At 64.3% G+C, this 55,913-nt stretch carries 51 protein-coding genes and 1 riboswitch (1 of these 52 cut by a window edge); of the genes, 21 read left to right on the forward strand and 30 right to left on the reverse strand.

Going from position 1 to position 55,913, the window contains the following annotated elements; translation table 11 throughout:
* The 6 genes from PQR32_RS28415 to PQR32_RS28440 all read right to left on the reverse strand — a co-directional run.
* On the reverse strand, window positions 1-1,011 hold the 5' portion of the coding sequence (locus tag PQR32_RS28415) for an ABC transporter substrate-binding protein (protein WP_408234789.1). It extends 618 nt beyond the left edge of the window; 1,011 of the gene's 1,629 nt are visible here — the first part of the coding sequence; the start codon lies at window positions 1,009-1,011; the stop codon falls past the left edge of the window.
* 241 nt (window positions 1,012-1,252) lie between these two features.
* Complete coding sequence (locus PQR32_RS28420) at window positions 1,253-2,896, reverse strand: ABC transporter substrate-binding protein (protein WP_408234792.1); 1,644 nt, start codon at window positions 2,894-2,896, stop codon at window positions 1,253-1,255.
* A gap of 319 nt (window positions 2,897-3,215) precedes the next feature.
* Window positions 3,216-4,046 (reverse strand): methylenetetrahydrofolate reductase [NAD(P)H], encoded by an 831-nt coding sequence (metF, locus tag PQR32_RS28425; RefSeq protein ID WP_408234795.1) that lies wholly within the window; start codon window positions 4,044-4,046, stop codon window positions 3,216-3,218.
* An 11-nt stretch (window positions 4,047-4,057) separates the two neighbouring features.
* Window positions 4,058-4,411 carry a phage holin family protein gene (locus tag PQR32_RS28430; RefSeq protein WP_132376630.1) on the reverse strand — a complete coding sequence of 118 codons (354 nt, stop codon included), beginning with the start codon at window positions 4,409-4,411 and terminating at the stop codon, window positions 4,058-4,060.
* Between the two features lie 139 nt (window positions 4,412-4,550).
* Window positions 4,551-5,972, reverse strand: a complete 1,422-nt coding sequence (gene ahcY, locus PQR32_RS28435; RefSeq protein WP_106284834.1) for an adenosylhomocysteinase — start codon at window positions 5,970-5,972, stop codon at window positions 4,551-4,553.
* Window positions 5,973-6,004: 32 nt separating this feature from the next.
* Window positions 6,005-6,141: riboswitch (S-adenosyl-L-homocysteine riboswitch) on the reverse strand.
* Between the two features lie 96 nt (window positions 6,142-6,237).
* Window positions 6,238-7,014: a glycosyltransferase family 2 protein gene (locus PQR32_RS28440; RefSeq protein ID WP_408234798.1), complete on the reverse strand. Its 777-nt coding sequence runs from the start codon at window positions 7,012-7,014 to the stop codon at window positions 6,238-6,240.
* Window positions 7,015-7,257: 243 nt separating this feature from the next.
* Between PQR32_RS28440 and PQR32_RS28445 the strand changes: the two genes are divergently transcribed.
* Complete coding sequence (locus tag PQR32_RS28445; protein ID WP_408234801.1) at window positions 7,258-8,220, forward strand: LysR family transcriptional regulator; 963 nt, start codon at window positions 7,258-7,260, stop codon at window positions 8,218-8,220.
* Window positions 8,221-8,278: 58 nt separating this feature from the next.
* Here the strand turns inward: PQR32_RS28445 and PQR32_RS28450 are convergent, their stop codons facing one another.
* Complete coding sequence (locus tag PQR32_RS28450; protein ID WP_408234804.1) at window positions 8,279-10,045, reverse strand: OmpA family protein; 1,767 nt, start codon at window positions 10,043-10,045, stop codon at window positions 8,279-8,281.
* 172 nt (window positions 10,046-10,217) lie between these two features.
* On the reverse strand, window positions 10,218-11,876 hold the full coding sequence (locus PQR32_RS28455) for a GMC family oxidoreductase (RefSeq protein ID WP_408234807.1): 1,659 nt from the start codon (window positions 11,874-11,876) through the stop codon (window positions 10,218-10,220).
* Window positions 11,877-12,185: 309 nt separating this feature from the next.
* Between PQR32_RS28455 and PQR32_RS28460 the strand changes: the two genes are divergently transcribed.
* Complete coding sequence (locus tag PQR32_RS28460) at window positions 12,186-13,871, forward strand: isovaleryl-CoA dehydrogenase (protein ID WP_408234810.1); 1,686 nt, start codon at window positions 12,186-12,188, stop codon at window positions 13,869-13,871.
* 99 nt (window positions 13,872-13,970) lie between these two features.
* Complete coding sequence (locus PQR32_RS28465; protein WP_408234813.1) at window positions 13,971-15,389, forward strand: coniferyl aldehyde dehydrogenase; 1,419 nt, start codon at window positions 13,971-13,973, stop codon at window positions 15,387-15,389.
* 3 nt (window positions 15,390-15,392) lie between these two features.
* On the opposite strand, the gene PQR32_RS28470 is transcribed toward PQR32_RS28465, so the two are convergent.
* From PQR32_RS28470 to fliE, 5 genes are all read right to left on the reverse strand, one after another.
* A complete protein-coding gene (locus PQR32_RS28470) occupies window positions 15,393-15,755 on the reverse strand; it encodes an EscU/YscU/HrcU family type III secretion system export apparatus switch protein (RefSeq protein WP_408234816.1) in 363 nt (120 codons plus the stop codon).
* A complete protein-coding gene (gene fliK / locus PQR32_RS28475) occupies window positions 15,755-17,203 on the reverse strand; it encodes a flagellar hook-length control protein FliK (protein ID WP_408234819.1) in 1,449 nt (482 codons plus the stop codon). Before fliK ends, PQR32_RS28470 begins: the two co-directional genes overlap by 1 nt.
* A gap of 91 nt (window positions 17,204-17,294) precedes the next feature.
* On the reverse strand, window positions 17,295-17,621 hold the full coding sequence (locus PQR32_RS28480) for a flagellar protein FliT (RefSeq protein WP_132376621.1): 327 nt from the start codon (window positions 17,619-17,621) through the stop codon (window positions 17,295-17,297).
* Window positions 17,618-18,052 carry a flagellar export chaperone FliS gene (gene fliS / locus PQR32_RS28485; protein ID WP_168795514.1) on the reverse strand — a complete coding sequence of 145 codons (435 nt, stop codon included), beginning with the start codon at window positions 18,050-18,052 and terminating at the stop codon, window positions 17,618-17,620. Before fliS ends, PQR32_RS28480 begins: the two co-directional genes overlap by 4 nt.
* A gap of 217 nt (window positions 18,053-18,269) precedes the next feature.
* Window positions 18,270-18,605, reverse strand: a complete 336-nt coding sequence (fliE, locus tag PQR32_RS28490; protein WP_408207230.1) for a flagellar hook-basal body complex protein FliE — start codon at window positions 18,603-18,605, stop codon at window positions 18,270-18,272.
* A 235-nt stretch (window positions 18,606-18,840) separates the two neighbouring features.
* Here fliE and fliF point away from each other — a divergent pair, with 235 nt between their 5' ends.
* The 13 genes from fliF to fliR all read left to right on the forward strand — a co-directional run bounded on the left by fliF (window position 18,841) and on the right by fliR (window position 31,095).
* Window positions 18,841-20,646, forward strand: a complete 1,806-nt coding sequence (gene fliF, locus PQR32_RS28495) for a flagellar basal-body MS-ring/collar protein FliF (RefSeq protein WP_408234824.1) — start codon at window positions 18,841-18,843, stop codon at window positions 20,644-20,646.
* Window positions 20,636-21,631 (forward strand): flagellar motor switch protein FliG, encoded by a 996-nt coding sequence (fliG, locus tag PQR32_RS28500; protein WP_408234827.1) that lies wholly within the window; start codon window positions 20,636-20,638, stop codon window positions 21,629-21,631. The genes fliF and fliG overlap by 11 nt, the downstream gene beginning before the upstream one ends.
* The gene (gene fliH, locus PQR32_RS28505; RefSeq protein ID WP_408234830.1) at window positions 21,618-22,301 is read left to right on the forward strand and encodes a flagellar assembly protein FliH; all 684 of its coding nucleotides are present in this window, start codon (window positions 21,618-21,620) and stop codon (window positions 22,299-22,301) included. The genes fliG and fliH overlap by 14 nt, the downstream gene beginning before the upstream one ends.
* Window positions 22,295-23,944: a flagellar protein export ATPase FliI gene (fliI, locus tag PQR32_RS28510; RefSeq protein ID WP_408234833.1), complete on the forward strand. Its 1,650-nt coding sequence runs from the start codon at window positions 22,295-22,297 to the stop codon at window positions 23,942-23,944. Before fliH ends, fliI begins: the two co-directional genes overlap by 7 nt.
* 2 nt (window positions 23,945-23,946) lie before the next feature.
* Window positions 23,947-24,396: a flagellar export protein FliJ gene (gene fliJ, locus PQR32_RS28515; RefSeq protein ID WP_106284820.1), complete on the forward strand. Its 450-nt coding sequence runs from the start codon at window positions 23,947-23,949 to the stop codon at window positions 24,394-24,396.
* A 70-nt stretch (window positions 24,397-24,466) separates the two neighbouring features.
* Window positions 24,467-25,957, forward strand: a complete 1,491-nt coding sequence (locus PQR32_RS28520; protein ID WP_408234836.1) for a flagellar hook-length control protein FliK — start codon at window positions 24,467-24,469, stop codon at window positions 25,955-25,957.
* A 537-nt stretch (window positions 25,958-26,494) separates the two neighbouring features.
* Entirely contained in the window at window positions 26,495-27,001 is a 507-nt protein-coding gene (fliL, locus tag PQR32_RS28525; protein WP_408234839.1) for a flagellar basal body-associated protein FliL, read from the forward strand.
* Window positions 27,002-27,066: 65 nt separating this feature from the next.
* Window positions 27,067-28,065 (forward strand): flagellar motor switch protein FliM, encoded by a 999-nt coding sequence (gene fliM / locus PQR32_RS28530; RefSeq protein ID WP_408234842.1) that lies wholly within the window; start codon window positions 27,067-27,069, stop codon window positions 28,063-28,065.
* On the forward strand, window positions 28,058-28,522 hold the full coding sequence (fliN, locus tag PQR32_RS28535; protein ID WP_408234845.1) for a flagellar motor switch protein FliN: 465 nt from the start codon (window positions 28,058-28,060) through the stop codon (window positions 28,520-28,522). Before fliM ends, fliN begins: the two co-directional genes overlap by 8 nt.
* A complete protein-coding gene (gene fliO / locus PQR32_RS28540) occupies window positions 28,519-29,130 on the forward strand; it encodes a flagellar biosynthetic protein FliO (protein WP_408234848.1) in 612 nt (203 codons plus the stop codon). The genes fliN and fliO overlap by 4 nt, the downstream gene beginning before the upstream one ends.
* 44 nt (window positions 29,131-29,174) lie before the next feature.
* Window positions 29,175-29,954 carry a flagellar type III secretion system pore protein FliP gene (gene fliP / locus PQR32_RS28545; RefSeq protein WP_408234851.1) on the forward strand — a complete coding sequence of 260 codons (780 nt, stop codon included), beginning with the start codon at window positions 29,175-29,177 and terminating at the stop codon, window positions 29,952-29,954.
* A 51-nt stretch (window positions 29,955-30,005) separates the two neighbouring features.
* Window positions 30,006-30,275 carry a flagellar biosynthesis protein FliQ gene (fliQ, locus tag PQR32_RS28550; RefSeq protein ID WP_408234854.1) on the forward strand — a complete coding sequence of 90 codons (270 nt, stop codon included), beginning with the start codon at window positions 30,006-30,008 and terminating at the stop codon, window positions 30,273-30,275.
* 37 nt (window positions 30,276-30,312) lie between these two features.
* The gene (gene fliR, locus PQR32_RS28555) at window positions 30,313-31,095 is read left to right on the forward strand and encodes a flagellar biosynthetic protein FliR (RefSeq protein ID WP_408234857.1); all 783 of its coding nucleotides are present in this window, start codon (window positions 30,313-30,315) and stop codon (window positions 31,093-31,095) included.
* Between the two features lie 1,039 nt (window positions 31,096-32,134).
* On the opposite strand, the gene flgL is transcribed toward fliR, so the two are convergent.
* From flgL to flgB, 12 genes are all read right to left on the reverse strand, one after another.
* Window positions 32,135-33,358 (reverse strand): flagellar hook-associated protein FlgL, encoded by a 1,224-nt coding sequence (flgL, locus tag PQR32_RS28560; RefSeq protein ID WP_408234860.1) that lies wholly within the window; start codon window positions 33,356-33,358, stop codon window positions 32,135-32,137.
* A gap of 10 nt (window positions 33,359-33,368) precedes the next feature.
* On the reverse strand, window positions 33,369-35,342 hold the full coding sequence (flgK, locus tag PQR32_RS28565; RefSeq protein ID WP_408234863.1) for a flagellar hook-associated protein FlgK: 1,974 nt from the start codon (window positions 35,340-35,342) through the stop codon (window positions 33,369-33,371).
* Between the two features lie 108 nt (window positions 35,343-35,450).
* Window positions 35,451-36,224 (reverse strand): flagellar brake protein, encoded by a 774-nt coding sequence (locus PQR32_RS28570; RefSeq protein WP_408234866.1) that lies wholly within the window; start codon window positions 36,222-36,224, stop codon window positions 35,451-35,453.
* Between the two features lie 337 nt (window positions 36,225-36,561).
* Window positions 36,562-37,551 (reverse strand): flagellar assembly peptidoglycan hydrolase FlgJ, encoded by a 990-nt coding sequence (flgJ, locus tag PQR32_RS28575; RefSeq protein WP_408234869.1) that lies wholly within the window; start codon window positions 37,549-37,551, stop codon window positions 36,562-36,564.
* A 12-nt stretch (window positions 37,552-37,563) separates the two neighbouring features.
* The gene (locus PQR32_RS28580; RefSeq protein ID WP_408234872.1) at window positions 37,564-38,766 is read right to left on the reverse strand and encodes a flagellar basal body P-ring protein FlgI; all 1,203 of its coding nucleotides are present in this window, start codon (window positions 38,764-38,766) and stop codon (window positions 37,564-37,566) included.
* A gap of 2 nt (window positions 38,767-38,768) precedes the next feature.
* Window positions 38,769-39,467, reverse strand: a complete 699-nt coding sequence (gene flgH, locus PQR32_RS28585) for a flagellar basal body L-ring protein FlgH (protein WP_408234875.1) — start codon at window positions 39,465-39,467, stop codon at window positions 38,769-38,771.
* Window positions 39,468-39,516: 49 nt separating this feature from the next.
* Entirely contained in the window at window positions 39,517-40,305 is a 789-nt protein-coding gene (flgG, locus tag PQR32_RS28590) for a flagellar basal-body rod protein FlgG (protein ID WP_012434703.1), read from the reverse strand.
* A gap of 30 nt (window positions 40,306-40,335) precedes the next feature.
* Complete coding sequence (gene flgF, locus PQR32_RS28595) at window positions 40,336-41,094, reverse strand: flagellar basal-body rod protein FlgF (RefSeq protein ID WP_408234878.1); 759 nt, start codon at window positions 41,092-41,094, stop codon at window positions 40,336-40,338.
* A gap of 20 nt (window positions 41,095-41,114) precedes the next feature.
* Window positions 41,115-42,626 (reverse strand): flagellar hook protein FlgE, encoded by a 1,512-nt coding sequence (locus PQR32_RS28600; protein ID WP_408234881.1) that lies wholly within the window; start codon window positions 42,624-42,626, stop codon window positions 41,115-41,117.
* A gap of 43 nt (window positions 42,627-42,669) precedes the next feature.
* On the reverse strand, window positions 42,670-43,392 hold the full coding sequence (gene flgD / locus PQR32_RS28605; RefSeq protein WP_408234884.1) for a flagellar hook assembly protein FlgD: 723 nt from the start codon (window positions 43,390-43,392) through the stop codon (window positions 42,670-42,672).
* A 10-nt stretch (window positions 43,393-43,402) separates the two neighbouring features.
* Complete coding sequence (gene flgC / locus PQR32_RS28610) at window positions 43,403-43,828, reverse strand: flagellar basal body rod protein FlgC (RefSeq protein ID WP_012434707.1); 426 nt, start codon at window positions 43,826-43,828, stop codon at window positions 43,403-43,405.
* 151 nt (window positions 43,829-43,979) lie between these two features.
* A complete protein-coding gene (flgB, locus tag PQR32_RS28615) occupies window positions 43,980-44,474 on the reverse strand; it encodes a flagellar basal body rod protein FlgB (RefSeq protein WP_408234887.1) in 495 nt (164 codons plus the stop codon).
* Between the two features lie 217 nt (window positions 44,475-44,691).
* Between flgB and flgA the strand changes: the two genes are divergently transcribed.
* The 5 genes from flgA (at window position 44,692) to PQR32_RS28640 (ending at window position 48,216) form a co-directional block, all read left to right on the forward strand.
* Complete coding sequence (gene flgA / locus PQR32_RS28620; RefSeq protein WP_408234890.1) at window positions 44,692-46,218, forward strand: flagellar basal body P-ring formation chaperone FlgA; 1,527 nt, start codon at window positions 44,692-44,694, stop codon at window positions 46,216-46,218.
* Between the two features lie 201 nt (window positions 46,219-46,419).
* On the forward strand, window positions 46,420-46,776 hold the full coding sequence (gene flgM, locus PQR32_RS28625; RefSeq protein ID WP_408234893.1) for a flagellar biosynthesis anti-sigma factor FlgM: 357 nt from the start codon (window positions 46,420-46,422) through the stop codon (window positions 46,774-46,776).
* A 94-nt stretch (window positions 46,777-46,870) separates the two neighbouring features.
* On the forward strand, window positions 46,871-47,317 hold the full coding sequence (locus tag PQR32_RS28630) for a flagella synthesis protein FlgN (protein WP_408234896.1): 447 nt from the start codon (window positions 46,871-46,873) through the stop codon (window positions 47,315-47,317).
* A gap of 309 nt (window positions 47,318-47,626) precedes the next feature.
* Complete coding sequence (locus tag PQR32_RS28635; protein WP_408207184.1) at window positions 47,627-47,809, forward strand: type II toxin-antitoxin system HicA family toxin; 183 nt, start codon at window positions 47,627-47,629, stop codon at window positions 47,807-47,809.
* Window positions 47,806-48,216: a type II toxin-antitoxin system HicB family antitoxin gene (locus PQR32_RS28640; protein WP_408234899.1), complete on the forward strand. Its 411-nt coding sequence runs from the start codon at window positions 47,806-47,808 to the stop codon at window positions 48,214-48,216. Before PQR32_RS28635 ends, PQR32_RS28640 begins: the two co-directional genes overlap by 4 nt.
* Window positions 48,217-48,286: 70 nt before the next feature.
* On the opposite strand, the gene PQR32_RS28645 is transcribed toward PQR32_RS28640, so the two are convergent.
* The 5 genes from PQR32_RS28645 to flhB all read right to left on the reverse strand — a co-directional run bounded on the left by PQR32_RS28645 (window position 48,287) and on the right by flhB (window position 55,532).
* Complete coding sequence (locus PQR32_RS28645; protein WP_012434714.1) at window positions 48,287-49,021, reverse strand: RNA polymerase sigma factor FliA; 735 nt, start codon at window positions 49,019-49,021, stop codon at window positions 48,287-48,289.
* Window positions 49,022-49,049: 28 nt separating this feature from the next.
* Window positions 49,050-49,919 carry a nucleotide-binding protein gene (locus PQR32_RS28650; RefSeq protein ID WP_408234902.1) on the reverse strand — a complete coding sequence of 290 codons (870 nt, stop codon included), beginning with the start codon at window positions 49,917-49,919 and terminating at the stop codon, window positions 49,050-49,052.
* Entirely contained in the window at window positions 49,912-51,876 is a 1,965-nt protein-coding gene (gene flhF, locus PQR32_RS28655) for a flagellar biosynthesis GTPase FlhF (protein WP_408234905.1), read from the reverse strand. The genes PQR32_RS28650 and flhF overlap by 8 nt, the downstream gene beginning before the upstream one ends.
* A gap of 333 nt (window positions 51,877-52,209) precedes the next feature.
* Window positions 52,210-54,312, reverse strand: coding sequence for a flagellar biosynthesis protein FlhA (flhA, locus tag PQR32_RS28660; RefSeq protein WP_408234908.1), 2,103 nt, complete (start codon window positions 54,310-54,312; stop codon window positions 52,210-52,212).
* Complete coding sequence (flhB, locus tag PQR32_RS28665) at window positions 54,309-55,532, reverse strand: flagellar biosynthesis protein FlhB (RefSeq protein ID WP_408234911.1); 1,224 nt, start codon at window positions 55,530-55,532, stop codon at window positions 54,309-54,311. Before flhB ends, flhA begins: the two co-directional genes overlap by 4 nt.
* Between the last annotated feature and the right edge of the window lie 381 nt (window positions 55,533-55,913).

Genomic DNA, 55,913 nt, shown 5'->3' on the forward strand with positions numbered 1-55,913 from the left:
GCCCTGGTACACCGAGTCGATGATCGCCTTCTTGTTGATCGCCATGTCGAGCGCCTGACGCACTTCGACCTTGTCGACCGGCTTGTGCGTCACGTTGTACGCGAGGTAGCCGAGGTTGAAGCCCGGTTGCGACGGCATTGCGATGTTCGCTTCAGCTTTCAGCGGCGCGATGTCGGCCGGACGCGGATAGCTCATCACCTGGCATTCGTCGCGCTTGATCTTCTGCACACGCACGCCGGCGTCCGGCGTGATCGAGAAGATCAGCTTGGAGATCTTCACCGTGTTCGGCTTCCAGTAATCCGGATTGCCGTCGAAGCGGATCGTCGCGTCTTTCGTGTAGCTGCGGAAAATGAACGGACCCGTGCCGACCGGCAACTGGTTGATGTCGGCGGCCTTGCCGGCCTTCATCAACTGATCGCCGTATTCACCCGAGAGGATCGACGCGTATTCCATCGCCAGATTCTGGATGAACGGCGCGTTGACTTCCTTCAGCGTGAACTTGACCGTGTACGGGTCGACCTTTTCGACGCTCGTGATCAGCTTGTCGAGGCCCATGTCCGTGAAGTACGGGAACTGGACCGGGTAAGCCTTATGAAAGGCCGAGTTCGCATCCAGCATGCGCTGGAACGTGAACACGACGTCGTCCGCATTGAATTCGCGCGTCGGCTTGAAGAACGACGTGGTCTGGAACTTCACGCCATGACGCAGATGGAACGTGTACGTCTTGCCGTCCGCGGACACGTCCCACTTTTCGGCGAGGCCCGGTTCGACCTTGGTGCCGCCGCGTTCGAATTCGACGAGGCGGTTGTAGACGGTGAACGTGTTAGCCGTGAAATCGGTGCCCGTGGTGTATTGGGCCGGATCGAAACCCGCAGGGCTGCCTTCTGAGCAGTAGACCAGGGTTTTGTTCGGAATCTCAGCGCGCGCGACACTTGCGCCCACCATCGATGCCGCTGCAGCTGCGACGAGCGTCGTAACACGCGCGGCGCGCAACAGATTGTTTTGCTTCATGTTTCCTCCAGGTTCGTGGCCGGCTCCCGCCGGCGTAGCGCGATATTACTTGAGCTTGGCTCACAGCACCAAGCGGAGGAAATTCCCTGTGTCGATCGGAGTTAGCGCTTTAGCGGTTACTCCGATCCCACGCAGCGCGGACGATCGGAAACCATTCGGGCATAGGAGCAGCCGCACGCCGGCGCTTGCCGGAACGTGCGGCTTTAGAAGGTCGTCTCAGCAAAAATACGACCTGCCGGTGTTATTTCAGGCCCACGTTCATGAATTGCGTCGGACCGAACGGGTCGATCTTGAAGCCTGTGACGTTCTTGCTGATCGGCTGGTACACCGTGGAGTGGGCGATCGGCGTGAACGGAACCTGATCCTTGAAGATCTCCTGGGCTTGAGTATAGGCACTGGTGCGCTGGGACAGATCAGTCGTACTACGGCCCTTTTTGATCAGATCGTCATAAGGTTTGTAGCACCATTTGGAAAAGTTACTGCCGCTGACTGCGTCGCAACCCAGCAATACCCCAAGCCAGTTATCCGGATCGCCATAATCGCCCGTCCAGCCGATCAACATCGCTTCATGCTCGCCGGCATGGGCACGGCGAATATATTCACCCCATTCGTAAGTCGCGATCTTCACCTTGACGCCGATCTTTGCCCAATCGGATTGCAGCATTTCCGCCATCAGGCGCGCGTTCGGGTTATAAGGCCGCTGAACCGGCATGGCCCACAATGTCAGATCGAAACCGTCCGGATAACCCGCCTGCTTCAGCAGCGCTTTGGCTTTTTCCGTGTCGTACGGAGCGTCCTTCAGATTCTTGTCGTAGCCCCACTGGGTCGGCGGCATGGGGTTGGTTGCCGTCTGGCCCGCGCCCTGATACACCGACTCGATAATCGCTTTCTTATTGATCGACATATCGAGCGCGCGGCGCACCAGCACGTTGTCGAGCGGCTTCTTGGTCGTGTTGTAGGCGATATAGCCGAGGTTGAAACCCACCTCGTTCGGCATGACGAGCGACGCATCGGTTTTCACCGTCGGAATATCGGCGGGACGCGGATACGCCATCACTTGGCATTCGCCACGTTTGAGTTTCTGCAGACGCACGGCCGGATCGACGGTAATTGCGAATATCAGCTTGCCGACTTTGACGACGCCCGGCTTCCAGTAATCGGGATTACCGTCGAAGCGAATCGTGTCGTCCTTCGTATAGCTGCGGAAAATGAACGGGCCGGTGCCGACCGGATATTGATTGATATCCGACGCTTTACCCGCTTTCAATAGCTGATCGCCGTATTCCGCCGAGAGAATCGACGCGAACGGCATCGCGATCTGTTGTAGAAACGGCGCGTCGACTTCCTTCAGCGTGAATTTAACCGTGTACGGGTCGACCGCTTCGACCTTCGCGATGTTCTTGGAAAGGCCCAGATCGGTGAAATAGGGAAATGGCACCGAGTACGCCTTGCGGAACGGCTGCTCCGGGTCGAGCATCCGCTGGTACGTGAAGACGACGTCGTCCGCATTGAACTCGCGCGTCGGCTTGAAGAACGCCGTGGTCTGGAACTTCACGCCGTGGCGCAAATGAAACGTATAGGTCAGCCCGTCCGGCGACACGTCCCATTTTTCCGCGAGGCCCGGTTCGATATCCGTGCTGCCGTGCGCGAACTCGATCAGGCGGTTATAGACCGTGTACGACCCCGCGCTGAACTCGACGCTGGTGGTGTATTGCGCACTGTCGAAGCCCGCCGGACTGCCCTCGGAGCAGAACACGAGGGTCTTGTCGGGCAGCTTGGCCGCGTCCGCGACGGCGGGCGAAAGCCCGGCGCTCAGAACCGCACAGACGCTCAGCGCCGGAAGGCAGGTTTGGCGAACTGCAAACAGCAACTTGGATACCGTCATCACGTTCTCCGCACAGCAGCCACGTCAGCTGCGCTTTGATCATAGACAGCACAAAAATCGGGTTCAATCCGGGCTTACGCGCCGCAAGCTTCACTCGGGCCGGCTCGCTTGTTGCGACGCAGCAGCCGTTGCGGCCGATTTCGCGCGTCGGAATCGTCGTGCCTGCTTCATTCGCCCGCGGCTTGCGCGGCAGTCGCATAGTATTCGCGCGCAAGCCCCGGCGCCCGTTCCGCGCCATTTGTGGCGTCCATTCGCCGCGCGAAAAAAACCGCGCGACCGAATGAGCCGCGCGGTTTCGTCTCAACAACGTGATTCGGCCTTAAACGGCCAACCGTTCGCAGATCGCTTTGGTCGCCGCGGCGCCGTTCAGCGTGTAGAAGTGCAGACCCGGCACTTTGGCGTCGATCAGACGCCCGCACAGGTCCGTCACCACATCCAGCCCGAACGCGCGAATCGACTCGCGGTCGTCGCCGAAGCTTTCCAGCCGGCGCGCGATCCAGCGCGGCACTTCAGCGCCGCACATCTCCGAGAAACGCATCAGTTGCGAGAAGTTCGTGATCGGCATGATGCCCGGCACGATCGGCACATCCACGCCGAGCTTCCTCGCGTCATCGACGAAACGGAAGTACGCGTCCGCGTTGAAGAAGTACTGCGTGATCGCCGAATTGGCGCCGGCTTTCACCTTGCGGGCAAAGTTGTCCAGATCGTGACGCGGCGAGCGCGACTGCGGGTGGTATTCCGGGTAGCCGGCCACCTCGATCCAGAACCAGTCGCCGAACTCGGCGCGGATGAAGCTCACCAGTTCCGACGCGTAACGCAGCTCGCCGACCTCGCCCATGCCGGACGGCAGATCGCCGCGCAGCGCGACGATATGCCGAATGCCATGCGCGCGGTACTCGTTGAGGATCGCGCGCAGGCTCTCTTTCGACGAGCCGATGCACGACACGTGCGGCGCCGCTTCGAGCCCTTCCTTCGCCATATCGACGACGGTATCGAGCGTGCCCTGTTGCGTCGAGCCGCCGGCGCCGAACGTGACGGACACGAACTTGGGCTTGAGCGTGGCGAGCTGGGCGCGCGTGGCGCGCAGCTTGTCGACGCCTTCCTGCGTTTTCGGCGGGAAGAATTCGAATGATAGTTCGATCGGGTTCATGATTCAGTGGGTCAACCGAGACTGCGGTTGCCGAAAATAAGCGCGGACAGGAGCCATGAAACGATGCTGTACAGGATCGAGCCGAAGAACGCCGACCAGAAACCCGACACTTCGAACCCCTTCAGGAGCGACGCGCACAGCCAGAAGCACAGCGCATTGACGACCAGAATGAAGAGTCCGAGCGTGAGAATCGTGACGGGCAGCGTCAAGAGGATCAGCAGCGGCCGCAGGATCGTGTTGATCAACCCGAGCACCACCGCGACGATCAATGCGGTGCCGAAACTGCGGATATGAATCGACGGAACGAGGTAGGTGATGATCAGGAGCGCAAGCGCGTTGATCAGCCAGGTCAGCAGCACGGTCATGTAGAGCTCCTTTGGCAGGATGTCCGATAGCGGGAAAAAGCGCGTAACAGGGAGCGGGAGGCGGCATGGCAAACAAAGCGGCGCATGATGCGCCGCCCTGTCGTCAAACTGTCATGCTGTCAAACCGCACGCGGCGCGCTTAATAGCGGTAGTGGTTCGGCTTGAACGGACCGTTCTTGTCGACGCCGATGTAGCCGGCCTGATCGTCCGACAGCACGGTCAGATTCGCGCCGATGCGCGCCAGATGCAGGCGTGCGACCTTTTCGTCCAGATGCTTCGGCAACACGTACACCTTGTTCTCGTACTTCTTGCCTTGCGTGAACAGTTCGATCTGCGCGAGCGTCTGGTTCGTGAACGAATTCGACATCACGAACGACGGGTGGCCCGTCGCGCAACCCAGGTTCACGAGGCGGCCTTCAGCCAGCAGGATCACGCGCTTGCCGTCCGGGAAAATGATGTGGTCGACCTGCGGCTTGATGTTGTCCCACTCGTACTGACGGGTCGACGCCACGTCGATTTCCGAGTCGAAGTGACCGATGTTGCAGACGATCGCGTTGTGACGCATCGCCTTCATGTGGTCGTGGCCGATCACGTGATAGTTGCCGGTTGCCGTCACGAAGATGTCGGCCTTGTCGGCCGCGTATTCCATCGTCACGACGCGGTAGCCTTCCATCGCCGCCTGCAGCGCGCAGATCGGATCGATTTCGGTGACCCACACGGTCGCGCCCAGACCGCGCAGCGATTGCGCGCAGCCCTTGCCCACGTCGCCGTAACCGGCAACCACGGCGATCTTGCCCGCGATCATCACGTCAGTTGCGCGTTTGATACCGTCGACCAGCGACTCACGGCAGCCGTACAGGTTGTCGAATTTCGACTTGGTGACCGAGTCGTTGACGTTGATCGCCGGGAACGGCAGGCGGCCTTCTTTTTCCATCTGATACAGACGGTGCACGCCGGTCGTGGTTTCTTCCGTCACGCCCTGGATGTGCGCGAGGCGCGTGGAGTACCACGTCGGGTCGGCGTCGAGGTGCGAAGCGATCGACTTGTACAGCGCGACTTCTTCCTCGTTGGTCGGCTTCGAGATCACCGAGCGGTCTTTCTCGGCCTTCGAGCCGAGGATCAGCAGCAACGTGGCGTCGCCGCCGTCGTCGAGGATCATGTTGGCGAATTCGCCGTTCGGCCATTCGAAAATGCGGTGCGAGAATTCCCAGTATTCGTCGAGCGACTCGCCCTTGAACGCGAACACCGGCGTGCCGGCCTTGGCGATCGCCGCAGCGGCGTGGTCTTGCGTCGAGAAGATGTTGCACGATGCCCAGCGCACATCGGCGCCGAGCGCCGTCAGCGTCTCGATCAGCACGCCGGTCTGGATCGTCATGTGCAGCGAACCTGCGATGCGCGCGCCCTTCAGCGGCTGCTGCGCCTTGTACTCTTCGCGCGTCTGCACGAGACCGGGCATTTCCGTCTCGGCGATGTTGAGTTCCTTGCGGCCCCAGTCGGCAAGCGACATGTCGGCAACAACGAAATCCTGGGAATTTTTGGAATCGATAACTGCGGCGTTCATCACGCCCTCCTTTCTAAGTAGTGACTAGAAATTTGACGTGAGCGCGGTTCGATGCGGTGGATGGGAAAGCGCTAGGCGCATCCGAGCCCTCCGATTGAAGTCTCCGAGCCTGGCGGGCGGCCGGCGAATATGCTGATTCGCGGTACCCGTCGCAACGCTCCTCGGAGACGAACGGCGATTGTAGCAAATCGAGATGGCTTCGGGGCGCGCGTGTTTTCTTGTGTTTCGTGTATGCGCAAAGCCGACGCGATAGATGCCGCGCGGCCTACGACGCGGCGGCCTCGGCCGTCACGTTCGCCGTGCGCAATTGCGCGATGCCGGCGCGCGCGGTATCGAGGCACTGCCGGGAAACGCGGAACGCTTCGGCGACATCGGCGGGATCCGGAATCTGCAGTCCGAGCGCGATACGGAAGTAGCGTTCGGCGTGAATGCCCGCGTGATAATGCATCCGCACGCGCTTCACGTCGTTCAGCCGCTTGTTGCCGAAAATCTCGCGCAGCGCCCACGAAAACGCACCGTCTTCGCCGCCGATACGGCGAAACGCATCGTCCATCGGAAAGCCGCCGAGCGCGAGATAGACCGCGCGGCGAATGAACAGGCCGCTCGGCACCGTATTGCTGAGCGTCGCAGCGTGCGCGGCGAAGTCAGGGTGAGCCGTGAGGTCGCGCGGAAAATCCGCGTATTCGACGTCGAGCCGCACGGACACTTCCTTCGGGTTTTGCGCGAGGAACGCGCTCGCGGCGGCGAGGGCACCGGGCAGATATTCGTCGTCGGCGTCGAGGAAGGCGATCAGATCGTGCGACGCATGCAACGCGCCCCAGTTGCGCGCTCGCGCCGCACCGCCGTTATAGGGCATTCGCAGCAGACCGACGCGCGCGTCGAGGCGGCCGAATTGGGCCACGATGTCCGCGGAGGCATCGGCCGAGCCGTCGTCCACCACAATGATCTGCGTGGCCTCAGGCTGGATCCGGCAACTTTGCAAAGCACGCGCGAGCGTCGCTGCGCCGTTGTAGCAGGGAATGATGATGGAGATGGGCGTCATGATGAACGGGTGCGATTGTCGGGTCGTCGGTGGAGATCCGCAGATGTTATTCCGCTTGCGGCCCTGTCCATCTTGAAATGGATGTGGCGTCCCCAGGTCGGCAGTCGCCGACGCGGACACTTCGACCGCGCTGCCCACAGTGACACCGTCGGTCCGCGCAATCCCATAGGTTGCGCTCAACATAAACACCATGACTTACAATCGTCCAGATCATTCCAATTTGGAATTCCGGAGTCTGAGATCGTGGAACTACGTGCGCTGCGGTATTTCGTCGAAGTGGTGCGTCAGCAGAGTTTCACCGTCGCCGCCGAGCAGATGTTCGTCACGCAGCCGACCATCAGCAAGATGGTCAAGTCACTGGAGGATGAAATCGGCTCCCCGCTGTTGTTGCGCGACGGGCGCCAGATGGTGTTGACCGACGCCGGCCGGATCGTCTACCAACGCGGCCAGGACGTACTGGCGGCGCACGCGCAATTGCAGGCCGAATTGAACGATCTCGGCACGCTCGGCCACGGCGAGCTCACCATCGGCATTCCGCCCATGGGCGGTTCGCTCTTCACACCGGCCATCGCCGCGTTTCGCCAGCGCTATCCGAAAATCGAATTGAAGCTGTTCGAGCAGGGCTCACGCGCCATCGAGACGGCGCTGATCAACGGTGAACTGGAATTGGGCGGCGTGTTGCAACCGGTCGACCCGGAAAATATCGACGTGCTGCCCATGACGCGTCAACTGCTGTGGTTGGTCGCGCGCACCGGCTCTAACTGGGACGATCTGCACGAAGTGCCGCTCGCGCAACTCGCCCACGAGCCGTTCGTGTTCTACGGCGAAAGTCTCGCGCTCAATGATGTCGTGCTGAACGCGTGCCGTACCGCCGGCTTTGCGCCGACCATCGTCGGGCGCAGCGGGCATTGGGATTTCATGGCGGCGCTGGTTTTGGCCGGTGTCGGCATCGCGCTGTTGCCGGCGCCGTATTGTCGGCATCTCGACCCTGCGCAGTTCACCTGCCGGCCGGTGGTGGAACCGGAGATTCCGTGGGAAATGGCAATCGGCTGGCGCCGCAATGGTTATCTGTCGCACGCCGCGCGCGCGTGGCTCGAGGTCGCCCGTGAGGCGTTGCCCGGCCAGGCCGGCGACGATTTCATGCTCGGGCCGGGCATTGGCGTGAGCGGCATCACGACGCCGTTTCCGACGCCGCCGGCCAAATGACACGATGCCGCCCGGCGTGAACCGGGCGGCATGTCTCGCACGCTCGTTCCGGCCGTGCTTACTGTTGTTGTGCGACGAACTCGATGCGGCGGTTGGCGAAGCGGCCGCTCGCCGTGTCGTTGCTTGCGACCGGACGCACCTGCCCGTAGCCTTGTGCGATCAGCGAATCAGCCGGCACGCCCGTCTTGACGAGATAGGCGCGCACCGCTTCGGCACGTTGTTTCGACAATTGCAGATTGGCTTGTTCGCCGCCCACGTTGTCCGAATAGCCCGCCACTTCCAGCCGTGCCGTCTTGCCGTTGCCTGCGCAGGCGTTCAGCACGCGCGCCGACTGGTTCAGATCTTCCACCGCCGAGGTCGGCACATGCGCGCTGGCGCTTGCGAAGTTGATCACCTGCAGGTTCAGCACCTTGACCACGTCTGCGGTCACGCACGAGCTATCCGGCGAGAGCAGGCTCTTGATCGCGCTGCGGAAGCTCTCGTTGGCATCGGCGACAGCGTGCGCGACGTCGAACGAACCGATCTGATACGACGCGCCGAACAGCGATTTCAGCTTGTCGAGCCAGCCGAGCTTCTTGTCCGCTGCGGGGCCGCTCAGTTCGATGTGCGTGCCGACCACTTTCACTTCCGCGCCGGGCAGCGACAGCAGCGGCAACAGGCCGTCGAAATGGACCAGCCAGTCGGCCGGCTTCGTGGCCGGATCGACCGTGATGTTCGGCACGAAGTTGTATTGACCGAGGCGCTTGGTCAACTCATCCATCAGTTGATTTTTTTCGGCTTCACTGCCGACCGTAGCGGTGAGCGTCGGTTTGCCGGCGGTGTCGACGGTTAAGCTGAGCTGGCTGTCCTGGGTCGGCGCGGGTGCGGCGGCCGGTTGCTGCGCGTCGCTTGCGCCGCTTGCTGAGCTCGCGGGCGTCACTGCGCTGGCTTCCGACGCCAACGCCGCTGCGTCGCTGGCGGCGGCCAAAGCGGCCGAAGCCTGAACCGGCGCCGAAGCCGGCTGCGCGGTGACCGCTGCTTCGGAACTGCTGTGCCCGTCAGCGCGGCTGACGCTCTGCTGGCTTTGGCAGCCGCGCAGAAACAGAAAAGCCAGCACCGCCGCGACGACCGCGAGCAGCCACCACAGCCACGTGTGCGAGCGGCGCTCTTCGCGCACCACGGCGCCCACCGGCACGTGGATGTTCGACAACGCGTCGGCCACCGGTTTGGCCGCGGGCGTCGGATGATCGATATGCGACGAAACGGCCTTCAACTGCGCCAGAATGTTGCCGGCAAACGCGCCGAGCCCGCTCAGGCCGAGCGCGGCCATCAGGCGATCGTTCAGATAAGGCGTAATGAGCGGCAGTTGATGGCCCAGCAACGTCGGCAACTGACCGGCGTTGCCCTGACCTTCGAGACAATGCCGCTTCAGCAAGCCGAGCAGGGTTGCACCGACGATGCCCGTCATGGCATGCGTGGCGTGCGCCGGCACCCCGGTTTGCGAGGCGACCTCATCGCTCAGTGCGTCGACGCGGCGGTCCAGTGCGCGTTCGAGCAACTGCCGCCCGGCCATTTCCAGTTGGCTTACGCCGTTCGTGCTGCCGATCAGGTGTGGCAGCTGTTCGGCGATATGGCCGTTCACTTCCGGCGAGAGGATCGTAGCGAAAAGCGAACGCGCGCCGTCAAGCGTCGCGCCCTTTTGCATCAGGCCGGCGACGAGTGCCGGCGCCGTGGTGGCCAGCACCTTTTGAGTCGCGTCCGGCGGCAGCCCGAAGCGCCCCGCTAGCTGCCGCACGACACCGTCCGTCATGGCGGACTGAATCAATTGAATTGCGTTGATGCTCATCGCTTCGCTTCCTAGAGTTCCCGAACGCGTCACCTGACGCGCTCCTTTTTGCGGCGCGATTATAGGTTTCGGGAAATCTCATAAACGAAGTGGCACAAATTATGACGAATTGGCAGACGTTCGCCCAGGTTGTCTCATATTTAGCAGCATTATCTGAACTATCGCCGGAAACTCAGCCGGTGTTCGTCGCCACGCCAGCTCTGCTGATCGACGCCATTTTCAGTTCCGCTTGCGACTCGCGACGCGCCGCCGCGATCAGCTCGGCCGCGCGCTCGCCGATCATCACCGTCGGCGAATTGGTGTTGCCGCCGATCAGCGTGGGCATCACCGAAGCATCGACGACCCGCAGCCCCGTGACGCCTCGCACCCGCAATTGCGGATCGACCACCGAGCGTGCGTCGCCGCCCATCCGGCAAGTCGCCACCGGGTGATAGATCGTGTCGGCATGCTCGGCGATCGTGCGACGCAACTCCGCGTCCGACTGCCCGGGATGCGTGTACAACTCGCTGCCGCCATGCAACGCGAGCGAAGGCGCATCGAGAATGCGCCGCGCCATCCGTGCGCCGTCCACCAGCAGATCGAGATCGCGCGGGTCGCTGAAAAAGCGCGGGTCGATCACCGGTGCGGTGCGCGCATCGGCGCTTGCCAGCGTCACCGTACCGCGGCTGTGCGGGCGCAATACGCACACATGCAGCGAATAACCGTGGCCCCAATGCATGTGACGGTTGTGATCGTCGACGATGGCCGCACAGAAATGCAGTTGCACATCCGGCCGGTCGAGCGTCGGATTGCTCTTCAGAAAACCGCCCGCCTCGGCGACATTGCTCGACAGCATGCCGCGCCCGTGGCGCATGAAAGTGACGAATTGCGGCAGCATCCGCGCGATGCCTCGAATCGAAAACCCAGTCGGTTCGATCGACGAAACCCGTTTGTTGATCGTGAAATCGATGTGGTCGATCAGGTTCTGGCCGACCTCCGGCGCGTCGTGCAGCACGGCAATGCCAAGCGACTGCAGATGCGCCGCCGGTCCGATGCCCGAGCACATCAGCAGTTGCGGCGAATTGAATGCGCCAGCGGCGAGCACCACCTCCGCGCGTGCTTCGAGCGTTTCCGTGCGGCCGCCGCGCACGATCTCCACGCCGCTCGCGCGCTTGCCGTTGAAGGCCACGCGCAGCACCGTTGCGTCGGCGATCGTGTGCAGGTTGGGACGCTCGCGGTCGTAGATATAGGCGCGCGCCACGCTGCAACGGCGTCCGTCGCGCTGCGTCACCTGATAGAAGCCGATCCCTTCCTGGTCCGCGCCGTTGAAGTCGCTATTCGGCTTGTATCCGGCTTCCATCGCCGCCTGCACGAAACGCCGCGAAAACGGATTCTGATAGCGCAGATCGGAGACGGTGAGTGGGCCGCTGTCGCCATGCCATGCATCGGCGCCGCGCTGGTTGCCTTCGGCGCGGCGGAAATACGGCAGCACCTCCGACCACGACCAGCCTTCGCAGCCCAGTTCCGCCCATTCGTCGTAATCGAGCGGATGGCCGCGCGTATAGATCATCGCGTTGATCGCGCTCGATCCACCGAAGCCGCGCCCGCGCGGCTGATACCCTTGCCGTCCGGCGAGCCCCGGCTGCGGCGTGGTCAGATAACCGTAATTGGTCTTGAGTTTGTGCGGCACCACGGCCGCCACGCCCACAGGCATGTTGACGAACAGATTGCGATCCGTGTGCGGGCCGGCTTCGATCAGGGCGATCGTCGCGTCCGGGCAGCTATCCGCAAGACGGCTCGCCAGCGCACAACCGCCCGAGCCGGCGCCGACGATGATGTAGTCGTATTGCATCCGCTCCTCCTGATGGGCTCGCGTTGCTCGCGCACCCTTGTCTCGTGCACACTTGTCTACGTGTGTTTCATTGGCATTGTAGGGAGCGTTCGGATGGCGCGGCGGCTTCGCGTCAGAGCGATTCCTCTAAACGGAACGGGCGTCGCGACCCTATGATGAAAGACGCGCTGGCGCCCGCCGGGCGGCCGCGCACAGCATTCAAACACGGCGCCGTATGCGCCGTCCTCTCAGCGCGCGGCACGGCACGCGGCGATCAAACAGCGCAGCACCGACCGACGCCGGCGAGCATGCGTTGAATGGAGACAGCAGATGGAACGGCACAGCTTCGGCCAGACTCACGAGGTGACCAATCAGGTTCCGCCGCTAGCGGACTACAACCTGTTTTCCAGTGACGCCGCGTTGTCGGCCGCCCTCGAACGCGACGGCGCCGGGTGGCATCGCGGCGCGCTGTTGCGGCACGGTGCGGCGCTCACCACGCCGGACACGCTGGCGCTCGCCGAACTGGCCAACCGCCATTCGCCTGAACTATTCACGCATAGTCCGCGCGGCGAGCGCATCGACGCGCTGGAGTTTCATCCTTCGTGGCATACGCTGCTCTCGCTGCTGCGTGGCGAAGGTCTCCACGCGCTGCCGTTTTCCGATCCGCAACGCGGCGCGATGGTGGCGCGCTGCGCCGGTTACTTCCTGCATGCGCAAATCGAATCCGGCTCGCTCTGCCCGCTGACCATGACCTTCGCGAGCATCCCCGTGCTGCAACGCGAACCCGCGTTATTCGCGACGTTGCGCGACAAGCTCTACGCGCGCGAGCACGATCCGCGCGACGTGCCGCTCAAGCAGAAAACCTCCGCGATGATCGGCATGGGCATGACCGAAAAGCAAGGCGGCTCGGACGTGCGCAGCAATCAGACCCGCGCCTACTCCACCGCCGGCAGCGGCCGCGGCGCCGCCTATCGACTGGTCGGACACAAATGGTTTTTCTCCGCGCCGCAATGCGACGCGCATCTCGTGCTCGGCCGCACGGACGAACACGAAGGCCTCTCGTGCTTCTACGTGCCGCGCTTCGCGCCGGACGGCCGCAAGAACAACGTGCAGATCCAGCGCCTGAAAGACAAGCTCGGCAATCGCTCGAATGCGAGCAGCGAAGTCGAATTCCTCGACGCGTTCGGCATCATGATCGGCGACGAAGGACGCGGCGTGCCGACCATCATCGAAATGGCGAATTACACGCGGCTCGATTGCGTGATCGGCAGCGCGGCCTTGATGCGCGCGGCGCTTGTGCAGGCGATCCACCATGCGCGTCATCGCAGCGCGTTCGGACGGCATCTCGCCGATCAGCCGCTGATGCGTAACGTGCTCGCCGACCTGGCTCTGGAATCGGAAGCGGCGACGGTGCTGTTCATGCGTCTCGCGCGTGCTTTCGAAGAGTCCACCGACGCCGCCTCCACCTCGCTTGCCGAGCGCGCGTGGCGCCGCATCGTCACGCCCGCGGCGAAGTACTGGGTCTGCAAGCGCGCGCTGGAATTCACCGGCGAGGCGATGGAAGTCTGGGGCGGCAACGGCTACGTCGAAACCGGTCCGATGGCGCGCTTCTATCGTGAAGCGCCGGTGAATTCGATCTGGGAAGGGTCCGGCAACGTGATGTGCCTCGATGTGCTGCGCGCGATGGAGCGTGAGCCGGAAGCGGCGCAGGCGTTGTTCGCCGCATGGCAAGCGGACGCGCAAGCGCATCCGGCATTGAGCGCCGCGCTCGGCAAACTCGCCGCCACGCTCAACGGGCCGGCCGAGCATCGCGAGGCCTCGGCGCGGCGGATCGCGCAACAGGTCGTGCTGATCGCGCAGGCGACCTTGCTGCTCAAACATGCGCCCGCAGAAGTCGCCGAGGCATTCATTGCCACGCGTCTTGCCGACGGCTGCGGCGAGAGCGGTCGTGTGTACGGCACGCTGCCAGCCACGTTCGATCATGCGGCGATCATCGAAAGAGCTTTTCCTGCCTGACGTTCGGCACATACGCTTCAGGCACGCCGGGAAGCAGCATCAGTAAATCCAATAAAAGCGCGACTCGACGCGCAACGCTATCCATCAGGGAGTGGACACATGAAGAACGATCTGCCAGAGGTCGCCGCGCTCGCAGCGCTGCTGCGCGACCAGCGCCACGCTTATCTGCGCGCGCCGTATCCATCGTGGGAGACGCGCGCCGCGCATCTGAAAACGCTGCGCAAAGTCATGCTCGACAATCGCGACGCGCTCGCCGACGCGATGAACGCCGACTTCGGCAATCGCGCGAAACAGGAAGTGCTGCTCGCCGAATTCCTGCTGGTGAAGGAGGAAATCGACGGCGCGCTTAGACACGGCAAGCGCTGGATGAAAGCGCAGCGCCGCAGCACCAACAAATGGCTGCTGCCGGCGCGCGCGAAAGTCGTGCCGCAGCCGCTCGGCGTGGTCGGCATCATCGTGCCGTGGAATTATCCGGTGCTGCTCGCGGTCGGACCGCTCGTCAGCGCGTTGACCGCCGGCAATCGCGCGATCATCAAAATGTCCGAACTGACGCCGCGCACTTCGGCGCTGTTCGAGCAGTTGATCGGCCAGACGTTCGCGCGCGATCACGTCGCGGTGGTGAACGGCGACGCCGCGCTCGCCGCCGCGTTCAGCGCGCAGCCCTTCGACCATCTGCTGTTCACCGGCTCGACCAAGGTCGGCCACGAAGTGATGCGCGCCGCCGCCGAGCATCTGACGCCGGTCACGCTCGAACTGGGCGGCAAGTCGCCGGCCATCATCGGCGCGCACGCGCGCTTCGACAACGCGGTCGACAACCTCGTCGCCGGCAAGACGCTCAACGCGGGACAAACCTGCGTCGCGCCGGACTATGTGCTGGTGCCGCGCGGCAAGGAGCAGGCGTTCGTCGAACGGGCGCGCGCGCGAATGGCGAAGATGTATCCGGACTTCGCCGGCAACCCGGATTACACCTCGATCATTTCAGAGCGCCACTTCGCGCGCCTCGAACGTCTCGCCGACGAAGCCCAAGCCGCCGGCGCGCAACTGCACGCGCTCACCGACAGCTCGCCCGATGCGGCGAGCCGCCGCTTCCCGCTGATCGCCGTCACCAACGCGCCGGACGAATGCGCGCTGATGCAGGAGGAAATCTTCGGGCCACTGCTGCCGGTCGTGCCGTATGACACGCTCGACGACGCAATCGCGTGGATCAACGCCCGGCCGCGTCCGCTCGCGCTGTATCTCTACGCCGACGACGCCGCCACGATTGACCGCGTGACGCACGAAACCATCGCCGGCGGCATGGCGATCAACGAAACGCTGATGCATCTGGCGTGCGAAAGCCTGCCGTTCGGCGGAGTCGGGGCAAGCGGAATGGGCGCGTATCACGGCTACGAAGGCTTCGTGACTTTCTCGAAGATGAAGCCGGTGCTGACGCAGGCGCGTCTGAATGCCCGCGGATGGATTTCGCCGCCGTACGGCAAACGGGTGAATGCGCTGCTGAAACTGATGATGCGGTTCTGACGCTCAGCGCGCCGCCGCCGGGCCACCTTCGATTTCGGTGGCCACCACGTCGATGACGTCCTGCGCGTCGGCATTCGCGGCTTGCGGCGGCTCGTTCTCCGCGCCGCTTTCCAGCCGATGCAGCCACGCGAGCATTTCCGCCACCGCCTGATAAAGCTGGGGCGGAATCCGCGCGTCGAGATCCACCTGCATCAGCAGGGAGACCATTTCGGGCGCTTCGTGCACGTACAGGCCGGCTTCCTTGGCCCGCTGCACGATCATCTCGGCCAGCATGCCGTAGCCTTTGGCGATCACGCGCGGCGTGGGATCGCTGCCTTGGGCGTCGTAGACGAGCGCGGCCGCGCTGCGGCGATGTTTGCGGCTCATCACATGTCCCAATCGAAATCGTCGAGCGGCGCGGGTTCCATGCGGCTGGCGCGCGCCGTGCGGCGCACGCCCGTGGTTCGGTTCGCTGCCGAACCGGTCGCGCCGCCAGCCTCTGCCGAACTACCCGCCGAAGCCGACCGTGCATACGCGGACGCCGCCGCCTGAGCGGCCGCCGCGCCGGCGGCAGTTGCAGCGGTGGCGGGCGCGCCGCCGCCGATCTCGCGAATCGTCAGCCCGTTCAATTGGATGCCCGCCGCCGCGAGCCGCTGACGGAAGCTCTCGCCCTGCATGGCGAGACGCGCGGCGCCGCCGGGACTCGCCTGCACGCGCGCGACGAGCCGCGTGCCGGTCAGCGTCAATTCCGCGTCGACGGTGCCGAGCGTCGGCAGCGACAGCGTCAGGCGGGTGCGCCACGGCTGGTCGTCCTCGCTTGCCGTGCCGCCGCCGCTGCGGTCCCATTCGTCGCCGTCCTGTTCGATGGTCCAGTCGAGTTTGGCGCCCGGCCACGCTTCGCCGGTCCAGCGAAACTGCCCGGTCGCGAGCAGATCGAGCTGCTGACGCACCAACGGCACGGTCGCGGGATGAACCGCCGCCGCCATCGACTGCGAATTCTGCGAGGCGCCGCCGTCGACGGTTTGCGCCGCCGCGCTATGCAGGCTCGCACGCGCGGGCTGGCCGTTCAGGTCGGACAGGGAACTGGCCAGCACTTCGCCGGCTACGAAACGCGCGGCTTGCGCGTTAGGAATCGAGGGCGTCCCGCGAGCGGCGGCACCTGCGTCCGGCGCGCCGCCGTTCGGTGAACCATTCGGCGCCGCGCCCATGCCTTGCCGGGCGGACGGATTGGCGGGAGATGCCTCGCCGCCGTCGTTCGCCCAGTCGAGCGGCAGTTGCGCGGCAGCGGCGACCAGTTTGTTTTGCGCTTCGCCCGCCAGCGAGGCAGGCGAACGCTGACCCGCCAGCCATTGCGCGAGATGCGCTTCGTAAAAGAGGCCACTGCCGCCGACGGTCTGTTCGAGCGCGGCCGCGAGCGCCGCGACCGGTACCTGGGCCGCCGCCACATTGGCGGTGGCCGTGGTTGCGGCGGCATTCGGATTGGCGGTTGAAGCATTGGAAGCCGTCGCAGCCGCGGACGTGTCGAACAGCGGCAACGCGCCGACTTCGACATCGAGCGCCGGCGCAGCCGGCCAGATCGGCGTCTGGCCGATCACGGCGGGCGTCGCCTCGCCGCCCGAGCGCACGATCGCATTGAGCGTCAGCGCGACGGCGGACAGCGCGGTCTGGGCGGAAGGCTGCGGCGCGGGCGTCTCAATGAGCGCCGGCATGGTCGGCGCGGTTTCGACACCCGCCGCGCCGGCTTGCGACGCTGCCGCACTCCCTGGCGCGATATTGAGCAGACTATCGATCCGGCTCGCGAGCACCGAAGCGACAGTCGTGTCGATCCCGTTCATGCCGATTCCTTGGTCACATTGGCGGCGTCGCGCTCAAATAAAGTCAGTCAGCCGGATGGATAGAGGCGCCTCTCGGCGCGCGCGGCAAAACTCAGCGCGCTCCGTACAGCTCCTTGAGCACGCGCGTCGGCCGTCCGGCGAACAGCGCGGACAGATTGGCCATGCGCGGGTTCGCCAGATCGCGGATCGCAGCGTCGTCGGCGAGGATCTGGCGGATCAGCGCGTATTTGCGCAGACGCTCCGACTCGTCGAGCTTCACCCCTGTTTCAGCGTCTTTCAACCCGTCCACCAGATGGCGGTATTCGTCTTGCAAGTGGACCAGATCGTTCCACAGTGCGCGCCGGGCAGCCATCAGCATGCGGCAGGAAATCGCTGCAATCGCCTCATAACGGGCGAAGTATTCTGCGTTCGATGTCATCTCATGCTTTCCGCGGCGGGCTGAGCTGCCATCCGCGCGATCTCCGGGGCAATCCCGATCCATGCCTCTTCGAGTGTGGCCAGAAGACCATCCACCTCGACCAGCATCGCCTCGCTTTGTTTTATGTTGGCTTCGAGCAGCCGGCGCGACATATAGCTATATAGCGCGTTCAACCGCTCCGCAATCTCACCGCCCGCCTCGACGTTGAGCGACTGCTGCAGCCCGCTTTCGACGATCTGAATCGCCTTGCCGATCGCCTCTCCGCGTGCCGGCACATTGCCCTGCTGCAGATGCATGCGCGCCTGCGCGATCGCCTGCCGGGCGCCCTGATACAACATCACGATCAGACGATGCGGACTCGCGCCCATCACCCCTGTCTCGACGCCGACGCGTGCGTACGCATTGGCTCCAGAGTGTCCTGGGGAAAACATCGGCGCTCCTCCTCTCTTGCACTGCGGTTGGTCGTGGCACCCCATCCGGGCACGTTGCCGCACCCCGATTTCTGCCTGTACCTGGTTATCGGATAGGCAGCGGGAAAGCTTTAGGCCGGTGTAAGGAGGATTAAGGGGCCGGATGATGCGAGCCGCGAGGGCGGCACGGCATGCACGCGTTCGGGCGGGCGGAACAGCCTTGCCGCCCGAGTCGCGTTCACACCGACATCTGCATGATGTCGTTATAGGCGGACACCAGCTTGTTGCGCACCTGCAGGCCGAACTGGAAGCCCACGTTGGCCTTTTGCATGTCGACCATCACGTCGTTCAACGATACGTTCGACGAGCCGAGTTCGAACGCCTGCGATTCGCCGACCGCCTTGGTCTGGTCGCCGCTGATCTTGTCCAGCGACGCCTTCAGCGCCGAGGCAAAACCGGTGGGCGTCGCCGCGCCGGATGTGTCGGCGATGGCATTGCTGCCGCCGGCCGCTTGCGCCGCCATCGACTGCATCTGTTGCAGCGCCGACGAAAGCGCGTTCACGGGGAAAGTCATGTTTTCTCCAGGGAAGGACGACCGGCATGCGAAACCGTACCGATCTGGACGAAAGCATAGCAGCGGGCCATACGGGAAAGCCCCGAAACTAGGGGGGAAACCCGGCTCTATTCAAGCAATCGGGTTGAGCCGCGCTGCGGATAATTTCGATGGTGAAAGTCTCTGTCCGTGCGCCCGCCGACCCTCGGTGCGGCAGCGGGCGGAACGCAAAAGGCATCCCGGAGAAACCCGACGCATGGATTCGTCAGCCAACTCTTTGATCAACCCCGACGCCCGCATGGGCCTCGCCGGCGCGCAGCCTGGCGCCGGTGCGGCCGGTGCCGGCCAGGCCGGCGGCGCAGCAGACCTCGGCGGCTTGGGGAGCAACCTGGGCGGCAACTTCGGTCAGCGCCTGTCAGGCCTCGCGCAAATGCGCGGCAACCCGCGCGCTCCGCTGATTTTCGCGGTGGCGCTGCTGGTCGCCATCGTGGCGGGGCTGTTCCTGTGGTCGCGGGCGCCGGACTACAAGGTGCTCTACAGCAATCTGTCGGACCGCGACGGCGGCGCCATCATCACGGCACTTCAGGCCGCCAACATCCCCTATAAGTTCTCCGACGCCGGCGGCGCGATCCTCGTGCCGGCCGAACAGGTGCATGAAATGCGTCTGCGCCTCGCATCGCAGGGCTTACCCAAGAGCGGCTCGGTCGGCTTCGAACTGATGGACAACCAGAAGTTCGGCATCAGCCAGTTCGCCGAGCAGATCAACTATCAGCGCGCGCTGGAAGGCGAACTGGAGCGCACGGTCGAATCGATTTCGTCGGTGAAGTCGGCGCGCGTGCACCTGGCGATTCCGAAGCCGTCCGTGTTCGTGCGCGACAAGGAAGCGCCGTCCGCCTCCGTGCTGGTCAACCTCTACCCGGGCCGCGCGCTCGACGAAGGCCAGGTGCTGGCGATCACCCATATGGTGTCGTCGGCGGTGCCGGATATGCCGGTGAAGGGCGTGACCATCCTCGACCAGGACGGCAACCTGCTGACGCAGCCGTCCACCGGCAGTGGACTCGACGCCTCGCAACTGAAGTACCGCCAGCAGATCGAGCGCAGCACCCAGCAGCGCATCGACGCGATCCTGGCGCCCCTGTTCGGCTCGGGCAACGCGCATTCGCAGGTCAGCGCCGACATCGACTTCTCGCACAGCGAGCAGACCTCGGAAAGCTACGGCCCGAACGGTAACCCGCAACAGGCGGCGATCCGCAGCCAGCAATCGAGCAGCGCCACCGAAATGTCGCAAGGCGGCGCTTCGGGCGTGCCGGGCGCGCTGTCTAACCAGCCGCCGCAACCGGCTTCGGCGCCGATCAACGCGCCGAACGGCGCGAGCGGCGTGACGACCACGCCGGTCAGCGACCGCAAGGACGCGACCACCAACTACGAACTCGATAAGACGGTGCGCCATCTCGAACAGCCGATGGGCGGCATCAAGCGTCTGTCGGTGGCGGTGGTGGTGAATTATCTGCGCGTGGTCGACGGCAAGGGCCACGCCACGATGCAGCCGGTCACCGCCGACAAGCTCGCACAGGTCAACCAGCTGGTGAAGGACGCGATGGGCTTCGACCAGGCGCGCGGCGACTCGGTCAACGTGGTCAACAGCCCGTTCACCACCGAAGTCGACCCGAACGCCGACCTGCCGTGGTGGCGCACGCCGGACATGATCGCGCTCGCCAAGCAGATCGCCACTTACCTCGGCATTGGCGCGGTCGCCCTGTTCCTCTACTTCGTGATGGTGAAGCCGGCGCTGCGCCGCGCTTTCCCGCCGCCGGAGCCGGCCGCCGTCGCGGCGCTGGCGTCGCCGGACGAGCCGATCCTGCTGGACGGCATTCCCGCCGCCGAGCGCGCGGGCGCGAGCGGCAGCTCGGTCGCCGAACTGGAAACCGACAGCGAACTGCTCGCCCTCGAAAGCTCCAAGCACAAATATGAGCGGAACCTGGAATTCGCGCGCAACATCGCGCGCCAGGATCCGAAGATCGTTGCAACCGTCGTGAAAAATTGGGTGTCCGATGAGCGCTGAAGGCGTAATGAAGAGCGCGCTCCTGCTGATGTCGATCGGCGAAGAAGAAGCCGCGCAGGTGTTCAAGTTCCTCGGGCCGCGTGAAGTCCAGAAGATCGGCGTCGCGATGGCCGCACTGAAGAGCGTGACCCGCGAGCAGGTCGACGAAGTCCTGCAGGAGTTCGTGCGCGAGGCCGAGCAGCACACCGGCATGTCGCTGGATTCGAACGAGTACATCCGTTCGGTGCTGACCAAGGCGCTCGGCGACGACAAGGCCGGCGCGATCATCGACCGGATTCTGCAGGGCAGCGATACCAGCGGTATCGAAGGCCTCAAGTGGATGGACTCCGCGGCGGTCGCCGAGCTCATCAAGAACGAGCATCCGCAGATCATCGCGACCATCCTCGTTCACCTGGACCGCGATCAGGCGTCCGAAATCGTCGCCTGCTTCACGGACCGGCTGCGCAACGACGTGCTGCTGCGGATCGCGACGCTCGACGGCATCCAGCCGGCCGCGCTGCGCGAACTCGACGACGTGCTGACCGGCCTGCTGTCCGGCAGCGACAACCTCAAGCGCAGCCCGATGGGCGGCATCCGCACGGCGGCCGAAATTCTCAACTTCATGTCGAGCAATCATGAAGAAGGCGTCATCGAGAACGTTCGCCAGTACGACGCGGAACTCGCGCAGAAGATCATTGATCAGATGTTTGTGTTCGAGAACCTGCTCGATCTGGAAGACCGCGCGATCCAGCTGTTGCTGAAGGAAGTCGAGTCCGAGGCGTTGATCATCTCGCTGAAGGGCGCGCCGCCCGCGCTGCGCCAGAAGTTCCTGTCGAACATGTCGCAGCGTGCTGCCGAACTGCTCGCCGAAGACCTCGACGCGCGCGGTCCGGTGCGCGTCTCCGAAGTCGAGACGCAGCAACGCCGCATCCTGCAGATCGTGCGCAACCTGGCCGAAGGCGGCCAGATCGTTCTAGGCGGCAAGGCCGAAGATGCATATGTCTGATCAGAACTCCGCAGCGAAGGAACGCCTCTCGGCCTACCAGCGCTGGGAGATGGCCTCGTTCGATCCGGTGCCGCCGGCACCGCCCGAACCCGAAGTCGACGACGGCGCGTTCGAAGCCGAACTCGAACGCATGCGCGACGCCGCGCATGCGCAGGGCATCGCGTCCGGCCACGTGGCCGGGCAGGCGCTCGGCTATCAGGCCGGTTACGACCAAGGTCACGCGCAGGGTTTCGAGCAAGGCCAGAGCGAAGCACGCGAAGAAGCCGCGCGGATCGCCGCGCTGGCCGAAACCTTCAAGGCCGCGCTCGACGGCGCTCAAGGCGCAATCTCCGAAACGCTGGTCGCGCTCGCGCTCGACATCGCGCAACAGGTGGTGCGCCAGCATGTGCAGCACGACCCGACCGCGCTGATCGCCGCCGCGCGTGAGGTGCTGGCCGCCGAACCCACGCTGGTCGGCGCACCGGCTTTGATCGTGAGTCCCGCCGATCTGCCGGTGGTCGAAGCGTATCTGATGGAAGAACTGCAAACGCGCGGCTGGACTGTGCGTACCGATCCGGCGGTGGAGCGCGGCGGCTGCCGCGCGCAAGCCAACACCGGTGAAGTGGACGCCGGCATCGACACGCGCTGGGAGCGCGTGGCCGCCGCACTCGGCAAGGTGAGCACATGGTGAAGCCGACGCTCGAAGAGATCCGCGCAAGCGACCTGACGCCGCTCGAACGCGAACTGGCGCTGGCGTCATTCGGCGCCGAGGCGCTCGCGGAAGTACCGGCTGCGGTCACACCCGCCGCGGCTGCGGTCGCGGCGATCGAAGCCGCCTTGCGCGATCCGGCGCATGCCCATCCGACGACGGGCGCCGCCGCGAGCCGCGTTGCCGCTGCTGCGAGCCCCGCTTCCGCCGCTGTCGCCCACGCCCCGTACGATCCCGCGCTCGACAGCAATCCGCACATGCAAGCCTGGCGCGGCCGCCTCGACGCACTGCGCGCGCGCAACGCGATCGCCAAGCCGATGCGCGCTTGCGGACGTCTCACGCGTGCCGCCGGCCTGGTGCTCGAAGCCGTGGGCCTGCGTCTCTCCGTGGGCGCCGAAGTGATGATCGAACTGCCGCAAGGCAGTTCGCTGCCGATGGCCGAAGCCGAAGTCGTCGGCTTCTCCGGCGACAAACTGTTTCTGATGCCGACCACCGAAGTGATCGGCTTGCTGCCCGGCGCACGCGTTTTTCCGCTTGAAAGCGCGCCGATCGCCGATCCGATGGCGGGCGCCAAACGTCTGCCGGTCGGCTGGGAATTGCTTGGCCGCGTGCTGGACGCCTCCGGCCGTCCGCTCGACGGACTCGGTCCGCTCGGCGCGCATGCCGACGCGCCGCTGTCCTCGCCGGTCATCAATCCGCTGAACCGCGAACCGATTCACAAGGTGCTCGACGTCGGCGTGCGCGCGATCAATGCGCTCTTGACTGTCGGCCGCGGCCAGCGCATGGGCTTGTTCGCCGGTTCGGGCGTCGGTAAATCGGTGCTACTCGGCACGATGGCGCGCTATACCAGCGCCGAAGTGATCGTGATCGGACTGATCGGCGAACGCGGCCGTGAAGTGAAGGAATTCATCGAGCAGATTCTCGGCGAGGAAGGGTTGGCGCGCTCCGTGGTGATCGCCGCGCCGGCCGACGTCTCGCCGCTGCTGCGCATGCAGGCCGCATCGTATTCGACGTCGCTCGCTGAATATTTCCGCGACCAGGGGAAGCACGTGCTGCTGCTGATGGACTCGCTGACCCGTTACGCGATGGCGCAGCGCGAGATCGCGCTGGCCGTGGGCGAGCCGCCCGCCACCAAGGGCTATCCGCCTTCGGTGTTCGCCAAGCTGCCGGCGCTCGTCGAGCGGACCGGCAACGGCCCGGCGGGCGGCGGCTCGATCACCGCGTTCTATACGGTGCTGACTGAAGGCGACGACCAGCAGGATCCGATCGCCGACTCCGCGCGGGCGATTCTGGACGGCCACATCGTGCTGTCGCGCTCGCTGGCTGAAGCCGGTCACTATCCGGCCATCGACATCGAAGCGTCGATTAGCCGGGCAATGACCGCGCTGATCGACGATAACCATCTGGACAAGACGCGTATGTTCAAGCAGATGCTGTCGCGCTATCAGCGCAACCGCGATCTGATCAACGTCGGCGCGTATTCGAGCGGGCGCGACGCGCTGCTCGATCGCGCCATTGCACTGTATCCGCGGATGGAAGCATTTTTGCAGCAAGGTTTTCGCGAGTGCGCGAACTTTGAACCGAGTCTCGAAATGCTGGACGCGCTGTTTGCCCAAGGAGGCTGACGATGGCGAAACATTTTCCGATCAAGACCCTCATCGGCCTCGCCCAGGACGATGTGGACGCCGCCGCGCAACGTCTGGGCCGCGCGCAGCGCGAGCGCAACGACGTGCAGTCGCAGCTCGACGCCCTCGTGCAGTACCGCGACGAATACCACGCGCGCTTCACCGCGACTGCCCAGACCGGCATGCCCGCGGGCAATATGCGCAATTTCCAGGCATTCATCGACACGCTCGACGCCGCCATTGAACAGCAGCGCAACCTGTTGGTGACGGCCAACGCGCGCGTCGAGGCAGCCAAGCCCGACTGGCAGCGTCAGAAGCAGAAGCTGGGCTCGTACGAAGTGCTGCAGGCGCGCGGCGAAGCCGCCGAAGCCAAAACCACGGCGCGGCGCGATCAGCGCGACGCCGACGAACATGCCGCCCGGATTCTGAGGATGCGCGCCGAAGGCGCCTGACGTGCATCAGGCGCACGAGCGCCGTCTCGATTGACTGAACACCTCGTTTGACCGATTGACAGGATTCCCTATGTCGCTTCTTTCACAGATCGGCTCGCTGCTCGGCTCCGCCAGCAGCACGTCCACCAGCGCGGCCATGGCCGCTGCGGCGAATGCCAAACCGTTCTCGCAAACCTTGCAGCAGAGCATCGACCAGCAGAACAGCGCGGCTGCGTTGAGCGCGAGCCAGCAGCAGGCTGCAGCTGCAGCGTCTTCTGGATCGTCGCCGTCTTCGTCGAGCGTGCACGACGCGCCGCCGCCGGCCGACCCTGCGCCGAAGAGCGCGGACGACGCAAGCAGCAAGGACACCAGCAAGCCGACAAACTCGGCTTCGTCCACGGCATCGTCGGGCGATACGCAACAGGCTTCGACCGACAAGACGAACGCCACGCCGGCGAAAACCGGCACCACGGCGAACCAGACCGACGCGGGCACCGCGGCGGCGGCCGCTGCCGCCCAGGCCCAGGCACAAGCTCAGGCCGACGCGAACAGCGCCAATACGCCGACAACCACAGACCCGGCAGCAGCATTGACCGATGCCGCGGCCGCGTTACCCGGCACGACCACGGACACCACGACGGGCGGCACGCCGGGCAAGAAATCCACCGCCACCGATCCGAAGTCATTGCAAGACGCGCTGCAGGCGGCGCTGGCAGCATTGGCGAATGGCCAGGGCGTTCCCGCGCAGGCGCTGGCTAGCGGCGCAGGCGCGAACGCCGCGACCTCGGCAAACGGCCTGGCTGGTACGAACGCGGGGCTGAATGGCACTGCGGACGGCAAGACGTTGGCGGCCGGCCTGTTCGGCGACGGCAAGGGATCGACTGCGTCGAAAGCCGCGATGGCGACGGCGGCGACGACCGTGGCCGACCCATCCGCGGCCGCAAAAGCGGCGGCTGACGCATTGACGGCAACGGCAGGCGGGGGCACGCAAGCCGACGATCTCGCCTCTTTCAAGAGCGCGACGGATGCGGCAACAGCGGCGCTCGCCGCATCGCAAGCCGCGGCGAGCGCCGCGAGCACGGCGGCGGCCGTCCAGACCACTGGCAACGCCGGCGCGGCGGAAGCAGCGAACGCGCTGTCACCGCAGGTCGGCACGACCGACTGGGAAGACGCGTTGAGTCAGAAGGTCGTGTTTCTGTCGAACGCACATTCGCAGAGCGCCGAGCTCACCTTGAACCCGAAGGATCTGGGGCCGCTACAGGTTGTCTTGCAGGTTGCCGATAACCATGCACATGCGTTGTTCGTATCGCAACACCAGTCCGTGCGCGAAGCCGTCGAAGCCGCGCTGCCGAAGTTGCGCGAGGCGATGGAATCGAACGGTATCGGTTTGGGAAGCGCGAGCGTCAGCGATGGCTTTGCGCGCCAGAGCGGCCAACAGCAGAGCGCCGACTCCGGCCGTTCCGGCGGCCGCTCGAGCAGCGGGAGCGGATTGTTTGGCGGCAGCAGCGGCGCGGACTCGATCGACACGGCGGTCAATGTACCGGTACGCCGCACGGTAGGCCTGGTCGACACATTTGCTTGATGTTGATGCCTTAGGCGCTGGCATTCGCCGCGCGCCAAGGCATTTGCCGAACTTGATTTGCGGATAATTGGTCAGCGGCGCCCACCAAAGGGCGCCGATTTGCATCGTGCGGTTAGGTGCAGTACCGGGACGGCGCGCGCAGCGCCGCCGGAGGAATGAGCGCCTTGTCACTCACGCGGAATGCGCGAGAACACTGATTCCAGATGCACCACTACTGCGACTGCGCGAGGGGCCCGCTTATGAGCTAGCGGTGTGAAGCGGCTTTCTTTGCCTACTTTCTTTGCCGCGGCAAAGAAAGTAGGTGCCGCCCCGCACAGGGGCAACGCTAATAGACCACAGCGACCTCAAGGAAAGGCCAACAGCCCACAGCGACCTCAAGGAAAGACCAACAGCCCACAACGACCTGAAGGGAAAGGCCAACAAAAAACCAAAAACCAGAGATAACCCTCAATCCCCCTTCTTTTCGACCCATCGCGCCGCGAGCAAATCAACAACAATCACCCTCACCAGCACTAAAGGCAAAGCAAAGCAAACCTCATGGCAACCACAACCGCACCTCAGCAAGCCGCGCCCGCATCACCGGGCCCGATGAAGCGCATCATCCTGATCGTCCTGATTGCGATCATTGCCGCGGGCGCAGCCGGCGCGGGCGTGTGGTTCTTCATGTCGAAGCGCGCCCCCGCCGCCGCATCAGCCGAAACCGCCGGCACGCCAGCGCCCCTCGCCGCGCCACTATTCTTCCCGCTCGAATCAATGACCGTGAATCTGCAATCAGACGACGGGCAGCAGCATTTCCTGCGCATCGGCCTGACGCTAAAACTCACCGACGCAAAGACCCAGCAAGAGCTCACCGACCACATGCCGGAAGTGCGCAGCCGCATCCTGCTCGCACTCTCGAACAAGCACCCTGACGAACTCGCGCCGCTCGAAGGCAAGCGCGCGCTCGCCACGGAACTGCGCACGCTGATCGAGCAGCCCACCGACAAGGGCGCCGCGCCGATCCATGTCCAGGACGTGCTGTTCACCGAATTCGTCGTGCAGTGACGCCGGTCGTGACGTTAATCAGCGCTGCCATCATCAACCGCCACGGGACGCACGAGGAATAAGGAATGGGCCACGAAGAGTTCATGTCCCAGGAGGAGGTCGATGCCCTCCTCAAGGGCGTAACCGGTGAAACCGACTCGGAAGCCGAGCAAAGCGACCGTGCGGGCGTACGGCCCTACAACATCGCGACGCAGGAACGCATCGTCCGCGGCCGGATGCCCGGCCTCGAAATCATCAACGACCGGTTTGCGCGCCTGTTGCGCGTCGGTATTTTCAACTTCATGCGGCGCTCGGCGGAAATCTCCGTCGGTCCGGTGAAGGTGCAGAAGTACAGCGAATTCACCCGCAACCTGCCGATCCCGACCAACCTGAACCTGGTCCACGTGAAGCCATTGCGCGGCACCTCGCTGTTCGTGTTCGATCCGAACCTGGTGTTCTTCGTGGTCGACAACCTGTTCGGCGGCGACGGGCGTTTCCATACCCGCGTCGAAGGCCGCGATTTCACGCAGACCGAGCAGCGCATCATCAACAAGTTGCTGAACCTGGTGTTCGACAACTACACGGCCTCGTGGAAAAGCGTACGTCCGCTGCAGTTCGAATATGTGCGCTCGGAAATGCACACGCAATTCGCCAACGTGGCGACGCCGAACGAAATTGTCATCGTCACGCAGTTCTCGATCGAGTTCGGCACGACGGGCGGCACGCTGCACATCTGCATGCCGTACTCGATGATCGAACCGATCCGCGACATCCTGTCGTCGCCGATCCAGGGCGAGGCGCTCGAAGTCGACCGCCGCTGGGTCCGCGTGCTGTCGCAACAGGTGCAGGCAGCGGAAGTGGAACTGACCGCCGACCTGGCTCAAGTGCCGGTCACGTTCGAACAGATCCTGAACATGCGCAAAGGCGATGTTCTGCCGATCAACATCCCCGAACACATCACGGCGAAGGTCGATGGCGTGCCGGTGATGGAGTGCGGCTACGGAATTTTCAATGGTCAATACGCGTTGCGGGTCCAGAAGATGATCAGCGCAGCCGACACGATGAAGGAAGGTGGATATGAGTGACCTGAACGCAAAGACTGAGGCCGAACTGGCCGCTGGCGCGCCGCAATTTGCCGCCGACGCAGCCGCCGCCGAAGACGACGCGGCCATGGCGGACTGGGCCAGCGCGCTGGCCGAGCAGAACGACAATACGGAAGTCAGCGCGACGACGGCGGGCGTGTTCCAGCCGCTGTCGAAAGTCGAGCCGACTTCGACGCGCAACGACATCGACATGATCCTGGACATTCCTGTTCAGATGACCGTCGAACTCGGCCGCACCAAGATCGCGATCCGCAACCTGCTGCAACTCGCACAAGGTTCGGTGGTGGAACTGGACGGCATGGCGGGCGAACCGATGGACGTGCTGGTCAACGGCTGCCTGATCGCACAGGGTGAGGTGGTGGTGGTGAACGACAAGTTCGGTATCCGTCTGACCGACATCATCACGCCGTCCGAACGTATCCGGAAGTTGAATCGATGAAACGCGTTGCCGGTCGCGCCGTGTCGCGCACTGTTCTGACTCGCGCTGCACGGGCGGCGAACGTCGTGGCGGCGCTATGCGCCACGGCGTCGATTTTCGCGCTGCTCGCACCGTCGGCCGCTCATGCGGCGGACATGAACGCGGTCAACAACGCCGCGAAGATCGCCTCGGGCGTCGGCGCGGGCACGGCTGTTCCGGCGCTTGGCGTCGGCGCGGTATTGCAAACCATTGTCGGCCTGCTGGTCGTGATCGGTCTGGTGTTCGGTTGCGCATGGCTCGCTCGCCGCTTCGGCTTGCAGCCGGCGAACCGCGGCGGCATCGTGAAGTCGGTCGGCGGCGCCTCGCTCGGCGGCAAGGAGCGGGTTGCGGTGGTCGAGATCGGCGATACGTGGCTCGTGCTCGGCACGGCGCCCGGCAATGTCCGTCTGCTTCACACGATGCCGGCAGGTTCGGCCGCCATCGATCCGCTCGGCGCCACGCAACCCGGTCCGGCAAACACGCCGGCTACGGGCACGGCACTGCCGGGCACCTTCGGCCAACGCTTTCGCGACGCTTTGAAAGGCGAAGTGGGCAAACGTTTCAACGGGCAAGGCGGCGGGGTTCGGTAATGCAGTTCAGTCTTCCTTCGACGCGTCACGCGCAATCCGCTCGCATGTCCCGTATCACCTCGAAAGTGATTTCCGCTATGCGCCGCTTCGCACCCGTCGCATTGCCGGCGCTGATGCTCGCACTGCCGACAGTGTCGTTCGCGCAGGCCGCCGGCTTGCCGGCCTTCAACACGAGCCCTGGCCCGAACGGCGGCACGACCTACTCGCTGAGCGTGCAGACGATGCTGCTGCTCACGATGCTGTCGTTCCTGCCGGCGATGGTGCTCATGATGACCAGCTTCACGCGCATCATCATCGTGCTCTCGCTGCTGCGCCAGGCGCTCGGCACGACCACGACGCCGCCTAACCAGGTGCTCGTCGGACTCGCGCTGTTCCTCACGTTGTTCGTCATGTCGCCGGTGCTCGACAAGGCCTACACTGACGGCTACAAGCCGTTCTCCGACGGCACGATCCCGATGGAAACCGCGGTGAACCGCGGCCTCGCCCCGTTCAAGACGTTCATGCTGCGCCAGACCCGCGAAAGCGATCTCGCGCTCTTCGCCCGCATCTCGCACGCCGCGCCGATGCAAGGTCCGGAAGACGTGCCGCTGTCGCTGCTGGTGCCCTCGTTCGTGACGAGCGAACTGAAAACCGGCTTCCAGATCGGCTTCACGATTTTCATTCCGTTCCTCATCATCGACATGGTGGTGGCGAGCGTGCTGATGTCGATGGGTATGATGATGGTGTCGCCCGCGACCATTTCGCTGCCGTTCAAGCTGATGCTGTTCGTGCTGGTGGACGGCTGGCAGTTGCTGCTCGGATCGCTGGCGCAGAGCTTCGTTTAACCGCGGGTTTTAACCACGCCCCGCGCCCTTCACGCTTCCGGTCCCATCGCCATGAATCAAGAATCCGTCATGACGCTCGCGCACCAGGCCATGTATGTCGGCCTGCTGCTCGCCGCGCCGTTGCTGCTGGTCGCGCTGGTGGTCGGTCTGGTGGTGAGCCTGTTCCAGGCCGCCACGCAGATCAACGAAAGCACGCTGTCGTTCATCCCCAAGCTGCTCGCGATTGCCGTCACGATGGTGATCGCCGGCCCGTGGATGCTCACGACCATGCTCGACTATCTGCGCCAGACGCTCACCAGCATTCCGACGCTCGTCAACTGAGCGCGGCGCCGGTCCTCACCTTCCCTTCCGACCCGCGATGTTCTCCGTCACTTACGCGCAACTGAACGCCTGGCTCACCGCGTTCCTGTGGCCGTTCGTGCGCATCCTCGCGCTGGTCGCCACCGCGCCGGTACTCGGCAACCGTTCGCTGCCAATGCGCGTGAAGATCGGCCTCGCGGCCTTCGTCACGATCATCGTCGCGCCGACGCTCGGCGCGCTGCCGCAAGTCACGGTGTTTTCCGCCGAGGGCGTCTGGATCATCGTCAACCAGTTCCTGATCGGCATCGCGCTCGGCGTCACCATGCAGATCGTGTTTCAGGCGATCAGCGCGACGGGCGACTTCGTCGGTCTCGGCATGGGTCTCGGCTTTGCGACCTTTTTCGACACCCAGGCGGCCAGTTCGAGCCAGGTGCTGTCGAGCTACATGAACACCATCGCCATGCTGGTGTTTCTGGTGATCGACGGCCATTTGCAGATGATCAGTGCGCTGCTCGCCACGTTTCAGTCGGTGCCGGTGTCGGCGAACATTCTCGGCGCGCCCGGCTGGCGCACGCTGGCGAACTTCGGCAGTACGGTGTTTTCGGCGGGGCTGCTGCTGTCGCTGCCGGTGGTCGCCGCGCTTCTCATCACCAATCTCTCGCTCGGCATTCTGAATCGCGCCGCGCCGCAAATCGGCGTATTCCAGATCGGCTTCCCGCTGACCATGCTGATCGGCATGCTGCTTCTGCAACTGATGACCCCGAACATGATTCCGTTCTTCATACGGCTCTTCGACGTCGGTCTCGATCAGATGGGGCGCGTGGCGGCGGGGTTCAGGTAGTGAGGTATTGACTATGGGCGCCACGCGGCGTTTGCGTCGATACATTGCAGCAAGTCGCTAATCTTTATGCCCGCCCGGAGCGGGCATTTTGCATTCGAGTCGGCACTAGCGGTATAGGTTGCCGCCTTAGGTCGTGACTTCCACGCCTCCGACAAAAAATCGCGTGTCCAGGTCGCCGGACTGGCCCACATCAGACATCGACAAATCGTTACAAGAATGTCCATCTTTTCGGACTTGTCGGATACCTGATCTCTCTGCTATCCGCCCAAATGGATTACGGGATAGGTGTGCTTAGCCACGACACACAATTCCGTACATGTGGCTTATTCCATACGGGAGACATTGAGAATGCCGGGACACGAGAAGAACGAAACGACGTATTTTTTTGCAAACATCGATGAGCCAGAGTACGGGCGCGCTTGTATCGAGATCAAGTGAAGCGCTTTGGTGTCGCGTTGGTCGGCTCTTTTTGCGGTCTATTCCTGACATGGGCATGTTTATATGCATTCAGTCACACTCAATGGTCACATCGTTCCGATGCGTCCGGAGCTACATGCCACGAACTCGGTAAATGCGCTGTCTCGTGGTGGGACGCGGTGCTTCTTCTCGCATACCTGTCGGGGCCGGCCGTGCTCCTGGGTCTTGTCAATGCAGTTGCATGGAAGCGCTGGTCTACCTCGAAATGGGCCGGTTGGTTTTTTGCCATATCAATCTTGACGGTCGCGTCATATGCGACTGATTACATCTCGGCGGGCTCTTAGCGCTTTTCATCGCTTGGGCCTGCGCAACCCTGATCGACTCAGCCTGGGGCGCGGTATGTTGCCGAAGATGTCCGGGCGAATAGCACATCGCTTGGTAAAACCGCCGCAACGCATTAAGTGAATTGAGTAACCCGGTGAAATGATCGGGACGGCCGTTACATGCTGACGAGTTCGCGAACCAGCATCGACTGCGGAATACAGCGCACGCAAAAACAAAAGAAGGGCGGAACCGGCTCACACCGGATTCCGCCCTTCCTCGTTTCAGACTGCTCGTGCTATCAGCTCAGGTACTGGAACAGCGAGATGTTCTGAATCTTCGCGAACGCCTGCTGCGCCGCTTGTAGTGCGGCCTGCGTCATCGTGTACTTGCCGATCGTCTTGACCATGTCGGTCTGCGTCAGATCCGCGAGGTTGCTCGACGTCTGCAGCGTGTTGGTCTGCGTGACCGTCTGCAATGCCTGCACTTCCTGCTCGCGGCCACCCACTGCCGCTTGCGCCGTCACGACATTGTTCATCGTGTTCTCGAGCTGGGTCATGCTGGTGGTCAGCGCGCTCTGGAAGCTGGCCGTCGAAGCGCCGCCCGACACCGGCGTTTGCAGCGTGGTGATCAACTGGCTCAGATTCGCGAACACGTCCATGCTGCCTTGCGTGGCCGGCGTCACCGTGAAGCTGTCGCCCGCGTTCGGCGCGCCGGTGATCGACACCGACTGGCCGCCGACCGTGATCGCCGAACCGGCCGTGAACGCTTGCGGCGCACTCGTGGTCACCGCGCCGGTAGCCGGATCGGTCTGACTCACGGTATAGGTGGTCGCCGAGGAGAAGTCGATCGAATACTTGTCCGCGTTGGTCGGATCGGTCGGGTTGTTCAGGCTCACCGTGCTGATCACGCCCGTGCCGGTGTTGCCGGTTTTCGCGGCCGGCACGGAGCTCGTGCCGATCGGCGCAACGCTGCCGAAGATCGCAATGCCGTTGTCGCCGGTCTGCACCACGTGCGAGTCGGTGATCTGCACGCCGGGCGTGCCGGTGTCGCCGGAATAGGTCACGACGCCGGCCGAATTCGTGGTGTACGGCTGCGCACTGCTTTGGTAGCCGGCGAACAGGTAGTTGCCCTGCGGGTCGGTCGAATTGGCGAGCGTCATCAACTGGCTGCGCAAGCTTTGCAGTTGCGTCGCGATCGAACCGCGGTCGCCGTCGTTCAGCGAACCGTCGCCGGCGCGCAGCACCAGCGTATGAATGGTTTGCAGCACGGTGTTGACGCTGCCGAGCGTGGTGTCTTCCTGCTGCAGCGAGGCAAGCGCGGTGCCCTGATTGGTCGTGTATTGCGACAGGGTCGTCGCCGTCGAGCTCAACTGCACGGCCTGCGCCGCGCCGAGTGGATTGTCCGACGGCGTGGAAAGGCTCACGCCGCTCGAAATCTCGGCATACAACTGCGACAACTGAGCTTGCTGATCGCTCATCGTCGCGACGTTCATGTTGAAGTACTGCGTGCTGGAGATGCGCATTGTCAACGCCTCACTGGAAGATGCCGAGTATCGTCTGGAACAGGGTCTGCGCGGTCTGGATGACCTTGCTGTTCGCCTGATACAGCTGCTGATACTGAAGCAGGTTGGCTGCTTCTTCGTTGATGTTCACGCCCGAAACCGACTGCTGCGCGGTGGTGATCTGCGTCACCAGCGAGCTTTGCGCGGTGCTCGACGTCTGAATCTGGTTGGTCTGGTTGCCGATATTGTTGACGTAGTTCGCATACGCGCCCGTCAGCGTGACCGTGCCGCCCGACAGCGATTTGGCGGTGGACAGATTCGACAGCGCCAGTGCGTTGCGGCCGTCGTTGTTCGCGCCGGTGTTCGGGCCGATGGTGAACTTGTCGCCGGCCGCCGGTGCGCCGCTGATCGTCACCGAGACGTTGTTCATCTGGCCGGCGGTCGCGTTGTTGATCGTCAGCGAGGCGCCGGTGGCCGACGAATACGGCACCACGGTCGTCGCGCTGGTGATCGAATACGTGGTGGCGGGGGAACCGGCCACCGTCACCGTCGAACCCACCGGGAAGCCGGACAGGCCCGTGCCGTCGTAGGACAGCGTGGTGGTCGAATTCGGCATGGTGTAGCCGGCCGTCACCGTGCCCTGCGTGATCGTGCCGGTGCCGGTGTTGCTCGAGGCGGCGGCGCCCAGCACCGGCGCGGCGGCGGCGATCGCCGACGCGTCGGTGGTGGCGGTCGAGAAGCTGTTCAGCGCGCCGCGGGTCGGCTCGACCGTGAACGAGTCACCAGGGTTCATCGTCCCGGTGGTCGAGAAATTCAGGCCGTTGATCGGCTGGCTCAGGTTGGTCGCCGAACCCACCACGCTGCCCGTCGAATTGTCGGTCAGTGTGTAGGTGGTGCCGTTGTAGGCCAGCGTGTAGTCGCCGGTGGTCGGTTGCGTGGGATCCGCGAACGACACGTTCAGCGACGCATTGCCGGTGTTCTGCGTGTTCGCATAGACCGTCGGGCCGCCCACCGAGAACAGCGCGCCACCCTTGGCGCCGGCGAGCGTGATGCCCAGCCCGTTTTGCGCGTTGACCTGCGCGGAGAAGCTCACGGCGATCGCGCCGAGTTGCGCCTCGCCCGGATCGAGCGTCTGGCTGCGGAACGCGAGCAGGCCGCCGAGCGTGCCGCCGTCGATCTTGCTGTCGGGCAGGTTTTGCGGCGCGGCTGCCGGGTTCGCGCCCGCCTGGCCGAGATACTGGACGGACAATTCGCTGGTGTCGCCAGTCGAAGGCGCCGTGCCCAGGTTGTAGCTGTTTGCGGAAGACACCAGCGGCTGGCCGTTGCTCATGAAGACGCTGTAGCTGCCGTTGCTGTTCACCACGTTCACGCCGATCAGTTGCGACAGATTCGACACGGCGAGATCACGCTGATCCATCAACTGATTCGGCGGTTGGCCTTGCGTGCTGGCCTGGGCGATCTGACCGTTCAACTGCGCGATCTGCTGCGTGTAGCTGTTGATCTGCGAAACGGTGTTGGTGAGCTGCGTGTTGACGCTCTGGCGCAGCGCGTCGTATTGCTGACCCGCGGCGTTGATCTGGTTCACCAGCGTCTGCGCGCCGCTCATCGCGGTCTGGCGCGTGGCCAGGCTCGACGCGTTGTTCGAGACGTTCTGCAAGCCGGTGAAGTAGCTGGTGATCGCGCTCGCAATCCCGGCGGTCGGGCTGCCGATCAGATTGTTCAGTTGCGAAATCAGCGTGTTGTACGTCGACAGCGAGCTGCCCGAGCTCTGCGCGTTGTTCAGCTCAGTGGTCAGATACTGGCTGTACTGGCGCGTCACGGTCGTGGTCGAGACGCCGGACGGCAGATAGCCCGAGCCCGTGTACTGGCCGCCGCTTTCCGCATACACCGGCGTTTCAATGGTGTAGCCAGGCGTCGACGCGTTGCTGATGTTCTGGCCGGTCGTCGTGAGTCCCCACTGGGCTGCGTTCAGTCCACTGAGGCCGAGATTGATGAGATTGGACATGCGTCATCCTGAAGGGCGACACCGTACACATGCCGCCGCGTTACTTGAACATCTTGTTTAACGGCCTCAACAAGGAAAAATTGAGGTCATTCCGATGCGTGCCGGACATCAGCGCACCAGCGAACGGCGCTTCATCTCGAGCTGCGTGATCAGACGTTGCAGCGTGTTTTCCGCGCTGCCAGGCAGCGTCAGAAAACGGAAGCCGAGTTGAAAACGCTGCGTGCCGTTCGGCAGCGCGGTGGAGCGATGCGACACGAGCTGCAGATCGAGCGAGAGCCGACCGAGCGCGCCGAGCGCCAGCTCGCAATCGAGCAGGCGCGTGCCCATCGGCAATTCGGCCACGCGTTCGTCCGTAGTACGCATGCCGACGCCGCCGAGCGACAGGTCGTGCACCTCGAAGCGGAACGTGTCGCCTTCGGGCAAACGGCCGGAGCATACGTACGGATCGAGAATCGGCGCATCGACGCGGAAGTACTCGCGGCGCTGCACGTAGAACAGCACCTCGGGGAAGTCGGCCTCGAATGCGGGCAGTCCTTCGAAGCGGGTCTCGCGCGGCGTGCCGGTGGCGAATTCGACACGCACGCCGTCCGGCTGCGCGTGGAACTGGCAGCGCGGTGCGCTCAGCAAGCCTTTGTTCTGATCGGACAACGCGCCCCAATCGAACGTGAAGGTGCGGCCGCGCACGTCGACATCGAGTAGACGCGTGACGAGCTGTCCGCCTGCGTATTGAACGGTGAGGAAATCGCCGCGATTGACGAGATTGCGTAACTGAACGCCGATCTCCAGCGGATTGCGACGGCCAAAATCGTTGCCGCCTTCGTCGGTCTGAGCGTGCAGCTGGCCGTGTGTGTCGGTCTGGCCGTTCGACTGGGTAGTATCCATGGGCTTGCCGGTATGCATGTTCTTGCGGGCGCGTGCCAGGGCTCCTGCCGGGGCTTTCGCGCGGTCTTCATCGAAGCCGCAGCACGCGCATCCCAACCAGACATTACAACGCTTTCCGGTATTGGGTCTAACTGATTAGCGGCAGCATCCGGCCAAAATTTAGGGGCCTGTAATGAATTATTTGCCGCAAACGTTAAAACACGCCATGCCTCTCGCGGGTGGACCGGCCGCCCGGGGGCGGCCGGCCTCGTCCGTCTTGTTATGCACCTGGCCCCGTCGCGTGCATGGTTTTGATTCGGTTAAGTGATCGGGTGATTCGAACTGCGGTCGCGGCAGCTCAGCCCATCTTCTGCATGATGGACATCAGTTTTTTCGCGTAGTGCGGATCGGTCGCGTAACCGGCGCGCTGCATGCCGTTGGCAAAGCCGTTCACGTCATGTGCCGAATTGATCACCTGCGCGTAGCGCGGATTGCCCTTGAGCAGGCTCGCGTAGTCGGTCATGGCTTCCTGATACGAGTCGTACGCGCGGAATTTTTCGACAACGCGCTGCGGCTTGCCGTTCACGTATTCGGTCGTGACCGTCGACACGGTCTTGCCGGTCCAGTCCTTGGTCGCCTTGATGCCGAACACGTTGTGGCTGCTCGAACCGTCCGCCTTCTTGATCTCGCTCTTGCCCCAGCCCGATTCGAGCGCAGCCTGTCCGATGATGAAGCGCGCCGGAATGCCGGTCGCCGCGCTGGCGGCCTGCGCCGGTTCGGCGAGCTTGTCGACGAAAGCGTCGACCTTCGGCGAGCTGCCGTCGCCTTTCAGCGGCGGAGTCAGCGCGCTGTTGGCCGAGTAGCCCTTGCCCATCGCCAGTTGGCCGTTGGCCTGCGCATTGCCGTACGCCTTGGCGAGCGCGTTCAGCGCCGCGGTCTGGCCTTCATCGCCGCCGCTGCCGCCGCCCAATGAGTTGGCCATGCCGGCGAGACCGCCCGCACCGCCGCCCACCTGCATGCCCTGATTGCGCATCAGTTGCTTGAGCATCGCGTCAGCCACGCCAATGCCCTTTTGCGACATCTGCTGCGACAACTGCTGATCCATCATCGAGGTGAAGGTGGCGCTGTCGTGCGAATCGAACGGACCGTCTTGCGGGGTCGCGTCGCGCATGCTCTTCAACATCATCTGCGTGAACACCGCGTCGAACTGCTGCGCGGCCATCTTCATCCCGGCTTGCGGGGAGGCCTTGGCCTGCGCGCTCAGCTTCGCGAAACCCTGCACGTCGAGCGCGAAGCGCTGGGTCAGGTCGTTCGCCGAAGCGGCGGAATTGGTCGTATCCGAATTCATCCTGTGTCTTCCTTAGATGATTTCCAGGTCGGCGCGCAGAGCACCCGCCGCTTTCATCGCCTGCAGGATCGACATCAGATCCGCGGGCGTCGCACCCAATGCGTTGAGCGCCTTCACCACTTCGGCGAGATTGGCGCCGGCGGTCACCAGCTTCAGTGCACCGTTGTCCTGCTTCATCTGAATCTGCGACTGCTTGGCCACCACCGTCTGGCCGTTCGAGAACGCGCCAGGCTGGCTCACCACCGGCTGCGTATTGATCACGACCGAGAGATTGCCGTGCGCCACCGCGCAGTTCTGCAGCGTGACCATCTGATTCATCACGATCGAGCCGGTGCGCGCGTTCAGGATCACCTTTGCGGCCGCTTGCGCCGGCTTGACGTCGAGGTTCTGCAATTGCGCCATGAAGGCGACCTGCTGCTCCGGATCGCTCGGCGCGCGCAGTTGAATCGTGCGGCCGTCGAGCGCGGTGGCCGTGCCACCGCCGAACGCGTTGTTCACCGCGGCCACCACGCGCTGCGTGGTGTCATAGTCCATTTCGTTCAGGTCGAGCTGCATCGTGCCCGCCTGCGACACCGAAGTCGGCACCGCGCGTTCCACGATCGCGCCGCCGGCAATGCGGCCCGCGGCCAGCGTGTTCACCTGCACCCTGCTGCCGTTGGCGCTGGCGCCGGCGCCGCCGACCGCGAGATTGCCCTGGCCGAGCGCATACACCTGGCCGTCGGCGCCCTTCAGCGGCGTGAGCAGCAGTGTGCCGCCGCGCAGGCTTTTCGCATTGCCGAGCGACGACACGGTCACGTCGATCGCTTCGCCCGGACGCGCGAACGGCGGCAGCACCGCCGTCACCATTACCGCGGCGACGTTCTTCAACTGGATGTTCGACAGCGATGACTGCGAGTTGCTCGAGCCCGCTGCCTGATTGTTGATCGAGATGCCGAGGTTCGCCAGCATGTTGGCGAGCGTCTGCGTGGTGAACGGCGTTTGCGTGGTCTGGTCGCCCGTACCGTCGAGGCCGACGACGAGCCCGTAGCCGATCAGCGGATTGTCGCGCACGCCCTGGATCTGCACGAGGTCCTTCAGCCGTTCGGCATAGGCAGGCGTGGCCGCCGGCAGCGCCGCGCAGGCGAGCGCGACGAAGGCGAGCGCGCGGCCGAAACCGGCGAATCGCGCGAGGCGTGTGCGGATGCGTGTGCGTGTGCGGAAGGGGACGGTACGCATGATCACCACGGTGACACGTTGAGGAAGAAGCGCTGCAGGAAGCCCATGTTCTCGGATTCGTCGATATAGCCCTTCGCGGAATATTCGATCTTCGCGTCGGCCACCTGGGTCGAGTACACGGCGTTCAGGTTGGAGATCGTGTTCGGATTCACCACCCCGGAAAAGCGCACGAATTCATTGCCCTGGTTGATCAGCATCTGCTTCTCGCCGCTGACCATCAGGTTGCCGTTCGGCAGCACGCCGGTCACCGTGACGGTGATCACGCCGCTGAACGTGTTCGACGCATTCGCGCCGCCCGTCGCGGCGAACTTGTTGGCGCCGTTCGCACTCAGGTTGACCTTGCCGAACAGGCCGCCGAGAAAGCCGGCGGTCGGCACGTCGAAGTTGGTGTTGCCGCTGCGGTTGACGCCCGCGCCCGAGGACTTGGTTGCGTTGACGTTTTCCTGGATCACGATCGTCAGGATGTCGCCGACATTGCGTGGCCGCTGGTCTTCGAACAGCGGACGGCCCGCGTAACCCGGGTTGTAGATCGAGCCCGGCGACTGCGCCGACGGCGGCATCGGCGGCTGCGCCGTCATCGGTTGCTGCGTGATCGGTTGCTTCGGCACGAGGCCGCAGCCACCCAGGGCCGCGAGCAGCGTGAGCTGCACGAGCGCCTGAGCGGTGCGCGAATGAACCGGATTACGAGTGAAGTGCGACATCATCATTACCGCCTGTTTTGCTGCCTGTTTGTTCCCAGTCCCGTGAGCTTTAAACCTGCATCTGACTCAGGGTCTGCAGCATCTGGTCGGAGGTCGTCACGGCCTTGCTGTTGATTTCGTAAGCGCGTTGCGTCTGGATCATGTTCACCAGTTCCTGCACCACGTTCACGTTCGATGCTTCCACGTAGCCCTGATTCAGCGTGCCGGCGCCGTTCAGGCCCGGTTGCGCGACATTCGGCGCGCCCGACGAAGCGGTTTCCGCGAACAGGTTTTCACCCTTCGCATCCAGACCGGCCGGGTTGATGAAAGTCGCGATCTGCATCGAGCCGAGCTGCTGGCTGTTGGTCGAACCCGCCACCGTGATCGACACCACGCCGTCGCTGCCAATGGTGAGCGAGGTCGCGTTGTTCGGGATCGTGATCGCGGGGATCACCTGGTAGCCGCTCGACGTCACGAGCTGGCCTTGCGCGTTGGTCTGGAACGAACCGTCGCGGGTATAGGCGGTCGTGCCGTCGGGCATCTGCACCTGGAAAAAGCCCTGACCGTTGATGGCGACGTCTTTCGAGTTGCCGGTCTGTTGCAGGTTGCCCTGCGTGTACAGACGCTCGGTGGCGACCTGCTGCACACCCGTGCCGAGCTGGATGCCAGACGGCAGTTCAGTGTTCTGCGTCGAGTTCGCGCCCGGCTGGCGCACGGTTTGGTACAGCAGATCCTCGAACACCGCGCGCGAGCCCTTGAAGCCGTTGGTGCTGACGTTCGCGAGGTTGTTCGAGATCACGTCCATCTGCGCCTGTTGCGCATTCATGCCCGTCGCGGCGATGTAGAGTGAGCGATTCATGGTTCTTTCTCCGAGGCGCCTGCGCGCCCGTTAGCTAAAGCTGAGCAGCTGGTTGGCGGACTGGTCGTTCTTGTCGGCGCTTTCCAGCAGCTTCGTCTGCATCTGGAACTGGCGCGCGTTGGTGATCATCGAGACCATCGCGCTGACCGGATTCACGTTGCTGCCTTCGAGCGAAGCCGGCGCAAGCGTGACGGCCGGATCGGCGTCGGCGGCATTGCCGTCGGCGGTGCGAAACAGGCCATCGTCGCCGCGCGTCATGGTTTGCGGATCCGGATTCACCAGCTTCAGCTGATCGACCGTCACCACCGCGGTGGGCGGATCGCCCGGCGTCAGCGCGGACACCGTACCGTCCTTGCCGACGGTGATTTCCGCACCCGGCGGCACCGACACCGGGCCGCCGTTGCCGAGCACCACCTGATTGGTGGCGTTCACCAGCTGGCCGTTCTCGTCGACATGCAGATTGCCGGCACGCGTGTAGGCCTCGCCGCCGTCGGCGGTTTGCACCGCCAGCCAGCCCGGACCCTGAATCGCCACGTCGAGCGGGTTGCCCGTCTGCTGGATCGGCCCGGGCGTGTAGTCCGCGCCCGGCGTCGACGACAGCACGAAGGTGCGCGTGGTGTTGTCGTTGATCGAACTGCCGTCGCCGAACGACATCGGCACGGCGCGGAAAGTCGCCAGTTGCGCGCGAAAACCGGTGGTCGATGCGTTGGCCAGGTTGTTCGCGACGATTGCCTGCTGTTCGAGCGCCTGCGTACTGCCCGACATCGCGGTATAGATCAGCCGATCCATGATGGGTTAGTCCCGGTCGCTTACAGGTTGATCAGGGTCTGGTCGACGGTCTGCTGGGTCTTGATCGTTTGCGCGTTCGCTTGATAGTTGCGTTGCGCGGTGATCAGGTTCACCAGTTCGCTCGTCAGATCGACGTTCGAGTTTTCCACCGCGCCGCCTTGCAGCACGCCGTGGTTGGTCGAGCCCGGCGCGGAAATCTGCGCGACGCCCGAAGCCGAGGTCTGCTGGAACTCGTTGTTGCCGAGGTTCACGAGACCGTTCTGGTTCGAGAAGTTCGCCAGCACGATCTGGCCGAGGGCCGCGGTTTGCTGGTTCGAATAGTTGCCGGTCAGCGTGCCGTCGGCGCCGATCGTGAAGCTCGTCAGCGTGCCGGCGGCGTAGCCGTCGGGCTGCAGCGAGTTCACGCCGTCCTTGCCGCCGAACTGCGTCGTGCCGGCGATGTTCAGCGTCAGGTTCTGCGGCGTCGACGAACCGTCGGTGGTCGGGATCGAGAAGTTGTAGGCAAACGGCGTGGTGGTGGCGACACCGGATGCGTCCGTCGTGCCGAGCAGCGTGCCCGACGAGTTGAAGTTCGCGTGACCGATCAGTTGCGCCGTGCCCGTCGAGGTGCCGGCATACACGTTCCACGTACCGGCCGACGTCTTGGCGAAGTACATGTTGACCGTCTGCGAGCCGCCGAGCGAGTCATAGACCGTCGTGCTGGTCGAGTAGTTGTACGTCGACGAGCTGTTCTGGTTGAACGCCACCGGGGTCGGCGCGATCGCAACGCTGTCGCCGGTCGCCGGCACGCCGTTGAACGTGATGGTCTGGCCGTTACCGAGCGAGATCGCCGTGCCCGCCGTGTAGGTCGCGGCGGCGGACGTCGTGCCGAGCGTGGTGTCGGTGACCGTGTAGGTCGTCGGGCTCGTGAAGTTGACGGTGTAGTTGTCGTTGTTCGTGCCCGAAGCGGTGTTCGTGATGGTCGCGCCGGGCGTCGTGAGCGTGCTGCCCGTGACGAGCGTCGGCGTGACGGCCGGCGTGCCGAGCATCAGCGGATCCTGCGCGTTCAGGTTCAGGCCGGCGGTGATCTTGGTGGTCGCTTGCGGCGCGATGTTCGCGGTCGGCACGGTGAGCGGCACGGTCTGCGCGGTGTTGATGATGCCCGAGCTGTTCGCGGCATAGCCCATCAGCTGCAGGCCTTGCGAGTTGGTGATGAAGCCGTTCTTGTCGAGCTGGAACACGCCGTTGCGCGAGTACACCAGCGAACCGTTATTCGACAACTGGAAGAAGCCGTTGCCGTTGATCGCGACGTCGAGCGCCTGGTTGGTGCTGGTGATCGTGCCTTGCGAGAACTGCTGCTGCACTTCGGCGAGCTTGGTGCCGATGCCGACCTGGTTGCCCACCGCCGTCGCCACGGAATTGGCGTACATGTCGGCGAATTGCGCGGCGCCGCTCTTGAAGCCAACCGTATTCGCGTTGGCAATGTTGTTGCCGATCACGTCGAGGTCGCTCGACGATGCCGACAAACCACTCAAACCTTGTTGGTAACCCATGACGGTCTCCGTATCTGGAAAGTCGTAACTGACAGAATCTGAATCAGAGGATGGCGGCGACGCTGGTCAAGCCGACCGTCGAGCCGTTCGAGAGCACGAGGCCCGGCGTACCGTTGGTCTGCATGACGACGCTTTGCACCGTGGCGCCCGTGAGCGTGGTGGCCGTGGCCTGCTGACCGTTGATCGTGCCGACCGCGCTGATCGTGTAGTTGCCGTCCGGCAGCGCATTGCCCGCCGTGTCGGTCGGCGTCCAGCCCACCGGAATCGTGCCGGCCGACTGCTTGCCGAGGTCGATCGTGTTGACGATCTGGCCTGCCGAGTTCTTCACGACCACTTGTAGGTCGCCCACCGAGTTGGCGAGCTGCACGCCGAACGCGGCGGCCTTGCCGCTCGCGACCGCCACCGAGCTGCCCGGGGCGAGCACGGTCGAGCCGATCAGCAACGCGGCTTGCGACTGCTGGCCCGCCGACATCTGCGTGGCGAGCGAGCTGAGCGTCGTGTTCAACTGGCTGATGCCCGAGACCGTATTGATCTGCGCCAGCTGCGAGGTCATCTGCGAGCTGTCCATCGGGTTGGTCGGATCCTGGTTCTTCAACTGCGCGACGAGCAGTTGCAGGAAGGTGTTCTGCAGATCGGTCGCCGAGGTGCCGGACGTGCTGCCCGTCGAACTCGTGGAACTCGAGGCACTGTTCGTGCCGTTCATCGTATCGAGCAGCGTTTGCGACACTGTCGTGCCGCTGCCGCCGATGGTGGTGTTGGTGGTCAAGGAGGTCTCCTCAGGTTCCGATCGTGAGCGTTTTCAGCATCAGTGTCTTGGCGGTGTTCAGGGTCTCGACGTTGGCCTGGTACGAGCGCGAGGCCGAGATCATGTTGACCATCTCCTGCACCGGATCGACGTTCGGCAACGTGACGTAGCCGTCCGAATTCGCGGCCGGATTGCCGGGGTCGTAGGCGGTCTTCATCGGCGTCGGGTCGTCGACCACGCCGGTGACCTGCACGCCGCCGACCTGCTGGCCGGAAGCCGTGCGCGCGCCGCCGAGCGGGCTGACCGCGAACACGACCTGCTTGGCCTTGTACGGCTGGCCGTCCGGGCCGGTCGTGCTGTCCGCGTTGGCGAGATTCGACGCCGTCACGTTGAGCCGCTGCGACTGCGCCGACATCGCGGAGCCTGCAACACCAAAAATGTTCATTAAAGATGGCATGTTTTCCTGACCTCTCTCCTGTGTCGGCCGGAGTTAGCGCTTCAGCGCTTACTCCGGTCCCATGCAACGCAGTTGCACGGGTTGAGCCGGCTTCAAGTTAATTCCCGTAGCGATTGTTCTTGCGCACTGCTGAGTCTGTCGGCGTGGCTTCTTACGAGCCCGACTGGATCGCCGCCAGCATCGTTTTGATCTGGCCGGATAGGACCGTCATGCCCGATTCGAAATGCAATGTGTTGTCCGCGAACTGCACCCGCTCGGTATCGATGTCGACCGTGTTGCCGTCGAGCGCGGGCTGGGTCGGCACGCGGTATTGCAGATTGCCGTAGTCATCGGACGGGCCACCGGTTGGCGTCAGCGTCGACTTGCCGGCCATGTGGCCCGGCGCGGTCGACACCATCGACATGCCGCTCGTCACACCCGCGGGCTGCGTCATCGCGAGCGTCGCGTTGTTCGACGCCGCGGTTCCGGTGGCGCCGCCGCTCTTCTTCAGCGCGCCGGCGAGCGACGAGGCGAAGTCGACGTCGCGCGCCTTGTACCCAGGGGTATCGGCGTTGGCGATATTCGACGACAACAGCTCCTGCCGATAGGCGCGTACATCGAGCGCTTCACGGCCAAAGGCGAATTCGGCATCGAGTTTGTCCAGCATAAGAATCTCCGGAGAACGTTCCCGAGGCTTCCCATGCATGCCTCGCGTGAGGACTGCACCAGGCGGGAAGACCTTTTTGCATGAGGTGCATCTTATGGGCCGAACGCAAGCGGCAATCGGACGAATAACCGGGAAAGGGGGCTTCTATTCAACGTTTGCGCAAAGGGGGCGCTCACTAGAATGCAAGGCGTACCGATGCATTCGATGGAGAAACACGATGGACCAGCCCACCTTCGATCCGACGCCCCGCGCGAATTGCGCGGCGGCGCATCGCGTGGGTGCGGGCGCTGGCATCGCACGGCGTGCCGCGCGCACCGCCTCGCGTCTCGTGATCCGCCTTGTGGTGAGCCTGACGGTGTGGGTCGCCGGCGGCATCGTGCTGCTGCCGGTCAGCGCGCAGGCTCAGGAGGCCGGCGGCCCGATTGTGATTCCCGGTCCGGGAGAAAAGAATCCGGCCGCGCTCGCGGATCTGGCCGAGCACATGCAAGCCGCGCCTGCGAAGCGCACTGGCTCCGCTGCGACGTTGGCCGCCGCCACCGCGCAGTCGCTGACGCCGAATCCCACGGCGCGCGACGCCGATTCATTCACGCGCGCCGCCAATGCGAGCGGCTCGATCGTCATTCCGGGCGCGGGCGAACCGCCGGCCGCGCCGCAAATGATCCGCACCAACTTCAAGCCCGACGCCAACGGTGTCGTGACGATTCCGGCGCCGGGCAACGTCAATGCCAATGCGAATGCGATGGACGGCATCGCAAGAGTCAATGTCGTGCCGGGTTCGCGTCAGGTGGTTCCGGTCGTGGTGACGCCCGCGCCGCAGGTCAATGGCGCACGGCAAGCTGCGGGCGTTCAGCCGGTGGCCGCCAACGCGCCGCTCAATGCAGCCGCTGGCGCCTCCGCGGCGGCAGGCTTCGACAGCCTGGCTTCGCGCGGTGAGCCGCCGCAATTGGGCGCGAATGGCAAGCCGGTCGTGACGAAGGCCGCCGTCGCTCCTGCGCCTGCTCCGGCAGCCGCGCCCACGCCGGCCACCATCGCCCGCACGCCGGCCGTGCGGCAAGTCGCACCCGCCGTCGCGCAACAGAATCTGCGCCCCGCGACACTCGCGCCAGCCGCGCCGCTACCCGGCCAGCAAGACCCGGAAGCGATCCGCAGCGCCGCGCTAGCGTTCCTGCAGCAGCAGTCCGCCGGCTTGCCCGGCAAGGTCGACATCACCGTCGCGCCGGCGTTTCCCCGAGGCCTCGCGGCTTGCACGATGCTTGAGCCGTTCATGCCGAGCGGCGCGCGGCTGTGGGGCCGCATGACCGTCGGCGTACGCTGCGCGGGCGAGCGTCCGTGGACCATTTATCTGCAGGCGCGCATCTCGCTGCATGCCACCTACTATCTGGCCGCCCGCGCCATGGCGCCGGGCGAGGTGCTCACCGCCGCCGACCTCGTCGCGCGTGATGGCGACCTGACCGGCTTGCCGCAGGCCATCGTCACGGATCCCTCGCAGGCGGTCGGCTCGGTCACCCTCACGCGCGTTGCAGGCGGCATGCCGCTGCGCCGCGACATGCTGAAAAGCGCGTCGGCGGTGTCTATCGGACAAACGGTGCGGGTCGTCGCGGCCGGCGATGGTTTCGCGATTTCGGCGGAAGGCAGCGCGATGAACAATGCGTCGCCGGGCCAGCAGGTGCGGGTCAAGACGGCCAACGGCCAGATCATTTCCGGCATCGTGAAAGACGGCTCGACCGTGGAGATTCAGCTGTGAACCGCCGGGATGCGCACGCCGTGGCGGTTCATCGCTCAACGCCCGCCCCGGCTTGCGCCGACGGTACGACGGGCAGCACCGAAATCAGGCCAGCCAAAGGGCCGGCTGGAGATGTAAGGAAAGGTAACGCCTTGAGCGATTGCGCTAAAGTTTTGATCAGCGGTAGCCGTTATAAGGATCAAATCGTTCAGGAAGCCAATCGTGAAAGTCGATTCCACAACCAATTCGAATCTGCCGACGTTGAAAGACGCCCTGTCCCGTTCGCAACAAAGCGACGCGACGACCGCGAACAGCAATGCGCAGAATGCGGGCACGGCCTCGCAGACCACCACCACCAGTGGTTCGGGCGACGCCAGCGTCAGCCTGTCGGGTCTGTCGCAGCATCTGCGCAGCCTCGCGGCGTCCGGCTCGGCCGATATCGACACGGCGCACGTCGAGTCGATCAAGCAGGCCATCAAGGACGGCTCGCTGAAGATCGATTCCGGCAAGATCGCCGACGGCGTGCTGAACACCGCACGCGAACTGTTGCAAAGCAAAACCTCGTCGACCGGCAACTGATCGACGCATCGAAGTACGGTGAAGTGCCGGGCGGCGTTCGACAAACCCGGCTCGCGGATCATGCGCGAGCCGTCGTGTTCAGCGAGTTGTTGAGATGAAAGACGCCCTGCTTGCCACCCTCATCGAAGAATATTCGGCCGTCGAGGCATTTGCCTCGATTCTGACGCTCGAGACCAAGGCGTTGACTGCCTTGTCGCCGCTGGAATTGCTGCCGCCGATCGTCGAGAAGAAGACCGAACTGATCGGCGAGCTCGCCAAGCTCGAAGCCACGCGCGACGGGCTGCTCGCCGAGATGGGTTGTCCCGCCGGCTGGCCCGGCATGGAGCTCGCGGCCAGCACTGACGCGCGCATCGCCGAACAGTGGTCGCTGCTGCAGAAAGCCGCTGAACGCGCGCGGCGCTGCAATACCAGCAACGGTGAACTGATCCGCGTGCGGATGGACTACAACCAGCGGGCGCTCACGGCGCTGCAGGTGGCCGTGCCGCAGAAGGTCGGTTTTTATGGTCCGGATGGCCGGATTCCGGCGCGTCCCGCCGTGTAAAGATATTCACTGGACCTGCGCGGCCTGACGCGCGGATCTGCTTCACGTTGGTGTATTGAAAAGGGCTCGTCTTTTGACGAGCCCTTTTTGCTTTTCAGCCATCCACTTCGAGCAAACCTCACTCCTCCTTCCACACGTTAGCCATCCGGCCAGGTGGCGCGGATTCGCCAGCCGCGTTGAAATCACGGCTTCCCCTTACTGAGTTGCGCCGCCGTCCAGAGCTTTTTCAAGACTCTCCGGACGAGCATCAACGGAGTGCTATCCACTAGCGAGGTTGTGTAATCGTGTGTATGATTCGAGGAGTGCAGTATGAAAAGTGCCGAGGTCGTCAAACTCATTCGAGCGGCTGGTTGGGAACTGATCCGCATATCGGGCAGCCACCATCATTTCCGTCACGCGGCAAGAGCCGGTCTCGTGACCATCCCGCATCCGAAGAAAGACCTTCCGCCCGGCACACTGAACAGCATCTTGAAACAGGCGGGACTGAAATGAAAAACCTGACTTTCCCGATCGCGATTGAACCGGGCAATGCGGATCAAGCGTTCGGCGTGATCGTGCCCGACATCCCGGGTTGTTATGCAGCAGGCGATACGCTGGAAGAAGCCTACGCGAACGCGAAGGAAGCCATCGAGGCGCATCTGGATCTGCTGCTCGACGAAGGCTTGCCGATTCCCGCGCGACTCACGCTGGAAGAGCATCGGCGGAATCCCGACTACGCGGGTTTCACGTGGGGACTTGTCGCCACCCGGAATATTCCCGCCTTGAAGAAGGCGGTGCGTATCAATATCTCATTGCCCGAGGCGCTGGTCCAGGAAATCGACACTTATGCTCAGGCGCGCGGCATGTCGCGCTCGGCCTTTCTGGCGCTGGCCGCGGAACATGAAATGGCCGATGCGTGAAGCGGGCGGAAGTTCAGCGCCGCCGCCAAACCGGCGGTTCGATCGCGCGTTGAAACACTGAACCCGCGCTTCAGGTCGCCTCGGCGTTCGCCCAGGCCATCTCACGCAAGCGCGTGCGCAAACGGGCCACGGCCTGGCTGTGCAACTGGCACACCCGCGATTCGCTGACTTCCATCACTGCGCCGATCTCGCGCAGATTCATGCCGCGTTCGTAGTACAGCGACATCAGCAGCTTCTCGCGATCCGGCAGGCGGTCGATCGCCTCAACCAGCGCCGAGCGCAGGCTGTCGTCGAGCAGCGCCGACAGCGGGTCCGAGTGATCGACGCAGTAGCGGTCGAGGAACGGCTCGTCGTCCGCCGAACGGTCGAAGTCTTCGTAATAGATCAACTGGCTGCCGTGCAGATCCTGCAGCATCGACTGATACTCGTCGAGTGGCATTTGCAGATGCTCGGCAATCTCCGTTTCGCTCGCCGAGCGGCCCAGATTCTGCTCCACCTTGTGCACCGCCGTTTCCACTTCACGCGAGGTGCGCCGCAAGCTGCGCGGCAACCAGTCGTTGCTGCGCAATTCGTCGAGCATCGCGCCACGAATCCGCTGGCTGGCGTAAGTCTCGAACTGCGCGCCCTGGTCTTCCTTGTAGCGGCCTGCCGCGTCCAGCAGTCCGATCATGCCGGCCTGGATCAGATCGTCGAGATCGACGCTCGCCGGCATCTTGGCGACGAGTTGCAAGCCGAGGCGACGCACCAGCGGTGCGTACTTCGTCAGAACTTCGGCTTGGGAAATCTTTCCCTGAGCGTTATACATCGTGCTCCCCTTGTCCTTGTGCCGCCACTCAGGCGTGCTGCGCAGACGGTTGGTCGGCGTGTTGCGCCGCTGTAACTGTCGCAGGCGCCATCCACGGCGTTTGCGACGACATCGCTGGCCGCATCGGCCAGTACTGCAATTCGGCGGCGAGATGCCGGAAGTCGCGCGCAGCCGGTGTCGACGGAAACGCATCGACGACACAACGCGACAACTCCAGGGCTCGCGCCATCCGCGCATCGGCGGCAATACAACCGGCGTCTTCCAGCGCCACCGTCAGGTAGCGCCCGGCCACGCCGGCCAGGTTTGCAAACGCGGTATGCGCGTCGTTCACGCTCTGCACGTGGTTCACCAGCACGCGGAACTGCGCGATCGCGTGCCCGTAGTGCAGGCGCTTCATGCATGCGTACGCGTCGGTGATCGCCTGCGCGGCCATGCGCGTGACGATCATCACGTCGTGCGCCTGCATCGCGAGCGCCGACAGGTGGCCTTGCGGATCGAGTTGCGCGTCGATCAGCACGACGTCGGCGGAACCGCGCAACACCACGCCGAACTCCGCGGCCGTATGGCCTTCCCGGTTCGGACGCGAGGCGGCCAGCACCGAGAAGCCGAGCGCGTGCCGCGCGGCGGCGTCGTCGAGCGTCATCTCGCCACGCATCACGGCGGCGAAATTGCCGGCGCCGCGCACGCCGCCGAGCATCGCGCTCACCGACTTCTCGCCGAGGCATTCGTCGATCACCAGCACGTCTTTACCCTGCTGCGTCAACGCCGCGGCAAGATTCACCACCGTCGTCGTCGAGCCGACGCCGGCCGAGCCGCTCGTCACCGCAATCACGCGCGAGCCGCTGCGAGCCAACATCCGCCGCAGTCCTTCTGCCTGATCGGAGATGAGCTTATCCAAAGCGGACCTCGTGCAATTCGGCCGTGGAACGCGCGGACAAAGCGGACAGCAAAGCCGGAATGTCGTCGTCGTGCGGCACGAATGGCGAGTTGTCGCGCGGTATGCAGAAGGCGCTCTTGATCAGGAATTTCTTCGTCGCGACGTACAGGTTTTCCGGCACCTTCTGACCGGTCGACACGTAGTGCACCGGCAGCTTGTAGCGGATCACCGTATCGAGCACGCCGCCCAGATTGGTGGCTTCGTCGAGCTTGGTCAGAATGCAGCCGGCGAGCGGCTGTTGATCCGGCGCGCGCTGGTAGGCCTGCACGACTTCGTTGAGCGTGTCGCCGTGGCTGGTTGCGTTGAGCAGCAACAGGCGCTGCACCGGCTGACCGGCGTGGCACAGCATCGCGATCTGGTCGGAGACGAGGCGGTCGCGCTGGCTCATGCCGATCGTGTCGATCAGCACGATGTGCTTGTTGCGCAGTTCGGAGAGCGCGAGTTGCAGGTCGGCGCCGTCTTTCACCGCGTGCACCGAGACGCCGAGAATCTTGCCGAAGATGCGCAGTTGTTCGTGGCCGCCGATCCGGTAGCTGTCGGTGGTGAGCAACGCGACCTTGCTGGCGCCGAAGCGCATCACGCAGCGCGCGGCGAGCTTGGCGGTGGTTGTCGTCTTGCCAACGCCGGTCGGGCCCATCAGCGCGAACACACCGCCGCGCTCCATCAGCGCGTCTTCGTCTTCCATCACCGGCAGGTTCGAATCGAGCACCGAGCGGACCCACTCCATGCCGCCTTCCATGTTCTCGACATCGTCCGGCAGGTTGTCGACCATCATCTGCACGAGCTGCGCGGAGAAACCGGCGGCGAACAGATGCTTGGTGAGCGAGGCGCGCACCGGGTTGCGGCGCTGGCGCTCGCCCCACAGCAGGCCGGCGAAGTGTTCTTCCATCATCCCGCGCATCGACGACAGTTCGCTCATCACGGTGTCGTTGACGACCTGCTCCATGCGCGCCTTGATCGCTTCGGCAACCGAGGTGGGCGTGCGGGCGTCGTCGCTCGAAGATGGCGGCGGTGCGTTTTTCTGCGCGGCGCGGCGCGCGGCGGCTTGCGCGCCTTCGCGCGCCCAGTCGGGCGTGTCGACGGCTTGCGGCGCGGCGACCTTGCCCGGTTCGACAGCGGCGCCGAGGCCCTTGGCCATCGCAGCGGCCGGCGTCATCGCGGCGGGGCGCGCGCTATACGCGCCTTCCTGCTGCTGTTCGGCGGCGATGCGGCGCGCGTGGTCGATCAACCACGGATTCGATTCGGCCATCGTGCGCGGCGTCTGCGCGTCGGCGCTCGGCGCATGCGGCACGCCGGCCGCCTTGAGCAGATCGGCGCGGATGTCTTCGGTGAGGCGCGAGGCTGCGGCACGAGCGCTCGGTTGCTCGAGGGTGATCGGTTGCGACGGCAACGCCGCTGCTGTCTTGACCGGTGCCGCTGCCTTCACCGGCACCGCGGGCAGCGCTTTGGGAGCGCCCGGCAATGCGGCCTTCGGCGCGCTCGCGGCCGGCTTCATGATGGCGGCCGGTGCGTCGCTCGCGTCATCGTCGGCGTGATTCAGATTGGCGTTGGAAGCGCTGTTGCCCGAATGCTCCGCGCCCGCTTCCGGGCTTGCGCCGAACACCGACGAGAACACATCGGGCATGCCGCTCGCATACGGATTCGCCTGCATCGTCGCTGCGGCCGGCATGGCGCGCGGTGCGGCCAGCGCGGGTTGTCCAGCCATGGCATTCATCGATCCAGCCTGCGGTGCGCCGGCGCTTGCGCGCGGAACCTTCGGCGTGATGGCGGCGAGGTCGCTGTCGGCCAGTGCGACGATCTCGACGCTGCCGTCGTCCATCGTGCGATTGGACAAGACGACGGCATCCGCGCCCAACGCTTCGCGCACGAGACGCAGCGCATCACGACTGGTAGCACCGACAAATTTACGAATGTTCAAGCTGGACCCCCGATGAGGTAAACGGACTAACGGACCGGCAACATACCGCTTCCCATTGAGATCATTATTGCGAAACCCGTCGAGTCACGATCGATGGATAAAGACCGTTAAACGTGGGCAATTCGGGCGATGGAAACGCGCCTGGATTCACGCGCGCGCGGGTTTGAAACACGCTCCGCGGCGACGTCCAATGGCGCTTTCGCGGACGCAGCATGTGCTCCGCCTTCCGCCTGCGGCATGAAAAGTCAGGCGCCGAAATGAAAACCGGCGCTCGATGAGCGCCGGCAAGAGACATGGGCCTGAAGTGAAGCGGCCCACTATGAACCAGGCGCGCTAACCGTGCGCGCCGATCAGATTCACCACCTTGATATTGCGTGTGTCGGGCACTTCCGCATACGACAGCACCTTCAGCTGCGGCAGGCTGCGGCGCAAAAAGCGCGCGAGCATCGGCCGCAACGCATGCTGCACCAGCAGCACAGGCGCGAGCCCGAGATTCTGCTGACGCGTCATCGCCTTCTGGGTTTCGTTGAGCAGCGTGTGCGCGAGGCCCGGTTCGAGACCCGGATTGGAGCCGGTCGAGAGCGCCTGCGAGAGCACCCGCTCGAGATTCGAATCGAGGCCCATCACCTGCATGTCGCCGATGCCCGGGAACCACTGCTGCGTGATCGCGCGACCCAACGCGAGACGCACGGCGGCGGTGAGATCGTGCGCGTCGGTGATCTTCGGCGTGTGTTCGGAGAGCGCTTCGAGGATCGTGCGCATGTCGCGGATCGGCACGCCTTCTTCCAGCAGGTTTTGCAGCACCTTTTGCAGCGCGGTGAGCGGCAGCGACTTCGGCACCAGATCGTCGACCAGCGACGGCGTGTCCTTCTGCATCCGTTCGAGCAATGCCTGTACTTCCCGGCGGCCGAGCAGTTCCGACGCGTGCGTGACCACGAGGTGATTCAGGTGCGTCGCCACCACCGTGCTGGAATCGACCACCGTGTAGCCGTACACCTGCGCCTGTTCGCGCAGGTTCGTATCGATCCAGATGGCCGGCAAGCCGAAGGCGGGATCCTGCGTCGGCGTGCCCGGCAGCGCAGCGGAGACCTGACCTGGATTGATCGCCAGCCACTGGCCCGGATACGCTTCGCCGACGCCCACTTCGACGCCCTTGAGCGCGATCCGATAGCCGTTCGGCCGCAATTCCAGGTTGTCGCGGATGTGAATGACTGGCGGCAGAAAGCCGATTTCCTGCGCGAACTTCTTGCGGATACTCTTGATCCGCTTGAGCAGTTCGCCGTCCGAGTTCTTGTCGACGAGCGGAATCAACCGGTAGCCGACTTCGAGGCCGAGCGTGTCGATCATCGTCACGTCGTCCCAGCTCGCTTCGGTGTTTTCGACCGGCGCCATCGCGGCCGGCGCGACATCGACGAGTGCCGTGGTGTTCTTGCGATCGTCGGCGCGCTTTTTCATCGTGCGGCCGAGCTGGATCAGACCGCCGCCGAGAATCAGAAACGCGAAGTGCGGCATGCCCGGAATCAGGCCCATCAGCACGAGAATGCAGCCGGTGATCGCCAGCACGCGCGGATTCGTGAACAACTGGCCGGTGAGCTGCGTGCCAATGTCTTCGTTGGTCGCGACGCGCGAGACGATCACGCCGGCCGCCGTCGAAATCACCAGCGACGGGATCTGCGCGACGAGGCCGTCACCGATCGTCAGCAGCGTGTAGTTCTTGCCCGCGGACGCGAAGTCCATGCCGTGCTGGACCATCCCGACGATCAGGCCGCCGACGATGTTGATCACCATGATCAGCAAACCGGCGATCGCATCGCCGCGCACGAACTTGCTCGCGCCGTCCATCGAGCCGTAGAACTCGGCTTCCTGCGAAACTTCGGCGCGGCGCTTGCGGGCCTGTTCTTCGTTGATGAGGCCGGCGTTCAGGTCGGCGTCGATCGCCATCTGCTTGCCGGGCATTGCATCGAGCGTGAAGCGTGCGGACACTTCCGCAATCCGCCCCGCGCCCTTGGTGATCACCATGAAGTTGATCACCATCAAAATGATAAAGACGACGATACCGACCGCGAAGTTGCCGCCCACGAGGAAGTGGCCGAACGACTCGATCACCTGACCAGCCGCGTCGGGACCGGTGTGGCCTTCGAGCAGCACGACCCGCGTGGACGCCACGTTCAGCGAGAGGCGCAGCAAGGTCGAGAACAGCAGCACGCTCGGGAACGCGGCGAAGTCGAGCGGCTTCATCGTGTACATGCTGACGAGCAGCACCATCACGGACAGCGCGATATTGAAGGTGAACAGCAGATCCAGCAGGAACGGCGGCAACGGCAAAATCATCATGCCGAGGATCATGCAGATCAGCACCGGCCCGGCGAGGGCGCGCAAATTGGTGCTGCTCAAGGCATCCGGCCGTCGGGCGAGGAAACCGGCGCGAGCGTTCATGCGGAGGCTCCTGAAGCGTCGTCGTTATCTGAGTTAACAGCGGGGTTGAGCGTGTCGGCGGCTTCCTGCTCGGCTTCATCGTCCGATACGCCGCCCTTGTCGAGTTCCGCGGGCACGTCGAGTTCGGTCGGTGCGAGCGGCACGTCGCCGCCTTCGGTCTTGAAGCGCCGCAACTGATACACCCACGCAAGCACTTCGGCGACCGCGCCATACAGTGGGCCCGGAATCTCGCGGTTCAGTTCGACGTTGTGATACAGCGCCCGCGCGAGCGGCGGCGCTTCCAGCAACGGCACGTTGTTTTCGGCGGCGATTTCGCGAATCCGCGCCGCCACGAGGTTCACGCCCTTGGCGACCACCTTCGGCGCGCGCATCTCGCCGTCGGTGTATTGCAGCGCCACGGCGAAATGTGTCGGGTTGGTCACCACCACGTCGGCCTTCGGCACGTTGGTCATCATGCGGCGGCGGGCAATTGCGCGCTGCTGCTGGCGAATCCGGCCTTTGACGTGCGGATCGCCTTCGCTTTCGCGGTGTTCGCGCTTCACTTCTTCCTTCGTCATGCGCAGCTTCTTGTGGAATTGCCACAGTTGATACGGCACATCCATCGCGGCGACGACGAACATGCCCGCCACGGTCATGCCGCAGCACACGGCGATCAGATGCACGGTGTTGGCCAGCGCGAGATGCAGCGGCTGGGTCGCCAGCGCGAGAATCTCTTCACGGCGATTCCAGATCGCCGTGCCGCCGATCACGCCCACCACCAGCGTCTTCGCGAGCGACATGCCGAGCTGGATCGGTCCGTTGATCGAAAACATCTTGCCGAGGCCGGCGATCGGATTGAGGCGGTTGAACTTCGGTTCGAGGCCTTTCGCCGACAACTGCCAGCCGCCCAGCGCCATCGGCGCGAACAAGGCGGCCGCGCCGGTGAACCCGAGAATGGGCAGCAGCGCGTAGAACCCTTCGCGGCTCGCCACGCCCGCGCCGATCATCATGCGGCGGGTTTCGAACGCGCCGGCGTGGTCGAACGTGAAGGCCGCGCGCAGCATGCTCTGCAAATGTTCGCCGATGCTGCCTGACATCCCCCACACGCCGAAGAACCCCGCCGCCAGCAGGGCAAACGTGGACAACTCCCGCGAACGCACGATCTGCCCTTCCTCGCGCGCCTTCTGCAGGCGCCGGGGAGTGGCTGATTCGGTTTTTTCGAGGTCGCTATCCTCTGCCACAAAAGCTCTCCAATCGGCTGAGGCACGGCGCCTCTTTCCAGTGAGAGCGATTATTCCCGCTCGACGCAAGCACCGATCGGCGGATAAAGGCGGAGAAAGGGGGGTATTTCGAGGGATGGAACAGCCGGGAAGCCGGCCGGCCGGGCTTGCTGGCGGCGGTGCGGTTCAGGCGTGCACGGCGTGTGAAGTGGGCGCGGACGCCACGCAGCGTGCCCGCCGCGAGAAGCATGCAGGTTCGGCACAGTGTGCCCGGAGCAGAGGCGCGAGGCGCGCAACGTGCGGCGGCGGGGCGCCGGTCAAGGACGGACCGCTCGCCGCGCGGCCACTATCGTCCGAACCGGGGGGGCGCCGCCGGCCGGCCCCGGCCCGGCGGCGCTCGGC

This window comes from Paraburkholderia dipogonis (assembly GCF_046027395.1).
Taxonomy (GTDB): domain Bacteria; phylum Pseudomonadota; class Gammaproteobacteria; order Burkholderiales; family Burkholderiaceae; genus Paraburkholderia; species Paraburkholderia dipogonis_A.

Bases quoted from the DNA above. Each gene is read 5' to 3' on its own strand.
- PQR32_RS28420 (WP_408234792.1), bottom strand. From the start codon at position 2,896: ATGACGGTATCCAAGTTGCTGTTTGCAGTTCGCCAAACCTGCCTTCCG.
- metF (WP_408234795.1), bottom strand. From the start codon at position 4,046: ATGAACCCGATCGAACTATCATTCGAATTCTTCCCGCCGAAAACGCAG.
- PQR32_RS28430 (WP_132376630.1), bottom strand. From the start codon at position 4,411: ATGACCGTGCTGCTGACCTGGCTGATCAACGCGCTTGCGCTCCTGATC.
- ahcY (WP_106284834.1), bottom strand. From the start codon at position 5,972: ATGAACGCCGCAGTTATCGATTCCAAAAATTCCCAGGATTTCGTTGTT.
- PQR32_RS28440 (WP_408234798.1), bottom strand. From the start codon at position 7,014: ATGACGCCCATCTCCATCATCATTCCCTGCTACAACGGCGCAGCGACG.
- PQR32_RS28450 (WP_408234804.1), bottom strand. From the start codon at position 10,045: ATGAGCATCAACGCAATTCAATTGATTCAGTCCGCCATGACGGACGGT.
- PQR32_RS28455 (WP_408234807.1), bottom strand. From the start codon at position 11,876: ATGCAATACGACTACATCATCGTCGGCGCCGGCTCGGGCGGTTGTGCG.
- PQR32_RS28460 (WP_408234810.1), top strand. From the start codon at position 12,186: ATGGAACGGCACAGCTTCGGCCAGACTCACGAGGTGACCAATCAGGTT.
- PQR32_RS28465 (WP_408234813.1), top strand. From the start codon at position 13,971: ATGAAGAACGATCTGCCAGAGGTCGCCGCGCTCGCAGCGCTGCTGCGC.
- PQR32_RS28470 (WP_408234816.1), bottom strand. From the start codon at position 15,755: ATGAGCCGCAAACATCGCCGCAGCGCGGCCGCGCTCGTCTACGACGCC.
- fliK (WP_408234819.1), bottom strand. From the start codon at position 17,203: ATGAACGGGATCGACACGACTGTCGCTTCGGTGCTCGCGAGCCGGATC.
- PQR32_RS28480 (WP_132376621.1), bottom strand. From the start codon at position 17,621: ATGACATCGAACGCAGAATACTTCGCCCGTTATGAGGCGATTGCAGCG.
- fliS (WP_168795514.1), bottom strand. From the start codon at position 18,052: ATGTTTTCCCCAGGACACTCTGGAGCCAATGCGTACGCACGCGTCGGC.
- fliE (WP_408207230.1), bottom strand. From the start codon at position 18,605: ATGACTTTCCCCGTGAACGCGCTTTCGTCGGCGCTGCAACAGATGCAG.
- fliF (WP_408234824.1), top strand. From the start codon at position 18,841: ATGGATTCGTCAGCCAACTCTTTGATCAACCCCGACGCCCGCATGGGC.
- fliG (WP_408234827.1), top strand. From the start codon at position 20,636: ATGAGCGCTGAAGGCGTAATGAAGAGCGCGCTCCTGCTGATGTCGATC.
- fliH (WP_408234830.1), top strand. From the start codon at position 21,618: ATGCATATGTCTGATCAGAACTCCGCAGCGAAGGAACGCCTCTCGGCC.
- fliI (WP_408234833.1), top strand. From the start codon at position 22,295: ATGGTGAAGCCGACGCTCGAAGAGATCCGCGCAAGCGACCTGACGCCG.
- fliJ (WP_106284820.1), top strand. From the start codon at position 23,947: ATGGCGAAACATTTTCCGATCAAGACCCTCATCGGCCTCGCCCAGGAC.
- PQR32_RS28520 (WP_408234836.1), top strand. From the start codon at position 24,467: ATGTCGCTTCTTTCACAGATCGGCTCGCTGCTCGGCTCCGCCAGCAGC.
- fliL (WP_408234839.1), top strand. From the start codon at position 26,495: ATGGCAACCACAACCGCACCTCAGCAAGCCGCGCCCGCATCACCGGGC.
- fliM (WP_408234842.1), top strand. From the start codon at position 27,067: ATGGGCCACGAAGAGTTCATGTCCCAGGAGGAGGTCGATGCCCTCCTC.
- fliN (WP_408234845.1), top strand. From the start codon at position 28,058: ATGAGTGACCTGAACGCAAAGACTGAGGCCGAACTGGCCGCTGGCGCG.
- fliO (WP_408234848.1), top strand. From the start codon at position 28,519: ATGAAACGCGTTGCCGGTCGCGCCGTGTCGCGCACTGTTCTGACTCGC.
- fliP (WP_408234851.1), top strand. From the start codon at position 29,175: ATGTCCCGTATCACCTCGAAAGTGATTTCCGCTATGCGCCGCTTCGCA.
- fliQ (WP_408234854.1), top strand. From the start codon at position 30,006: ATGAATCAAGAATCCGTCATGACGCTCGCGCACCAGGCCATGTATGTC.
- fliR (WP_408234857.1), top strand. From the start codon at position 30,313: ATGTTCTCCGTCACTTACGCGCAACTGAACGCCTGGCTCACCGCGTTC.
- flgL (WP_408234860.1), bottom strand. From the start codon at position 33,358: ATGCGCATCTCCAGCACGCAGTACTTCAACATGAACGTCGCGACGATG.
- flgK (WP_408234863.1), bottom strand. From the start codon at position 35,342: ATGTCCAATCTCATCAATCTCGGCCTCAGTGGACTGAACGCAGCCCAG.
- PQR32_RS28570 (WP_408234866.1), bottom strand. From the start codon at position 36,224: ATGGATACTACCCAGTCGAACGGCCAGACCGACACACACGGCCAGCTG.
- flgJ (WP_408234869.1), bottom strand. From the start codon at position 37,551: ATGAATTCGGATACGACCAATTCCGCCGCTTCGGCGAACGACCTGACC.
- PQR32_RS28580 (WP_408234872.1), bottom strand. From the start codon at position 38,766: ATGCGTACCGTCCCCTTCCGCACACGCACACGCATCCGCACACGCCTC.
- flgH (WP_408234875.1), bottom strand. From the start codon at position 39,467: ATGTCGCACTTCACTCGTAATCCGGTTCATTCGCGCACCGCTCAGGCG.
- flgG (WP_012434703.1), bottom strand. From the start codon at position 40,305: ATGAATCGCTCACTCTACATCGCCGCGACGGGCATGAATGCGCAACAG.
- flgF (WP_408234878.1), bottom strand. From the start codon at position 41,094: ATGGATCGGCTGATCTATACCGCGATGTCGGGCAGTACGCAGGCGCTC.
- PQR32_RS28600 (WP_408234881.1), bottom strand. From the start codon at position 42,626: ATGGGTTACCAACAAGGTTTGAGTGGTTTGTCGGCATCGTCGAGCGAC.
- flgC (WP_012434707.1), bottom strand. From the start codon at position 43,828: ATGCCATCTTTAATGAACATTTTTGGTGTTGCAGGCTCCGCGATGTCG.
- flgB (WP_408234887.1), bottom strand. From the start codon at position 44,474: ATGCTGGACAAACTCGATGCCGAATTCGCCTTTGGCCGTGAAGCGCTC.
- flgA (WP_408234890.1), top strand. From the start codon at position 44,692: ATGGACCAGCCCACCTTCGATCCGACGCCCCGCGCGAATTGCGCGGCG.
- PQR32_RS28630 (WP_408234896.1), top strand. From the start codon at position 46,871: ATGAAAGACGCCCTGCTTGCCACCCTCATCGAAGAATATTCGGCCGTC.
- PQR32_RS28635 (WP_408207184.1), top strand. From the start codon at position 47,627: ATGAAAAGTGCCGAGGTCGTCAAACTCATTCGAGCGGCTGGTTGGGAA.
- PQR32_RS28640 (WP_408234899.1), top strand. From the start codon at position 47,806: ATGAAAAACCTGACTTTCCCGATCGCGATTGAACCGGGCAATGCGGAT.
- PQR32_RS28645 (WP_012434714.1), bottom strand. From the start codon at position 49,021: ATGTATAACGCTCAGGGAAAGATTTCCCAAGCCGAAGTTCTGACGAAG.
- flhA (WP_408234908.1), bottom strand. From the start codon at position 54,312: ATGAACGCTCGCGCCGGTTTCCTCGCCCGACGGCCGGATGCCTTGAGC.